The 57,671-nt window shown below is 66.3% G+C and carries 48 protein-coding genes (1 of these 48 running past the window's edge); 25 read left to right on the top strand and 23 right to left on the bottom strand.

Features of this window, described 5'->3' with window-relative positions; translation table 11 throughout:
• From VN634_18935 to VN634_18945, 3 genes are all read right to left on the bottom strand, one after another.
• On the bottom strand, nucleotides 1-238 hold a 238-nt coding region (locus VN634_18935; protein HXC52969.1), incomplete at its 3' end, for a hypothetical protein.
• 159 nt (nucleotides 239-397) lie between these two features.
• The gene (locus VN634_18940; protein ID HXC52970.1) at nucleotides 398-1,702 is read right to left on the bottom strand and encodes an aminoacetone oxidase family FAD-binding enzyme; all 1,305 of its coding nucleotides are present in this window, start codon (nucleotides 1,700-1,702) and stop codon (nucleotides 398-400) included.
• Between the two features lie 29 nt (nucleotides 1,703-1,731).
• Nucleotides 1,732-2,664 (bottom strand): ACP S-malonyltransferase, encoded by a 933-nt coding sequence (locus tag VN634_18945; protein HXC52971.1) that lies wholly within the window; start codon nucleotides 2,662-2,664, stop codon nucleotides 1,732-1,734.
• A 244-nt stretch (nucleotides 2,665-2,908) separates the two neighbouring features.
• On the opposite strand from VN634_18945, the gene VN634_18950 reads away from it, so the two are divergent.
• A complete protein-coding gene (locus tag VN634_18950) occupies nucleotides 2,909-4,075 on the top strand; it encodes a serine hydrolase domain-containing protein (GenBank protein ID HXC52972.1) in 1,167 nt (388 codons plus the stop codon).
• 353 nt (nucleotides 4,076-4,428) lie between these two features.
• Here the strand turns inward: VN634_18950 and VN634_18955 are convergent, their stop codons facing one another.
• The 8 genes from VN634_18955 to VN634_18990 all read right to left on the bottom strand — a co-directional run bounded on the left by VN634_18955 (nucleotide 4,429) and on the right by VN634_18990 (nucleotide 13,986).
• Nucleotides 4,429-5,736, bottom strand: coding sequence for a hypothetical protein (locus VN634_18955; GenBank protein ID HXC52973.1), 1,308 nt, complete (start codon nucleotides 5,734-5,736; stop codon nucleotides 4,429-4,431).
• A 412-nt stretch (nucleotides 5,737-6,148) separates the two neighbouring features.
• Nucleotides 6,149-6,580 (bottom strand): hypothetical protein, encoded by a 432-nt coding sequence (locus VN634_18960; GenBank protein HXC52974.1) that lies wholly within the window; start codon nucleotides 6,578-6,580, stop codon nucleotides 6,149-6,151.
• The gene (gene argH, locus VN634_18965) at nucleotides 6,577-8,124 is read right to left on the bottom strand and encodes an argininosuccinate lyase (GenBank protein HXC52975.1); all 1,548 of its coding nucleotides are present in this window, start codon (nucleotides 8,122-8,124) and stop codon (nucleotides 6,577-6,579) included. Before argH ends, VN634_18960 begins: the two co-directional genes overlap by 4 nt.
• Before the next feature lie 104 nt (nucleotides 8,125-8,228).
• Nucleotides 8,229-9,446: an argininosuccinate synthase gene (locus VN634_18970; protein ID HXC52976.1), complete on the bottom strand. Its 1,218-nt coding sequence runs from the start codon at nucleotides 9,444-9,446 to the stop codon at nucleotides 8,229-8,231.
• 117 nt (nucleotides 9,447-9,563) lie between these two features.
• Nucleotides 9,564-10,490, bottom strand: a complete 927-nt coding sequence (gene argF / locus VN634_18975; protein ID HXC52977.1) for an ornithine carbamoyltransferase — start codon at nucleotides 10,488-10,490, stop codon at nucleotides 9,564-9,566.
• The gene (locus tag VN634_18980; protein HXC52978.1) at nucleotides 10,487-11,710 is read right to left on the bottom strand and encodes an acetylornithine transaminase; all 1,224 of its coding nucleotides are present in this window, start codon (nucleotides 11,708-11,710) and stop codon (nucleotides 10,487-10,489) included. Before VN634_18980 ends, argF begins: the two co-directional genes overlap by 4 nt.
• Entirely contained in the window at nucleotides 11,707-12,687 is a 981-nt protein-coding gene (gene argB, locus VN634_18985) for an acetylglutamate kinase (GenBank protein ID HXC52979.1), read from the bottom strand. The genes VN634_18980 and argB overlap by 4 nt, the downstream gene beginning before the upstream one ends.
• A gap of 288 nt (nucleotides 12,688-12,975) precedes the next feature.
• Nucleotides 12,976-13,986, bottom strand: a complete 1,011-nt coding sequence (locus VN634_18990) for a tyrosine recombinase XerC (GenBank protein ID HXC52980.1) — start codon at nucleotides 13,984-13,986, stop codon at nucleotides 12,976-12,978.
• Here VN634_18990 and VN634_18995 point away from each other — a divergent pair.
• Together VN634_18995 and VN634_19000 are read left to right on the top strand one after the other, a co-directional pair.
• Nucleotides 13,985-14,779, top strand: coding sequence for an alpha/beta hydrolase (locus VN634_18995; GenBank protein HXC52981.1), 795 nt, complete (start codon nucleotides 13,985-13,987; stop codon nucleotides 14,777-14,779). The genes VN634_18990 and VN634_18995 overlap by 2 nt on opposite strands.
• Before the next feature lie 3 nt (nucleotides 14,780-14,782).
• On the top strand, nucleotides 14,783-15,082 hold the full coding sequence (locus tag VN634_19000) for a hypothetical protein (protein HXC52982.1): 300 nt from the start codon (nucleotides 14,783-14,785) through the stop codon (nucleotides 15,080-15,082).
• Nucleotides 15,083-15,184: 102 nt separating this feature from the next.
• Here the strand turns inward: VN634_19000 and VN634_19005 are convergent, their stop codons facing one another.
• Nucleotides 15,185-15,973 carry an enoyl-CoA hydratase/isomerase family protein gene (locus VN634_19005; GenBank protein ID HXC52983.1) on the bottom strand — a complete coding sequence of 263 codons (789 nt, stop codon included), beginning with the start codon at nucleotides 15,971-15,973 and terminating at the stop codon, nucleotides 15,185-15,187.
• A 134-nt stretch (nucleotides 15,974-16,107) separates the two neighbouring features.
• Between VN634_19005 and VN634_19010 the strand changes: the two genes are divergently transcribed.
• The 3 genes from VN634_19010 to VN634_19020 are packed head-to-tail and all read left to right on the top strand — an operon-like array spanning nucleotide 16,108 to nucleotide 18,754.
• Nucleotides 16,108-18,015: a hypothetical protein gene (locus VN634_19010; GenBank protein ID HXC52984.1), complete on the top strand. Its 1,908-nt coding sequence runs from the start codon at nucleotides 16,108-16,110 to the stop codon at nucleotides 18,013-18,015.
• 21 nt (nucleotides 18,016-18,036) lie between these two features.
• On the top strand, nucleotides 18,037-18,357 hold the full coding sequence (locus VN634_19015; GenBank protein ID HXC52985.1) for a hypothetical protein: 321 nt from the start codon (nucleotides 18,037-18,039) through the stop codon (nucleotides 18,355-18,357).
• Nucleotides 18,358-18,409: 52 nt separating this feature from the next.
• Complete coding sequence (locus tag VN634_19020; GenBank protein HXC52986.1) at nucleotides 18,410-18,754, top strand: hypothetical protein; 345 nt, start codon at nucleotides 18,410-18,412, stop codon at nucleotides 18,752-18,754.
• Between the two features lie 28 nt (nucleotides 18,755-18,782).
• Here the strand turns inward: VN634_19020 and tatC are convergent, their stop codons facing one another.
• On the bottom strand, nucleotides 18,783-19,568 hold the full coding sequence (tatC, locus tag VN634_19025; protein ID HXC52987.1) for a twin-arginine translocase subunit TatC: 786 nt from the start codon (nucleotides 19,566-19,568) through the stop codon (nucleotides 18,783-18,785).
• Nucleotides 19,569-19,581: 13 nt separating this feature from the next.
• Nucleotides 19,582-19,980, bottom strand: coding sequence for a twin-arginine translocase TatA/TatE family subunit (locus tag VN634_19030; GenBank protein HXC52988.1), 399 nt, complete (start codon nucleotides 19,978-19,980; stop codon nucleotides 19,582-19,584).
• A 463-nt stretch (nucleotides 19,981-20,443) separates the two neighbouring features.
• Between VN634_19030 and VN634_19035 the strand changes: the two genes are divergently transcribed.
• On the top strand, nucleotides 20,444-21,466 hold the full coding sequence (locus VN634_19035) for a histone deacetylase (protein HXC52989.1): 1,023 nt from the start codon (nucleotides 20,444-20,446) through the stop codon (nucleotides 21,464-21,466).
• Here the strand turns inward: VN634_19035 and VN634_19040 are convergent.
• Entirely contained in the window at nucleotides 21,426-24,602 is a 3,177-nt protein-coding gene (locus VN634_19040) for a PBP1A family penicillin-binding protein (GenBank protein ID HXC52990.1), read from the bottom strand. The genes VN634_19035 and VN634_19040 overlap by 41 nt on opposite strands.
• Before the next feature lie 126 nt (nucleotides 24,603-24,728).
• Here VN634_19040 and VN634_19045 point away from each other — a divergent pair, with 126 nt between their 5' ends.
• The 7 genes from VN634_19045 to VN634_19075 all read left to right on the top strand — a co-directional run bounded on the left by VN634_19045 (nucleotide 24,729) and on the right by VN634_19075 (nucleotide 33,486).
• Nucleotides 24,729-25,577 carry a Sir2 family NAD-dependent protein deacetylase gene (locus tag VN634_19045; GenBank protein ID HXC52991.1) on the top strand — a complete coding sequence of 283 codons (849 nt, stop codon included), beginning with the start codon at nucleotides 24,729-24,731 and terminating at the stop codon, nucleotides 25,575-25,577.
• Nucleotides 25,574-26,770, top strand: a complete 1,197-nt coding sequence (locus tag VN634_19050) for a DegT/DnrJ/EryC1/StrS family aminotransferase (GenBank protein HXC52992.1) — start codon at nucleotides 25,574-25,576, stop codon at nucleotides 26,768-26,770. The genes VN634_19045 and VN634_19050 overlap by 4 nt, the downstream gene beginning before the upstream one ends.
• Before the next feature lie 44 nt (nucleotides 26,771-26,814).
• Nucleotides 26,815-27,573: a hydroxymethylpyrimidine/phosphomethylpyrimidine kinase gene (locus VN634_19055; GenBank protein ID HXC52993.1), complete on the top strand. Its 759-nt coding sequence runs from the start codon at nucleotides 26,815-26,817 to the stop codon at nucleotides 27,571-27,573.
• Between the two features lie 115 nt (nucleotides 27,574-27,688).
• Nucleotides 27,689-30,034, top strand: a complete 2,346-nt coding sequence (ptsP, locus tag VN634_19060) for a phosphoenolpyruvate--protein phosphotransferase (protein HXC52994.1) — start codon at nucleotides 27,689-27,691, stop codon at nucleotides 30,032-30,034.
• A gap of 4 nt (nucleotides 30,035-30,038) precedes the next feature.
• A complete protein-coding gene (locus VN634_19065; GenBank protein HXC52995.1) occupies nucleotides 30,039-31,178 on the top strand; it encodes a hypothetical protein in 1,140 nt (379 codons plus the stop codon).
• Between the two features lie 100 nt (nucleotides 31,179-31,278).
• The gene (locus VN634_19070; protein ID HXC52996.1) at nucleotides 31,279-32,532 is read left to right on the top strand and encodes a hypothetical protein; all 1,254 of its coding nucleotides are present in this window, start codon (nucleotides 31,279-31,281) and stop codon (nucleotides 32,530-32,532) included.
• A 69-nt stretch (nucleotides 32,533-32,601) separates the two neighbouring features.
• A complete protein-coding gene (locus tag VN634_19075; GenBank protein ID HXC52997.1) occupies nucleotides 32,602-33,486 on the top strand; it encodes an ion channel in 885 nt (294 codons plus the stop codon).
• A 77-nt stretch (nucleotides 33,487-33,563) separates the two neighbouring features.
• Here the strand turns inward: VN634_19075 and VN634_19080 are convergent, their stop codons facing one another.
• Both VN634_19080 and VN634_19085 read right to left on the bottom strand, forming a co-directional pair.
• Nucleotides 33,564-34,418: an alpha/beta hydrolase gene (locus tag VN634_19080; GenBank protein HXC52998.1), complete on the bottom strand. Its 855-nt coding sequence runs from the start codon at nucleotides 34,416-34,418 to the stop codon at nucleotides 33,564-33,566.
• 116 nt (nucleotides 34,419-34,534) lie between these two features.
• Nucleotides 34,535-37,510 (bottom strand): AAA family ATPase, encoded by a 2,976-nt coding sequence (locus VN634_19085; GenBank protein ID HXC52999.1) that lies wholly within the window; start codon nucleotides 37,508-37,510, stop codon nucleotides 34,535-34,537.
• A 112-nt stretch (nucleotides 37,511-37,622) separates the two neighbouring features.
• On the opposite strand from VN634_19085, the gene VN634_19090 reads away from it, so the two are divergent.
• From VN634_19090 to VN634_19105, 4 genes are all read left to right on the top strand, one after another.
• A complete protein-coding gene (locus tag VN634_19090; GenBank protein HXC53000.1) occupies nucleotides 37,623-38,852 on the top strand; it encodes a DUF6596 domain-containing protein in 1,230 nt (409 codons plus the stop codon).
• Between the two features lie 99 nt (nucleotides 38,853-38,951).
• Nucleotides 38,952-39,344, top strand: coding sequence for a YciI family protein (locus VN634_19095; GenBank protein ID HXC53001.1), 393 nt, complete (start codon nucleotides 38,952-38,954; stop codon nucleotides 39,342-39,344).
• Nucleotides 39,341-39,985: a glutathione S-transferase family protein gene (locus VN634_19100; GenBank protein HXC53002.1), complete on the top strand. Its 645-nt coding sequence runs from the start codon at nucleotides 39,341-39,343 to the stop codon at nucleotides 39,983-39,985. The genes VN634_19095 and VN634_19100 overlap by 4 nt, the downstream gene beginning before the upstream one ends.
• Before the next feature lie 209 nt (nucleotides 39,986-40,194).
• Nucleotides 40,195-40,701, top strand: a complete 507-nt coding sequence (locus VN634_19105; protein ID HXC53003.1) for a DUF2231 domain-containing protein — start codon at nucleotides 40,195-40,197, stop codon at nucleotides 40,699-40,701.
• 76 nt (nucleotides 40,702-40,777) lie between these two features.
• On the opposite strand, the gene VN634_19110 is transcribed toward VN634_19105, so the two are convergent.
• On the bottom strand, nucleotides 40,778-44,032 hold the full coding sequence (locus VN634_19110) for a hypothetical protein (GenBank protein HXC53004.1): 3,255 nt from the start codon (nucleotides 44,030-44,032) through the stop codon (nucleotides 40,778-40,780).
• Between the two features lie 160 nt (nucleotides 44,033-44,192).
• Here VN634_19110 and VN634_19115 point away from each other — a divergent pair, with 160 nt between their 5' ends.
• Nucleotides 44,193-44,816 (top strand): hypothetical protein, encoded by a 624-nt coding sequence (locus VN634_19115; protein ID HXC53005.1) that lies wholly within the window; start codon nucleotides 44,193-44,195, stop codon nucleotides 44,814-44,816.
• A 314-nt stretch (nucleotides 44,817-45,130) separates the two neighbouring features.
• Nucleotides 45,131-45,625, top strand: coding sequence for a hypothetical protein (locus VN634_19120; protein ID HXC53006.1), 495 nt, complete (start codon nucleotides 45,131-45,133; stop codon nucleotides 45,623-45,625).
• Between the two features lie 72 nt (nucleotides 45,626-45,697).
• Here the strand turns inward: VN634_19120 and VN634_19125 are convergent, their stop codons facing one another.
• The 4 genes from VN634_19125 to VN634_19140 are packed head-to-tail and all read right to left on the bottom strand — an operon-like array spanning nucleotide 45,698 to nucleotide 48,613.
• Nucleotides 45,698-46,168: a hypothetical protein gene (locus tag VN634_19125; GenBank protein HXC53007.1), complete on the bottom strand. Its 471-nt coding sequence runs from the start codon at nucleotides 46,166-46,168 to the stop codon at nucleotides 45,698-45,700.
• A 60-nt stretch (nucleotides 46,169-46,228) separates the two neighbouring features.
• Complete coding sequence (locus VN634_19130; GenBank protein HXC53008.1) at nucleotides 46,229-47,119, bottom strand: sterol desaturase family protein; 891 nt, start codon at nucleotides 47,117-47,119, stop codon at nucleotides 46,229-46,231.
• A gap of 46 nt (nucleotides 47,120-47,165) precedes the next feature.
• On the bottom strand, nucleotides 47,166-47,789 hold the full coding sequence (locus VN634_19135) for a helix-turn-helix domain-containing protein (GenBank protein HXC53009.1): 624 nt from the start codon (nucleotides 47,787-47,789) through the stop codon (nucleotides 47,166-47,168).
• The gene (locus VN634_19140) at nucleotides 47,777-48,613 is read right to left on the bottom strand and encodes an SAM-dependent methyltransferase (GenBank protein ID HXC53010.1); all 837 of its coding nucleotides are present in this window, start codon (nucleotides 48,611-48,613) and stop codon (nucleotides 47,777-47,779) included. The genes VN634_19135 and VN634_19140 overlap by 13 nt, the downstream gene beginning before the upstream one ends.
• 162 nt (nucleotides 48,614-48,775) lie before the next feature.
• On the opposite strand from VN634_19140, the gene VN634_19145 reads away from it, so the two are divergent.
• The 3 genes from VN634_19145 (at nucleotide 48,776) to VN634_19155 (ending at nucleotide 52,507) form a co-directional block, all read left to right on the top strand.
• Nucleotides 48,776-50,149: an FAD-binding oxidoreductase gene (locus VN634_19145; protein ID HXC53011.1), complete on the top strand. Its 1,374-nt coding sequence runs from the start codon at nucleotides 48,776-48,778 to the stop codon at nucleotides 50,147-50,149.
• 37 nt (nucleotides 50,150-50,186) lie between these two features.
• Nucleotides 50,187-50,765 carry a DNA-3-methyladenine glycosylase gene (locus VN634_19150; GenBank protein ID HXC53012.1) on the top strand — a complete coding sequence of 193 codons (579 nt, stop codon included), beginning with the start codon at nucleotides 50,187-50,189 and terminating at the stop codon, nucleotides 50,763-50,765.
• Nucleotides 50,766-50,875: 110 nt separating this feature from the next.
• Nucleotides 50,876-52,507: a DUF3556 domain-containing protein gene (locus VN634_19155; protein HXC53013.1), complete on the top strand. Its 1,632-nt coding sequence runs from the start codon at nucleotides 50,876-50,878 to the stop codon at nucleotides 52,505-52,507.
• A 22-nt stretch (nucleotides 52,508-52,529) separates the two neighbouring features.
• Here VN634_19155 and VN634_19160 read toward each other — a convergent pair whose 3' ends face one another.
• Nucleotides 52,530-53,174, bottom strand: coding sequence for a hypothetical protein (locus VN634_19160; GenBank protein ID HXC53014.1), 645 nt, complete (start codon nucleotides 53,172-53,174; stop codon nucleotides 52,530-52,532).
• A 233-nt stretch (nucleotides 53,175-53,407) separates the two neighbouring features.
• Here VN634_19160 and VN634_19165 point away from each other — a divergent pair, with 233 nt between their 5' ends.
• Both VN634_19165 and VN634_19170 read left to right on the top strand, forming a co-directional pair.
• Entirely contained in the window at nucleotides 53,408-55,570 is a 2,163-nt protein-coding gene (locus VN634_19165) for a sulfatase-like hydrolase/transferase (GenBank protein HXC53015.1), read from the top strand.
• Nucleotides 55,571-55,663: 93 nt separating this feature from the next.
• Nucleotides 55,664-57,671, top strand: partial view of an AAA family ATPase gene (locus VN634_19170; GenBank protein HXC53016.1) — the 5' portion only. It continues 1,064 nt past the right edge of the window; only the first 2,008 of its 3,072 coding nucleotides appear in the window; the start codon lies at nucleotides 55,664-55,666; the stop codon falls past the right edge of the window.

The following is a 57,671-nucleotide window of genomic DNA, read 5'->3' on the forward strand; positions in this document are numbered from 1 at the left end:
CGTCGCGGTAGAGAAACTGGACGGCGCGGAACTCGAGGTCGGGCTGCTCGAGCCGCTCATTGCCGCGAAAGCTTCGCTCGAAAACCTGCGCGGTCCTGAGGTTACGGACTTTCAGCTTGGTGATCGTGGCCGCGCCGCGAGCCGATGGCGACTGCGCGTGCACATCCAAAATCACGTACGGATCACTGTCGAGAAGGATGCGTAACCCTCGTTTGAAGTCGGCGGTAGTAATGACCATCCGCGCTTACTAGCCGGAACGGGGCCGGACGTCGATAAGGGCCCATCTGCCGCGTTGGATTCCGGCTTCGTTCGGTCGACGTACGGGAAGTACGACTCCCTCTCTACGCCGGAATCCGCCTTGCATCTGGACCCTTCTCGACGCCCGGCTCGTGTCCCGTCAGCTCCCGTTTCCGCTATCGACTGAGATTGCGGCTCCTGCGCCTGCTGCCCGCCCGGTCGCCCACGCCCATAAAAAGTTGTACCCGCCGATCGGGCCGAACGCGTCGAGCATTTCGCCGCATAGGAAGAGGCCGGGGCAGCGGCGGCTTTCCATCGTGCGCGGGTCGATTTCGGCGAGCGCGACGCCTCCGCCGGTGACTTCGGCGGTGCGGTATCCTTCGTGTCCGGTCCACGGCAGCTCGAAGTGCGTGAGCGCATCGATGAGGCGCAGCCGTTCGTCGCGGCGGAGCTCGGCCAGGCTGCGATCGATCGGAACTTCGGCAAGCTCGAGAAGCCGGTCGGCAAGGCGCGCCGGAAGATATGCGCGCATCACGCCCGCTACGCTCGCACGCCGCGGCGCGAGCTCGCGCTCCCACGCGTCGCCGTCGAGCGGCGTCCATTGGGCAAAGATAGGTTGCGGCTTTCTTGCGGACTCGGTGCTCGCCGACGATTCGGCCGGAACAGCGGAGGGCGCAGAGATGCTGCGCACGGCGAGATGCGAGACGTCGAGCACGGCCGGCCCGCTGAACCCGCGATGCGTGAAGAGAAACCCGCCGACCACGCGCAGCTTCTGGCGCCGCGCCGGTGCTTCGAGCGCGACGTCGAGCGATACGCCCGCGAGCGACGCAAATCGCCCGCGGCTGTCGGTCAGCGGAGTCAGCGCGGCGTAGGTCGGCTGGATCCTGTGTCCGAGGCTTCGCGCAATGCCGAGGCCGGCTCCGTCGCTGCCGGTGTTCGGAACCGAAAGGCCGCCGGTCGCGAGGACCACTGCAGAGGCATCGATCGAGTCTCCGCCGGCGATCACGACCCGCCAGCGCGCGCCGGTGGCGGAAGCAGTATCGATCGGCTCGACCGCGACCACCGCCGACTCGAATCGGAACGCAACGCCGAGCCGGCGCGCTTCGCCGACGAGTGCATCGCGCACGTCGCGCGCACGGTTGCTCGCCGGGAAAAGCTTTCCGGAGTCCGCTTCGAGCCGAAGCGGAATGCCGAGCTCCTCTTCGAAGAACCGTCGCTGCTCGTGGAGCGGCCACGAGCGTACGATCTTGTTCATCGTGTTGACCGACGACTCGGTCACGAACCGCGTCTCGTCGAGCTCGCCCGGCAGGATATTGCAGCGGCCGCCGCCGCTGATCAGGATCTTCTTTCCGCCGTCGCGCGTGCTCTCGACGACGACAACGTCTTTTCGATCGCCGCGCGAAGCGAGCGTCTTCGCGCAGTGGATCGCGGCCATCAGGCCGGCTGCGCCGGCTCCGACGATCACGATCGGCGCAGAATCGGCGGGCGAGGTGCTCAGAGGTTGAGTTCCGTCGTCGTGGCGACGCTCGTCACCGATTCGATTTCGACGCCGAGCGACGAGAAGAAACCGCGCAGCGGCCGTCCCGGTCCGACCTCGAGAATCCGGCAGTTGCGATCGACGAGCTCGCGCATGCACGAGACCCATTCGACCGTCGACGTCGCCTGTTCGACGAGGCAGCGCTCGAGGTCGGCGCGCGAGCCGGTATGAAACGCGCCGGTGCGGTTCGACAGCACGTGGACCGCCTTTGCTGCGCCGACGTGCTCGATGGCGCGCAGCGCTTCGGCCAGCGGGGCCTCGACGCTCTTCATGTGACGCGAGTGAAATGGCGCCGACACGCGCAGCGTGATCGATCGCGCGCGTTTGCCCGGCGCGGCCTTGACCGCCGCCACCGCCGCGGCAACGTCTTCGGCAAGGCCGCTCAGCGAAGCCTGGTCGAGCGCGTTGTAGTTGCCGACGTCCACTGCGAATTCCGCAGCGATCTCGCGCAGCCAGTCGACGTCGAGATCGGCATGGATGATCGCCGTCATCGCGCCGTTTCCGGCCGGCACCGCTTCCTGCATGAGCCTTCCGCGAAGCGCGACGATACGCACTGCATCGGCAAGCGTGAATACGCCCGCCGCAACCAGCGCGGTGTATTCTCCGAGGCTGTGTCCGCCGAAGTATTCCGCGACCAGTCCGCGATGAGCCCGCAGTGCGGTGAGCATTGCGATCTCTGCCGTCAGGATTGCCGGCTGCTGGAATTCGGTGAGCGCGAGGCGGGCACCGTCCTCGAAGCAGACTTCGGTCAGGTCGTAGCCCGCAGCCTGCGACGCTTCGTCGAAGACCGCGCGGCATTCGAGAAAGTGCTCCCAGAAGTCGCGCGCCATGCCGAGCTTCTGGGCTCCCTGGCCGGGAAACACGATTGCCAGTGGCTGGTGCGAATCCATTGCTTGCTCGTCTGTGTCGCATCGAGCGACAAGGTGCAAGGTGCGGCTAGTGGAGGTTCGGTCTCGCGGCGCCAAACGATGTTCGGCCTCGCGGCCTCGCTCGATGCTCGGCCTCGCGGCCTCGCTTTGCCCCGGTCGCGCTGTCCTGACAGATAGCGCGACATCGCGAGCGAGGGCGCGAGCCCGAGCATCCGACGGAACCGAGGGCGCGAGCCCCAGCAATTCGATCGACGAGGTATCCGCAATGACCACCAGCACCGCGACTGATCTCGGCTTCGATTCCGAGCGTGTCGAGCGCATCCGCACCGCCATCCGCGCCGATATCGATGCAATGCACTACGACGGCTGCGTGCTGCTCGTGGCGCGTCGCGGCCGCATCGCGTTTCACGAAGCGTTCGGATTCGCCGAGCGCGCGACGGCACGCCAGGCGTCGCTCGACGACGTGTTCTTCTCGATGTCGATCGCCAAGCAGCTCACCAACACGATGGTGATGATGCGCGTCGAGCGCGGCGAGATCAGCCTTCACACCCCGGTTCGCGAGATCATTCCGGCGTTCGGGCAGAAGGGTAAGCAGCACGTCACGGTCGGCGACCTCATGGTGCACAAGGCGGCGCTTCCGCTCGGCGTGCCGCCGATGCCGCCCGAGCTGATCGGCAACATCGACGCGACCACGGAGGCCGCCTGCGCCGTCATTCCGGAGAGTATGCCGGGCACGCGCGTCAGCTATTCGGCGATCATCGCGCATTCGGTGCTCGCGGCCATCGTGCGCCGCCTCGACGGCGAGCGCCGGCACTACCGGCAGATGCTCGCCGACGATCTGTTCGCGCCGCTCAGGATGACGAACACATCGCTCGGGCTTCGTCCCGATCTTGCGGCCCGCAAGGTTCCCGTGGTCGTGCGCGACCGCACGCCGGATCTGTTCGAGCCCGACCTGCTCGAAGCGTCGGCCATGCTGCTCGCCGAAGACTTCGAAATGCCTGCCGGCGCGTGCATGACGACCGCGCACGACTTCTTCCGCTTTGCCGAATGCTTCCGGCGCGGCGGCGAGCTCGACGGCGTGCGCATCCTGTCACCGTCGACGATCAGCCTGATGACGACCAACCAGACCGGCGAGCTGCCGAACGGGCTGTGGGACTACGCGCGCGCGGCCAGCGGATGGCCGGTATTCCCGGCGTATCTCGGCTACGGATTCTTCGTGCGCGGCGAAGGCTCGTATTTTCCGACGCCGTTCGGGCTTTCGACGACGCCGTCGGCGTACGGCGGCTTCGGCGCCGGCTCGAACTGCTTCTGGGTCGATCCGGTGCGCGAGCTCGTTTACGTGTACCTTTCGGCGGGCCTGATGTGCGAGACGAACAGCGTGCTTCGGCACCAGAAGATCGGCGACCTGGTGCAGGCGGCGATCATCGACTGAGACGGCTACGCGAAAGAGCCCGCGCCGACCACAAGTACCAACGAGGGTCCTCCGTCAGCACGTCAAGAATGAACGTTGCTGTGCAGTACAGCGATCACTGAACGGCGCGCATCAGAGCCAGGATCTGCTCGGTCGTCCTGCCACTGGTCGCCTTGCCTCTCAGGTGTCCTACGATGCTGCGGCCGCGTCGGCTTGCGCTGCCTCGAGCTTTTCGAATCCTCACGGCTGTCCCCTCCACTTCGAACTCCACTTCGCTGTCAGGCAGTAACCCAAGCCGCTCCCGAATCTCCACGGGGATTGTGACCTGTCCATCGCCCGACATTCCGCGGGGAATGTTCGCGTCGGCGGATTGCTCACGGAGCGGCCGCCATCCCCCGACATTCCCCGGGGAATGTTCGCGGATCGGCGAGATTGCCGCGCCGTGCGTCCATGAAGGCGCGGCCGAAGTCGAGGTCGGCCTGATACTGGTTGTGTGCCGCGCAGCGTAGCTCGATGTTCTCGGAGGTAGGAAGTCCGCCCATCGCGAACGGAGCTCTGTGGTGGAACTCGATGTTGCTCGTCTCGCGGCAGCGACGTCCTCGGCCGTCCAGGTAGCAGCAGCGCCCCGAGTCGCGTCGCCATACCTCGCGCCGCACGGCTGCCGGGATGGTTCGGGATCTCTGTCCTCGCTGCGAAGCGGCTGTATCGGCCGCGGGCGCCATTGAATCCGGCCGACCGGTGCATTCCGCGTTCGTCGGCGTCGTCGACCTCGGTCGATCGGTGCATTTCTCTTTCGTCGGCATCGCCGACTTCGGTCGATCGGTCGAGCCTGCCTTGCGCGCGAGTGTGCGGATGAGCAGCACGTCGATGGCACGACTGATGATCGCGGCCGGGTCGCGACCGGTCGCCGAGCGGCCGAGCAGATCCTGTAGCGATCGCAGCTTGTCGTGCGTTGCTTCGTCTACGGTGATCGCGATTTTGTAGCGACGCGGGCTGAGCGGAACGATCGGCTTCGTCGCGCTCGCCGGCTGCGCTGACGGTGGAGCGATCGCGACGCCGGCGACCTCGGAATCCGGGGAGGCCGGCCGATTACTCGAGCAGCCGGCGGACTCGCGGTCTGCCCAGGTGCGCGGATCGCTCGCACCGCCAGCCTGATGGCGAACCGGCGAACACCCATCGGCCAACGTTGGCGCTGCCACTATCGGCCCGTTGCTCGCCGCGTTCGCACCGCGACGCCCGGGCATCGCACGAACACGCGACGCCACATCCGCTCGCGGCGCCAGTTCCGCAACCAGCCGCTCGACCTCGCGCGAGCTCTTGTGCCTGGCGCGCTCGAGCACTCGCAGGTGGTTCTCGGTGGTCAGATGCCTGGCCAGCAGATGGATCGCGCTGAGATGGATCTCGCCGCGTGCGACCAGATCCAGCACGACCGGAAAGCGGCGCGCCGTGCGCGCAGCCCAAAGTCGCTTGGCAGTAACCTGTTCCGACATGTGGAAGCGCTCCATGCAGAAAATGAACATGGAGGAGCAGGCATGTCTGGCCCAGAGCTTGCGCTCATCGATTTCGGCGATCGCGACGAGAAGCGCCGCAGTCGTACGACGATCGCGGGCGACGAGACACTCGAAGTGATCGAGCAGTTCCTTTTCGGAGAGATTTGCAACACTGTCGAAGGATGTCGTCATGACGACCCTTGTAACACGGGTTTTTCAGGCGTCGTTTTCCGTAAGGATGCGACCACTCGCAGGCATGCGCGTTTCACGACAAAGCGCGAGATCTGAGCGGCGCAACGCGCGAAGTGGGCGAAAAAAGCCGTGCGCTCTGTTTCGCTTCGCTACAGGCGACGTGAAGCGGCGAAAAACCGCGTCAAACGAAATCGACATCGCGACGATGCTTCAATAACAAAAGTTTCATAGCTGCCGTGATCGGCCGCGAACGCCGCGCGCGTATTCTGCGACGAAAACGTTCGGACCCGTCGCCGTCGCCCAACATTCCCCGGGGAATGCTGTGTAGCAGCGACATAGCGCGCTGGTCGCAACATTCCCCGCGGAATGTTCGTGCAGCACGGACAGAGCGCGTTGGCCGCGCTCAAAATACTTATGGAGCAGCCGCGGGTGGCGTCGGCGGACCTTCCTCTCCGTCCTCACCCACTGCAATCACGCGATAGCGGACGACACCGCTGCCTGCCGACGTATCGCGCCACGAGAAGTCGTGGCGGCGGCGGATCTTGTCCTGATCGGCGACGTCGACCGTCGCGATGCGTTCCCACGACTCGTCTCCGTCGCGCTGGCGCTCGACGATGAACGACGCAAGATCGTAGAGCTTCTTTCCGTCGGCGCTCTTCTCCGCTCGCTTCCAGTGCACGACCGCGACATCGCCGTCGCGCTCGACGGTTGCCGTGCCGGGGATGACGGGCGCCGTGTCTTCGGGAGGCCGCACCGCAGTGCGATAGCCGCAGGCGCTGCCGCCCATGCCGAGGATTGCAGCGAGCGCGAGCGCAATCGCCAGCGGCCGTCGGCGGGTCCTCAAGCTTTCGGGCTCCGGGCGGAGCCGACTCCGTGTTTCTTTGCGAGCGTCTTCACGCGCCGCGATACGAGGCTCGTCGCGGTTCCGCCGTACGACGTGCGGCGCGCGATGGCTTCGTCGAGCGTCAGCAAGGAGGCGACGGTGCGTCCGGCCTTGCGGTCGGCGGCTTCGCCGAGGGCAGGAGAGAACTCTTCCAACTCGCGGCTGCTGAGCGCCGTGAGCTCGAGCTTCACCGCGAGGCAATGCCGCACGATGCGGCCGACGACTTCGTGCGCGTCGCGGAACGGGACGCCGCGCGCAACGAGGATCTCCGCGAGATCGGTGGCGAGCAGGAACGAATCGGACGCGGCGCGCCGCATGGCCGCCTCGTCGAACGTCAGCGAGCGCAGCATCGCGGCGAGCGTGGCGAGACTCGATGTTGCCGTGTCGAGGCTGTCGAACAGCGGCTCCTTGTCCTCCTGCAGGTCGCTGTTGTACGCGAGCGGAAGCCCTTTGACGGTCGTCAGCAGCGAGACGAGGTTTCCGGTCACGCGGCCGCTCTTGCCGCGCACGAGCTCGGCGATGTCGGGGTTCTTCTTCTGCGGCATCATCGAGCTGCCCGTCGAATACGCATCGTGAAGCTTGACGAAGCCGAACTCGCTCGTCGCCCACAGCACGATCTCTCCGGCAAGGCGCGACAGATGCGAGAACAGGATCGCGATGCCGGAGAGCGGCTCGAGCACGAAGTCGCGTGCGGCGACCGCGTCGATGCTGTTTTCGGCGACGCGCGCGAAGCCGAGCTCTTTGGCCGTGCGAGCGCGGTCGATCGGCAGCGTGGTGCCGGCGATTGCGCCGGCGCCGAGCGGCAGCTCGTTGACGCGCGCGTGCGCGTCGCAGAGGCGACTGCGGTCGCGGGCGAGCATCTCGTAGTACGCAAGCAGGTGGTGCGCGAGCAGGATCGGCTGCGCGCGCTGCATGTGCGTGTAGCCGGGCATCACGGCTTTCGGATGTGCGAGGCAGACTTCGATGAGCGCGCGCTGGAGGTCATCGATGCCGGCATCGACGCTTTTGAGCGCGTCCTTTACGTACAGGCGCACGTCGGTCGCGACCTGGTCGTTGCGCGACCGGGCGGTGTGCAGCTTGGCGCCGGTGGCGCCGGTTTTCTCGATTAGCCGGCGCTCGATCGCCATGTGCACGTCTTCGTCGGCGACGTCGAAGCGGAAGCGTCCCTCGCGGATCTCGCTTTCGATCTCGCGCAGGCCGCGCGTGATGGTCTCGCGCTCGGCGGCGGTCAGGATGCCGACCGACGCGAGCATCGTCGCGTGCGCGATGCTGCCGCGGATGTCGTACGCGTACAGCCGCTGGTCGAACGTGATCGATGCGGTGAACGCCTGCGTTGCGGCGTCGGGCTTTGCGTCGAAGCGGCCGCCCCAGCTCCGGTTCGATGCGGCCGCGGCTTTTTTGCCTGCGCCGGCAGCGGGTTTTGCGCCGGCGGCGGATTTCGCGCGCACCGGGGCCGCGGCGCGTGCCGGTGCGGCTTTCGGTTTTCTGCGCTTGTCCGCGGCCATGGGTTATCCTCCGTGTTCGTGGCGCCGTCCCGTGTCGTGCGCCGTGGTCGACAGGTAGTGATTTCGCGGGTTTGCGAAATTGTACCTGTCCCTCTTTTTTTTCGTCAGACTTTTCTGGTGCGGACCATGTTGCGGACTTTCAGGCGAAGGCCCGACAGCCGGATGAAGCCGGTGGCATCGGCCTGGGTGTAGACCTCGTCTTCCTCGAACGTCGCGAGCGCGGGCACGTACAGCGAATCGTCCGACTTGCGGCCGGCCACGGTCGCCGAGCCCTTGTACAGCTTCATGCGCACGGTGCCGTTGACGCAGCGCTGCGACTCGTCGACCGCGGCCTGCAGCATCTCGCGCTCGGGCGCGAACCAGTAGCCGTAGTAGACCATCTCGGCGTAGCGCGGAATCAGCGTATCGCGAAGGTGCATCACCTCGCGGTCGAGTGTCAGTGATTCGAGCGCGCGGTGCGCGATCGTGAGCACCGTTCCGCCGGGCGTCTCGTAGACGCCCCGCGATTTCATGCCGACGTAGCGGTTCTCGACGATGTCGGCGCGGCCGACGCCGTTGCGTCCGGCGATCTTGTTGAGCTTCGCCAGCAGGTCGAACGGGGCGAGCTTTTCGCCGTCGAGCGCGACCGGATCGCCCGAGATGTACTCGATCTCGACGTATTCGGCCTTGTCGGGAGCCTGCTCGGGCGAGACCGACAGCACGAACATGTCTTCGCGCGGCATCTGCCAAGGGTCTTCGAGCTCGATGCCCTCGAAGCTGATGTGCAGCACGTTGCGGTCCATGCTGTAGCCCTTGTCGCGCGTGACCGGCAGCGGGATGTCGTGCTTCTCGGCGAAATCGAACAGCTTGGCGCGCGAGTTGAGATCCCAGAAACGCCACGGCGCGATGACCTTGAGGTCGGGCGCGAGCGCAGCGTACGTGAGCTCGAATCGCACCTGGTCGTTGCCCTTGCCGGTCGCGCCGTGCGAGACGGAGTCGCTTCCGGTGCGCCGCGCGACTTCGATGTGGCGCTTGGCGATGACCGGCCGCGCGATCGACGTGCCGAGCAGATACGTGCCCTCGTAGACGGCTCCGGCGCGCAGCATCGGAAACACGAAGTCGCGCACGAACTCTTCGCGCAGGTCTTCGACGTACGCCTCGACGGCGCCGGTGCGAAATGCTTTCTGCCGCGCAGCCTCGAGGTCCTCGTCCTGGCCGACGTCGGCGATGTAGGCGACGACCTCGCAGCCGTACTGCTCGATCAGCCATTTGAGGATGACCGACGTGTCGAGCCCGCCGCTGTAGGCCAGCGCAATCTTCTTTGGCGTATCTTTTAAGCTCACGTTCTCTTCCTAAGAAAAAGGGGACAGGTACATTAAAATTTCGCCTGCAAAATCACGACGGGCGAAAGTGGCTCGCCCGATTTTCCACACGTTTTTTAAATGTACCTGTCCCTGTTTTCATGCTGCCTCGGGGGCTCCGGCGAGCCATGCGAGGATTGCTTTCTGGATATGAAGGCGGTTCTCGGCCTGCTCGAGCACGACGGCGCGCGGGCCTTCGAGCACTTCGGCCGTGATCTCTTCTCCGCGATGCGCCGGAAGGCAGTGCATCACGAGCGCACCGTCCGCGGCCGTCTCGAGAAGCTTCGCGTTCACCTGGAACTTCGCGAACACCTTGCGGCGCCTTTCGGCCTCGGCTTCCTGTCCCATGCTCGTCCACACGTCGGTGTACAGCACGTCGGCGCCGCGCGCGGCGTCTTCGACGTCGTGCGTGACGCGGATCCGGCCGGGCGCGGCGGCCTGGGTCTCGGCCAGGATGTCTGCGTCCGGCTCGTAGCCCTTCGGGCACGCGAGCACGAAATCAAAGCCGATCTTGGCGGCCGCCAGGATCCACGAGTGCACCATGTTGTTGCCGTCGCCGATGAACGCGAGGCGCATGCCTTCGAGCGACCCGCGCAGCTCGGACAGCGTCATCAGGTCGGCGAGGATCTGGCACGGATGGTACAGGTCGGAAAGGCCGTTGATCACCGGCACGGTGGCGCCGCGCGCCAGCTCGACGACCGAATCGTGCGAGAACGTGCGCGCGACGATCAGGTCGACCCATCGCGACAGGTTGGCCGCGACGTCGCCGCTGGTCTCGCGCATGCCGAGCTGGATGTCGCCCGGCGCGAGATAGATCGCGCCGCCGCCGAGCTGGTACATGCCGGTTTCGAACGTCACGCGCGTCCTCAGGCTCGGCTTCTCGAAGATCATCGCGAGCGTGCGGCCCGACAGCCACGGATGCGGCCGTTTCGCGCGCACGTCGGCTTTCAGCCTGCGCGCGAGCGCGATCAGGTCCTTGATCTCCTGCTTGGACACGTCGCGCAGGGTGACGAGGTCGCGTTTCATCCGAGCACCTCCACGAGCGCGGCGATGCCTTCGTCCACTTCGTCCCTGGTCAGGATGAGCGGCGGGATGATTCGCAGCACCGTGCCGGCCGTCGCGTTGGCGATCACGCCGCGGGCGAGAAGATCGCGCACGATCGGCTTGGTCTCGCGCCGGAACTCGACGCCGATCATCAGGCCTTTTCCGCGGATGTCGGCGACGTCGTCGCGCCCGCCGATCGCGTCTTTGAGCCGCGCGAGGAAATACGCTCCGACCTCCGCGGCGTTGTCGATCACGCCGCCGGCGGTCAGCTCGCCGAGAACTGCGAGCGCAGCCGCGCAGCACACCGGGTTCGCGCCGAACGTCGTGCCGTGCGAGCCCGGCACGAATGCCGATGCGACGTCTTCGCGCGCGAGCACCGCGCCGATCGGAAGACCGGCACCGAGGCCTTTCGCCGTCGTGACGATGTCGGGCACGATGCCTTCGTGCTCGTACGCGAACAGCGTGCCGGTGCGGCCGTTGCCGGTCTGCACTTCGTCGAGGATCAGGCGCGCACCCGACCGGTCGCAGATGTCGCGCAGCTCCTGGAGGTATCCGGCCGGCGGAATCACGATGCCGCCTTCGCCGATGATCGGCTCGACCAGCACCGCGGCGGTGTCGCTGCCGACCACGGCTGCGACGGCTTCGCTGCTGCCGGGCTCGACGTGCACGAAGCCTTCGAGCATCGGACCGAAGCCTTCCTGCAGACTCGGCTGGCCGGTTGCGGCCAGCGCACCGTACGTACGGCCGTGGAACGAGCCGTGCGCGGCGACGATCTTGTAGCGTCCGCCGGCAGCGCGCCGCGCCATCTTGATCGCAGCTTCGTTGGCCTCGGCGCCGCTGTTGCAGAAGAACACGCGGTCGGCGAAGGTCGCTTCGACGAGCCGCTGCGCAAGCCGTGCGCCCGGCTCGTGGTAATAGAGGTTCGACGCGTGGATGAGCTTGCCGGCCTGCTCGCGGATTGCCGCGACCACAGCCGGATGCGCGTGCCCGAGCGACGAGACGGCAAGCCCCGCGAACAGATCGAGATACTCGCGTCCGGACTCGTCCCACAGCCGGCAGCCTTTGCCGTGCGTGAACGCGACCGGATAGCGGGCGTAGTTCTGCGTCGTGAAGCGGTCGGTCGCTTCCACGATCGGCAGATTGCCTTCGGCTACGCTCATTTTGCCTTCGGCTACGCTCATCTTGCCTTCGGCTGCGCTCATTTCGCTTTTGCCTTCCTGCCGCTGGCAGCGCGCGTCGGTTTTTTCACGGAGCCGGCGGATTTCCGCCGCGACGCCGGCTGGAGCAAGACTGGCTCCCCGTCGAGCACGATTTCGGTGCCGACGCCTGCGGCCGTGAAGATCTCGAGCAGCACCGCGTGTCGGACGCGCCCGTCGATGATGTGCACCTGTCCGACGCCGCCGCGCAGCGCATCGATTGCGCACTCGACCTTCGGCACCATGCCGGCCGCGATCGAGCCCGCGTGAATCTGCTTGCGCGCCTCCGGCTCGGAAAGCCGCGACTGCAGCTCGCCGCCGGCCTTCATGATGCCGGCGACGTCCGTCAGAAGGATCAGCTTCTCGGCCTTGAGGCCGCGTGCGATCTCGGCGGCTGCAACATCGGCGTTGACGTTGAACGTGCGGCCGTCGGCATCCGTCGCGATCGGCGCGATCACCGGGATGAAGTCGGTTCCGTCGATGTGCTCGAGGATCTCCGGGTTGATGTGCGTGATGCGGCCGACCATGCCGACGTCGACGAGCTCGGCCTTCTTGCCTTTTTCGGAAATGCGCACGGCAAGCTTCTCGGCAATCAGCAGGTTGCCGTCCTTGCCGGTCAGGCCGACGGCCTTTCCGCCGTGCTTGTGGATCATCCCGACGATCTCTTTGTTGATCTGCCCGCCGAGGACCATCTCGACGATCTCCATCGTGGCTTCGTCGGTGACCCGCATGCCGCGCACGAAGCGCGTGGCGATGCCGTGGCGCTTGAGTGCCTCCTCGATCTGCGGACCGCCTCCATGCACGATGACCGGCCGCAGCCCGAGCGACTTCAGCAGCACGACGTCTTCGGCGAAGCCGGCCTTGAGCTTGTCGTCGAGCATCGCATGGCCGCCGTACTTGATAACGACGACGCGCCCCGCAAAGCGCCGCAGGTACGGAAGCGCTTCGAGCAGGACGTCGGCCTTTGCGATGAGCTCTTTCACGGCATTGTTCCTCTCCGAAAACACAAATCGGGGACAGACACCGATTTCGGAAAATCGGGGACAGACACCGATTTCGGGAAATCAGTGTCTGTCCCGGATTTTCAGTCGTCGGATGGCTGGGCGCTCGACTGCCGCTTTCCGGAGTGACTTGCCTATATCGCGGCCACTGCCGGGCTTCCAACGATCCGCACGCAGAAATTCGAGCTTTGCAGGAGGTGGCAGCCCCGGAGATCGCAGAGCTCCGGCCGCCGCTGCGCTCGCCGAGACGCTGCGCTGCCGGGCCTGCCGTCAGGCTCGCGGGTGCGCCTTGTCGTAGACGGCGGTGAGCTTGCCGAGCTCGAGATGCGTGTAGCGCTGGGTCGTCGCGATCGATGCGTGCCCGAGCATCTCCTGGATCGCGCGCAGGTCGGCGCCGTTTTCGAGCAGGTGCGTCGCGAACGAGTGCCGCAGCGAATGGGGCGTGGCGTGGGCGGCGATCGCCGCCGCGGCAAGATGCCGCTCGACGATCCGCCCGATGCTGCGGGTCGACAGCCGGGTTCCGCGCGCGTTCAGGAAAACGGCCTTTGCATCGCCATGCGCGAGCTTCCAGCTGCGCCGGTATTCGCCGAGCGCGGCGAGCGCGTCGGCGCCGACCGGCACGATACGCTCCTTGCTTCCCTTGCCGAGCACCCGGACGACGCCGAGCCCCTCATGGATCGACGTCCAGTTCAGGCCGGCGCACTCGGCCGCGCGAAGCCCGCACGAGTACAGCATCTCGAGCAGCGCCCGGTCGCGCAGGCCGGTCGGCTTTTTGAGATCGGGCGCGGCAAGCAGGGCAGACATGTCGTCGATCGACAGGTGAACGGGCAGTCGCTTCGGGATCTTCGGTGCCGTGACCGCCGCGCACGGGTCAGTCGGTGACGCCGCTTCGCCGGTCGACTTCTCCGCGACCGCGGCGCGCTCGCGCGCCAGCCAGCGGAAGAATGCACGCAGGGCGGCGAGCTTGCGGGCCGTCGTCGAGCGCGCACTGTCGCGAAGTCGCGCGGCGAGGAAGGCCCGGACCGCCGCGACGCCGTTCCCCTCGGAGTCGTCGGGAGCGAGCCTGTTGCCCGACGGCGACGAGACGACTGATACACCGGGTGTCTCACCTCGCTCGACGAGGAAGTCGAGGAACTGGCGAAGGTCGGCCAGGTACGCGCGCCGCGTGTTCGGCGACAGGCCGGACTCGACGGCAAGCGCGCGCTCGAACAGGTCGAGCAGCTCCAGATGGGACGCGGAGGTTTCGGACACGGCTTCCAGCATGGTATCACGCCGGATCATGTCTGCTGCACGAAACGAGGCCGCGACGCTGCCGCCGATTCCGAGCGAACGCGTCGAGTTCCCGTCGCGTCGCGGCAACCTTCTGGTCGGCGACATCCATCGCGCTGCGGCCGGGAGCACCAGATGGCTGGTGCTCTGTCACGGAATGGAGTCGACGCGCGGAGGGACCAAGCAGACGGCCATCGCCGAGCGTTTCGTTCCCGCCGGCTACAACGTGCTGCGTTTCGACTTTTCGTTCGTCGGCGATTCGGAAGGCGAGTACGAGGACCTGACGGTCACCGCCGAGGTCGACGACGCGCTCGGCGCGCTCGACTTCATGCACCAGTTCGGCGGCAGCGAATCCACGCTCATCGGCTCGAGTCTTGGCGGGCTGGTTGCGCTGCTGGCCGCGGCCCAGGCTCCGCATCTCGTCAGCTCGCTCGCGCTGATCGCCGCGGTCGCCGATGCACGCATTTTCACCGACGGGCTCACCGACAAGGCGATCGCCGACTGGCGTACGCGCGGTCGCCGGCGCGTCGGTTCGGGATTTCTGCGGCCGGGCTTTTATGACGACGTGCTGCGCATCGATGCGCCCGCGACGATGCGCGCGCTTTCGATGCCGGTGCTCGTGATGCACGGCGAGGCCGACACCGTGGTGCCGCCGTCGCATGCCGAGATCATCCGTGCGAACGTGGCCGGGCCATGCACGGTCGAGTACTTCGCCGGCGTCGGTCATCGCTTCGAGGAACCCGGTGCGCTCGAGCGACTGCTCGACGTGCTCGGCAGCTGGCTCGCGCGCGTCCAGGGAACGTAAGCCGTGATGTGGCGGGTTCGTTGCCACGCCTGCTCGTCGGAATTCGACTCCGACGATCCGATCGGTCGCTCCGCGCGCTGCGAAAGGTGCGGGAGCGAGCTGCGCTGCTGCAGGAACTGCCGCTTCTACGACCTGTCGTCCTATAACGAGTGCGCCGAGCCGTCGGCCGAGCGCGTGCTCGAAAAAGATCGCGCGAACTTCTGCGACTATTTCTCGCCCGCGAGCGGCGAGCGCGGCGCTGGAATTCCCGCCGCGAAGCCCGACAGCCTGTCCGAGCTCGAAAAGCTCTTCCGCAAAAACTGACATCGGAAGCGGTCGCCGTTTCGCGATCCCACGAACTCGGAGTCTGCGCGAAATCGGTGTCTGTCCCCGATTTCGCGAAATCAGTGTCTGTCCCCGATTTTCTCAGCGACCGCGGAAGACCGGGGGGCGTTTCTCGCGCATTGCGCCGATGCCTTCGGCGGCGTCGGCTGTCGTGAACGTGATGGCCTGTTCGGAGGCTTCGCGGGCGATCGCTTCGTCGATCGTGTGCGAATCGCCGCAGCGCAGGGTCTGCTTGAGCGAACGCACGGCAAGCGGCGCCGCGCTCGCGATTGCCGAGGCGAGCTCGGCGACGACCGCATCGAAGTCGTCACCGGCGATGCGGTTGGCGATGCCGAGCGCGAGGGCTTCGTCGGCGCCGATCATGCGGCCCGTGTAAAGCAGGTCGGCGGCCGCCGACGGTCCGATGAGGCGCGGCAGGTTCCAGGTCGCGGCCATGCCCGGATGAATCCCGAGCCGCACGAACGTCATGCCGACGCGCGCATCCTTGTGCATCACACGCAGGTCGGCCCCGAGCGCGAAGCAGAATCCTGCACCGACGGCATGCCCGTTGATCGCCGCGATCGAAGGCACACGCAGGTCGCGGATCGAAAGGAACGCGCGATAGAAGCTCTCTCCTCCGCCAAGACCTTCCTCGGCGTCACCCGAGCCAGCCTCCGCGCCGAGAGTCCTTAAGTCCGCGCCCGAGCAGAACCCCTTTCCGGCGCCGGTGATCATGACCACTCTGACGTCGTCGTCGCCGTTGAGCGTCTCGACCGCGCGAACCATCTCTCGACCCATCTGCGGCGTCATCGCATTGCGCTCGGCCGGCCGGTTGAGCGTAATGCGGCCGATCGGACCGTCTCTCGTCACGTCGATCTGTTCGAAAGACATCGTTGCTCCCTCATGCTCGCGTCAGTAGAATCCGCGTCCACTAACCCGCCACGAGCATGCAGTCAAAACAGCTTTCCGATCCCGGTTTGAAACATGCCCAGCCTGAAGAGGTTCCTGTGAACGATATCCGGACCATGCTGCCTCGCGTCGCTCTCGTACTCCTTGCTCTGTCGCTGCCCGTGATGGCGACGGCCCAGCGCGCGCAAAAGCTGGACGAGAAGCAGGAAAAACAGGCGGAGGCGCAGCAGGCCGAGGCCGCTGCAATCGCTGCGCTCGGCAGCCAGGTGCCGCCGGCCAACGCCATCGGGCTTGCGACGATCCTGCGCTCCGGCGACCGGTCTGTCTTTGCCGCGCTCTCCAAGTCGAGCGGCGACGCGTTCGAGGCGTCCGGCATCGATGTCGATTTCGTCACGGTCAAGTTCGGTCCTCTCAAGATTCAGAACGCGCACGTTTCGCTGACGCCTTCGGCCGACGGCCGTTCGTGCCGCTTCGCGATTACCGGAACGCCGTTCGGAGAAGGCTCGACGCTGGAGGCGTCCGGAACCGCCGAATGGGGCGTCGGTCCGCTCGGCGGCGACAAGCTCGATCTCGTCTATGCGGTCGGCAACGCTCCGGTCGAAGCCGTGCGCACGTTTCTTCCCGGCCGCATCGATCCGAGCTTCCGGGGCATGGTCGGCTTCCATGGAAAAGCGAGCGGCATCATCAACGAAACGACGACCGAAGATGCGCCGGCGACGCCGCTGCGCGGCGATTTCGAGGCGATGCTCGACTGGCAGATCCTCGGTCGCACGGCTCCGGCGACGATCAACGGCAATTTTTCTCTCGACGACAAGATGGTCAGGATCTCGGGCGGCCACATCAAATGGCAGGATTTCGACCTCGCGCTGCGCGGATGGTTCGAGCCGTTTCCGACCGGAAAAATCGAGCTGACTGCGCTCTTCAACGACATCGACGCCCACAAGGTCGCCGTCGACTGGAACGTTCCGCCGCCGTGGCAGCCGACCGCCACGCTGACCGGGCAGTTCAATCTCACCGGCAAGCAGGGCCAGTCGATGCTCAAGTACGAAGCCAGGGCACCGAGCGCCGACGTGCCCGGGCTCGGCGGCTATAACGTCCACATGGTCAAACCGAAGTTCACCGGCAGCATCCTCGTAATCAATGCGGATGCCTCGGTGACGTTCCTGCCGGAGCAGTGGAGCGTCGGCGGAATCGATCTCGGATCGCTGCCGTCGGGAATCCTGTGGTTCCGCGACAAGGTCATGTACAACGCGTCGAACTCGCCGCTGTGGGGCGGTGAAAACGACGCGACGATCTCGTACAAACCGGCCGAGCATCCGGCGTTCACGATGTCGGGACGGATCAAGGGCGCAGACGGGCGCATCATGGCGCAACGCCTCTTGCCGCAGCTCGGACTCGACGCCGAGGGATACGGATCGGTCTCGTACATCTTCGGGCAGGATGTCGAGCGCAAGCCCCAGTGGTCCGTGCACGGCTCGCTGCTGACCGGCCGCATCGGCAACGTCGATCTGTTCGCGCGCACGCTCGATGCGCTCGGGGCGGCCGATCCTTCGATCAAGGTTGCCGATGCAGCCGCCGATATGCCGAAGCCGCGCCATGGAACCGGCACCCGCATCGACAAGTTCTTCTTCGAAGCCGAGAAAAACGCCGACGCATATTCGCTCGGCGGAATGTTCCTTCGCGCCGAGGAATTCCAGCTCGATGCGGATGGCGAATATTCCGAGGCGTCCGGCCTCAATCTCGACGGTACCGTGATGTTCCCGCCCGCCGCGGTCGACAAGCTCGCCGCGTCGGCGCCGTGGATCAAGGCCCTGCGGGTCGAAGGCGGGCCGATGTACGTTCCGGTCGCCATTACCGGCAAGACGCAGAGCCCGGCGGTCGCGCTCGCGCCCGGTTACGCAGAGCTGCTCGCCAGTACCAAGCGCGGCGAGCCGGTGACTGCGCCGGGCATCAAGCATGCGCGCAAAGTCGGAGCGGAAAACGTTGCGAGCATTCCCGGCGATCCGAACGCGATCAACGAGTAAGAGGCCGGGCGCGGCCTCGCCATGCTCTGGCTCGCGCTGACGACTGCGCTGCTGCTTGCCCTGGCCTTCACCGGTTATCGGAAGGTCAGGCGGCTTCGCTTCCGGCGTGCTCTCGCAGCGCTCGAGGGCGGCTCGCGCGCGACCGCGCTCGAGATCGATGCGTTCTCCGAGATCGAAGATCATCTCGCGATACGCGAGTGCCCGTGCGGCGGGCTGCTCGCGAGTCTTGGCGAACGCAGCGAGCCCGACGGCAAGCGCATCTTTCGAGTAGTGCGCGTCGAGTGCCGCCGCTGCGAGGAGCTCGCCGAGATCTGGTTCGACGCAACCCGTGCGTATCATTGAGCCCGGGGGCGTGCCGGTGCATCGTACCCATCACCTGCCTGCGAAGATGAACATGGAAATCCGCCCCATCGATACCGCAGAGAACGAGTACGACAGCGTGCTCGGAGTCTACACGCTTTTCGTCTCGCTGCCGCGCGCCGAGACGGTGTACTTCCGGCTCGTTGCCGAAGCGTGGGAAGACTATGCGGTAGTGCGTACGATGGAGCGCTTCCATGGTCCGCAGCGCACCGAGACGCTGGTCGTCGCAATGGCCGTTCCGGACTATCTCGAGCCTTGCTCGCGCAGCCTCGCGCGTCTGGTCGCCGAAGTCGACGGCCGCCAGGTGCCGACGACTCCTGCGCTTCGCGCGGCGCTGCGCCGCGATCTGCTTGGACCGGATGCCGACCGTCCGGACTAATCTTCGCAGGATGACGCCGGCGGAATGATCACGCAGGCTCGATATCGGTGCCTGTCTCTTCCTCCGCCTGCTCGCGCCTGTCCTTGCCGAACACGTACGCCACGCCGATCGAGATGGCGTAGAGGAACATCAGCGGCACGGCCATCATCAGCTGATTCGCCGCATCGGGCGTCGGTGTCAGCACGGCCGCCACGATGAAGATGACGACCACTGCGTAGCGCGAGAACGACAGAAGCTGGCGCCACGTGACGAAGCCGATGCGCGCAAGGAAGAAGATGATGACCGGCAGCTCGAACGTCACCCCGAACGCCAGCATCATGTGCGACGTGAACGAGCGGTATTCGCTCATGCTGAGCATCGCGTCGATACCGATGTCGGCGTACTCCGAGAGAAAGAACGGAATGCCCATCGGAAATACGAAGAAGTAACAGAAGCTCGCGCCGCCAAGGAAGAACAACGTTCCGAACAGCACGAACCATTTCGCGTAGCGGGCTTCGCGATCCTCGAGCCCCGGCACGATGAAGCGCCACAGCTGATAAAGGATCACCGGCAGCGCAAGAAAAACGGCGCCGATCAGCGATACGCTGAACTTCGTGAAGAATGCCTCGGCAAGCCCGGTGCCGATGATCTGGTACTTGAGCCCGTTGGCTTCCGCCGAGCTGCGCAGCGGATGGATGAGGATGTCGAAAAGGTAGTGGACGTTCGGGTACGTGACGACGAAGGCGACGGCGACTGCGCCGATGGCGCGGGCGAGCCGGCGGCGCAGCTCGGCCAGGTGGCCGGTCAGAGGCAGCTCGACGTCCGGCACGGTCACGCCGATCGATCGTTCAGGCCGAAGCCTTCGGATCCGGATCGGTCTTTTCCTTGGCCGTGTCTTTTGCCAGCTCCTCTTCGGATTCCAGCTCGGCTTCGTCGGCGACGTCGCTCGCTTTGACAGTCGGGATTGCGCCTCGCGGCGTCGTTCGCTGCGTGCGCGAGACCTTGCCCGCCTGGCGCGACGCTTCGCGCGACTGCTCCTCGAGCGAACGGCGCGCTTCGTCGAGCTCGGCGTTGATGTCGGAGGTTGCGCGGCGGAATTCGGCGAGGCCTTTGCCGAGGCCGGCCGCCAGCTCGGGCAGGCGCTTCGGGCCGAGTACGAGCAGCGCGATCACGAGAATGAAGATGAGCTCGCTTGGGCCGATGCCGAACATGCGTGGGAGGCTAGGAGTCGGGTTGTTCTCAGTCAAGTTCGCTCTGCCGGACGGCGATAAGGGCCCATCTGCTTCGTTGTCGCCGCGCGCCTCCGCTCGTAGTGGGGCCGGACGTCGATACGGGCCCATCTGCCGCGTTGGATTCCGCTTCGTTCGCTACGACGTACGGGAAGTACGCCTCCGCTCACTACGCGGAATCCGCCTTGCATCTGGACCCGTCTCGCCGCCCGGCGCGTGAAACGGCACTCCCAACACGGAGTTTGACGGCGGCGGCGTTCCGGCTTGGAGGTTTTGGCGCTTCGTCTCGTTGCGCGGGTGCTCCCATCCCGGGATTCAAGGGTGGAGATCTCGTCTCGGAGTGCGGTCGTCTTTGGTTGTGGCCGCTTCGCTTCGCGCGAAAGGCTTTGACGGCCTCGGCTTGGGCTGGTGTCGGGGCTTATCCTCGCTTCGCTCGGCTTTATTCTTGTCGGTCTTTGGTTGTCTGGGTTAAACACGAGGGATGCGACGGACTGGGCTGCTTTATGATCGGCGGTTTCTCGAGCATCGGACCGGGGTGCGGCATCCGGAGGCGCCGGAGAGGATGGCGGTGCTTTGCGAGTTGTTCGAGGGGGGTGGGTACTCGGGGTTTGAGCGGGTCGCGGCGCGGCTTGCGACGGAGGAGGAGCTGCGGCGGGTGCACGAGCACGGGCATGTGGCGGCGGTCGCCCACAGCGCAGGGCGGGCGCATACGCAGTTCGATGCGGATACTCCGGCATCGGCAGGGTCGTTCGAGGCTGCGCGTCTGGCGGCGGGCGGGGCGATCGACATGGCGGACGCGATTGCGCGTGGAGATCTCGACAATGGTTTTGCGGCGCTGCGGCCGCCCGGGCATCACGCGGAAGCGGATCGGCCGATGGGGTTCTGCCTGTTCAACAACGTCGCGGTGGTGGCGCGGCATCTGCTCGACGTGCGCGGGATCGAGCGCGTGCTGATCGTCGACTGGGACGTGCACCACGGCAACGGCACCCAGCACTCGTTCTACGATTCATCACGCGTGCTCTACGCGTCGACTCATCAGTATCCGTTCTATCCTGGAACCGGCGCGCCGGACGAGATCGGTCGCGGAGAAGGGGCGGGCTACACGCTCAACGTTCCGATGCCGGCAGGCGCGGGCAACAGCGAGTTCGGTGCGGCGTTTCGCGATCTGCTGCTGCCGGTGGCGCGCGAATTTGCACCGCAGTTCGTGCTGGTCTCGGCGGGATTCGATGCGCATCGCGACGATCCGCTCGCGTCGCTTTCCCTGACGACGAACGCGTTCGCCGAGATGACCGACGCGCTCGTCTCGGTCGCCGATGCGAGCGCGGGAGGAAAGATCCTGCTGCTGCTCGAAGGCGGTTACGACCTCGACGCGCTCAGCGGCTCGGTGGCGACGAGCGTCGCGCACCTTCGAGATCCGCAACCGCTCGCGGAAAGCGCGGGCGAAGCGACGGCATGGACGCGCCTCAGTCGCGACGCGCTTGGCCCGTATTGGGAAACAATCTGATTCCGTTGTCCTCGCGCGCAGCGGGCGGAGGTTCGATCGGCGCGGTTCCCCAAAGACGACCGGACGGTCGCGCGCTCTCTTCGGATGGCGGCGGTGGCGGTGGCGCTTCGTCGGTCGCCGGGTCGCGACCTTCCGAATCGCGATAGAGCCGCACTTCGGTCCCGGATCGGGTCTCGACGGGCCGCGCACTCAGATGTTCGGGCATCGGGCGGCCGTACGGATCGGTCCGTACGCGCGGAAGCGGACGGCCATCCGCATCGGTCGGAACGCCGGCTCCGCGCAGCGGGCGGCCGTCGGCATCTCTGGGCAATGCCCGGCCGTACGGCTCCGTCGCAGCGCCATCACCGGGGAGCGCGCGGCCATACGGATCAGTCGCGGCACCCGGCAGCGGGCGGCCATACGGATCGGTCGCCGGTTCAGGCAGCGGGCGGCCATACGGATCGGTCGCCGGTTCCGGCGGCAGCGGACGGCCATACGGATCCGTCGCGACGCCGCCGGGCAGGGGTCGGCCGTACGGATCGGTCGGAACGGGAGCTGGTGATGACGCCCATCGATCGCGTGTGGGCGTTTCCGGGTTGCGCTCGGACGGCCAACGCGGATCGCCCGCGTTCGGCGGCGTTCTTTCGATCGGAAAACCATCTTCGTCGAGCGGCACGGCGCCGAGCGGATCGCCGGCGCCGGTGGCCGGCGGGGAGCCAGCGTCGCCAGGCGGGCGATACACGCGCACTTCCGACGGTGACGCTGGCGGCGTCGAGTCTTCCTCGCCCGGACTGCCGGGCTCGGTGCCTTCCTTGAAGCATTCGAGGAACGGAGCGGCGGTCCACTCGGCGGCGCGCTTGCCCGAATCCGGATCGATGTTCACGCAATTGATGTCTTCGGGCATCTCGAAGTCGCGCACCGGTGTGCCGGCCAGCGCGGGCTTCATGAAGTCGAGCCAGATCGGCGCAGCGACGCGTCCGCCGGTTCCCATCTTGCCCATCGTCTGGTTGGGATCGTCGAAACCGACCCACACGCCGACCGCGAGATTCGGCGTGTAACCGATGAACCATGCATCGCGCTGCTCGTTGGTCGTACCGGTCTTTCCCGCGACCGGGCGCTCGAGGGCCTTGATGCTCGTCGCAGTGCCGCGTTCGACGACGCCGCGCAGGATGTACGTCATCAGTGAGGCGGTTTCCGGCGAGAGCGCTTCACGCCGGCGCGGCTCGTCGGTGAAGAACGACTTTCCGTCCTTGTCCTCGATGCTGCGGATCAGCACCGGCTCGACCTTGACGCCGCCGTTGGCGAACGCGGTGTAGCCTTCGGTCAGATCCCGCAGCGTCATCTCGGTGGTTCCGAGCCCGAGAGAGAGGTTCGCGCCGAAGTGTCCGGACAGATGAAAGCGTGACAGGTAGTCGACGACGGTCTTGGGCCCCATGGCGTCGACGAGCTTGACGGAAACGACGTTGCGCGACTGTTCGAGCGCGGTGCGCAGCCGGATCGGGCCCTTGTAGTCGCGCGTGTAGTTGCGCGGCTGCCAGAGCTTGTCGTTGTCCATGAACTCGACCGGCGTGTCCTGGAGAATGCTTGCGGCCGTGAATCCGTGATCGAGCGCCGCGGCATAGACGAACGGCTTGAATGCCGAGCCCGGCTGGCGCTCGGCCTGCAGCGCGCGGTTGAACTGGCTCGCGAGGAAATCGTATCCGCCGACCAGTGCGGCGATGCCGCCGTCCTGCATGTCGATCACGATCAGCGCCGCTTCGATCTCCGGCGTCTGGGCGAGGTAGAAATGCGGAGGCTCGACGGTTTTCTCCGCAACCGGCAGCGTGGCGCCGCCGGCCTGCGCTGCGGCAGGCGTTGCCGCCGCGTCCGGCTTTTTTGCGGCCTCCGCGCTCGCGGTTTTGGCCAGCGCAGCCTTCGCTGTCTTCGCCGACACGACGTGAGCAGGCTCGCGCGTGCGGACCTCGATGACGTCGCCGGCGCGGAACGTCCGGCTCTTCGCCCGGCCGCTCCAGTGTACGGCGGACACATCGACGGTGGAGCTGAACGGGCCCACCGTTACGTCGAGCTTTCCGGGCGCGACGCGCGTGACGACGGCCTCGTAGATCCGCTCGGGATCGAGCGGGTCGTCGCCGATGTCGCCCTTCGTGCGCGCGACCGTGTCACGGGCTTCCTGGTCGCTCGGGTGCGACTTCGGTCCGCGATAGCCGAGCGCGCCGTCGATGCGCTCGATGCCGTTGCGCACGGCCAGCTCGGCCAGCGACTGCAGGCGCGGCTGCATCGACGTGTGCACGGTGTATCCCTGGTTGTACGGAGCTTCGGCGCCGAACATCGTCTCGAGCTGCAGGCGCACCGTCTCGGTGTAGTAGTTGCGCACCGAGCTCACTTTCTGGTGCCGCGCCAGCACCTGCACGGTCTCGCGCATCGCGGCCTGGTATTCGCCGGCGCTCAGGAAATGCTCTTCGAGCATGCGGCGCAGCACGTAATGCTGGCGCGTGGTCGCCGCTTCCGGATCGCGGTTGGGCGAATAGCGGCTCGGCGCGGCGGGAAGCCCGGCCAGCAGCGCTGCTTCGGCGGCGGTCAGCTCCTGCACGGATTTTCCGAAGTAGTTGCGCGCGGCGGCGCCGACTCCGTGGTTGCCGTCGCCGAAGTAGATCTGGTTCAGGTAGAGCTCGAGGATCTGCTCCTTGGTCAGGTGCTGCTCGAGACGCAGCGACAGCAGGATTTCCTTCGCCTTGCGCTCGTAGCTGCGCTCGGGCGTCAGCAGCAGCGCCTTGACGACCTGCTGCGTGATGGTGCTCGCGCCCTGGACGACGTCGCCGGCGCGCAGGTTGGCGACCATCGCGCGAAGAATCCCGATGAAATCGACTCCGCGATGCGCGAAGAAGTCGGAATCCTCGGCGGCCAGGAACGCATTGCGCACGAGCGGCGGGATCTCGGCGATCGGAACCCGGTAGCGTCGCTCGCGGTAGAATTCCTCGATCAGCGAGCCGTCGGCGGCGTAGACTCGTGTGGCGACCGGGGGGTCGTATTCGAGAAGGCGATCGATCGTGGGCAGCGTTTTGGTGAGCTCGTCGTACATCGTCAGCAGGACGACGGCGCCGAACCCCACGGTGACCGTAAGGATCAGCGCGACCAGCCACTTGAGAACACGCAACACCCGCAATCACCGTCGCCGCAGTGCGGTGACGAACAAGATCTACAGAAGGATTGCGAAGTTTGCACGCGAGCGTGCGCACGCGTGCATGTTTGAGGCCAGTCCGGGAGACCGTTATAGCGACGTCACGTGGGTTCGAGCGACCGAACGAGCATCGATGCAGAACGAGAAGGCGCATCCGCCGATTCGCCGGTGCGCGAAGCGGCTCGCCTGCTCGCGCGTGCGCAGTCGGTCGTTTTCCTTACCGGCGCAGGCATCTCGACCGAATCGGGGATTCCGGATTTCCGCTCTCCCGGCGGTCTCTGGACCAGGTACGACCCGAGAAAGCTGACCTTCGATCTTTTCTGCGCGCACGAGAGCACCCGGCGCGACTACTGGAAGCTCGCGACCGAGTCGTATCCGGTGCTCAGGCGTGCCGAGCCGAACGCGGCGCATCGCGCGATCGTTGCCGTGGAGCGTGCCGGCAAGCTTTCCTGCCTCGTCACGCAGAACATCGACGGGCTGCACTGCAGGGCGGGGAGCTCGCGGGAACGCGTCATCGAGATCCATGGCTCTTCGCTTGCGGCCTCCTGCATTGAATGCGGCGCCGCCCACGACCGCGAGCAGATCCACGAGGACCTCGTCCGCCAGCTCGCGGAAGCCGGTGAGGACGGCGAGATCGCCGTGCCGTACTGCGACCGCTGCGGCGGGCCGGTCAAGCCGGCGACGGTCTCGTTCGGACAGGCGATGCCGGTGGCCGAGACCGAACGCGCATTCGCCGCGGCGTCGGCGTGCGATCTGTTCATCGTCGTCGGCTCGTCGCTGGTCGTCTATCCGGCCGCCGGCCTTCCCGAGGTTGCCGTGCGCGCCGGCGCGCCTCTGGTGATCGTGAACAACGAGGAGACGCCACTCGACCGCCTGGCCGACGTCGTCCTTCGCGGCTCAGCGGGCGAGTCGATGTCGCTTCTCGTGCGCGCGGCCGGTATTCGTTTTCCTTGATCCCGTTTCTCGACCTCGTCCGCGATTTTCAAGAAGTCGAAGCCGATGCCCGCCGCCGCATCGACTCGGTGCTGGCGAGCGCACACTACGTTCTCGGGGCGCAGACCGAATGGCTCGAGAACCAAGTGCGCGTGCGGCTCGGAGCGGCGGCGGCGGTCGCCGTCAGCTCGGGCAGCGACGCGCTTTCGCTTGCGCTGCTCGCGCTCGGCATCGGTGCGGGCGACGCGGTCGTGGTGCCGTCGTTCACGTTCTTCGCCACCGCCGGCGCCGTGCTCCACGCCGGAGCGACGCCGGTGTTCTGCGACATCGATCCGGCAACGTTCCTGGCCGGTGAGCGCGAGATGCGCGCCGCGATCGAACGCGACTTCCAGAACGGGCAGGGAACGCTGCGCCATCGCCGCACGGGCGCACGCCTTGCGGCGCTGCTCCCGGTGCATCTTTACGGGCAGGCCTCGGCGATGGACGCGATCATGCGGCTGGCGCGCGAAACCGGTGCACGCGTCGTCGAGGACGCTGCGCAGGCGTTCGATTGCCGCTTGCACGGCACGCCCGTCGGACGTTTCGGCGACGTCGGGTGCTTTTCGTTCTATCCGACCAAGAACCTGGGCGGCGCCGGCGACGGCGGGCTCGTGGTCTCGGACGATCGCGCGCTCGGCGCGCGCATTGCTCGCCTTCGCAGTCACGGAGGAGACGAGGGCAGCTACCTGCACACCGAAGCCGGGATCAATGCGCGCATGTCCGAGCTGGTCGCGGCGGTGATCAATGCGAAGCTCGCGCGCCTCGATGCGTGGACCGCAAGAAGGCGAGAGATCGCCGCGCTCTATTCGTCGAGTCTCGGCGTCGCGGCAGCGGACGGCATCGGGATCCCGCAGCCGTGCGCGCCCGAGTCGCATGTCTGGCACCAATATACGGTGAGAATCGACGGCCGCTCTTCCACGGCATCGAGCGGCGCATCGCGCCGCGACCGGATCCGCGCGCGCCTCGAAGACGCCGGCGTCGCGACACGCGTGTTCTATCCGCTGCCGCTTCACCGCCAGCCGTGCTTTGCCGCGGGCGGCGACGGCGCGCCGGAGCTGCCGCACGCCGATGCGGCGTCGGCCGAAGTGCTGTGCCTGCCGGTCTATCCGTCGCTCGGCGACGATGCGGTGCTTCGCGTCGCCGATGCGCTTTGCACGGCCGCCCGCCTCGAATGATCAGATCCTCGCGCGCAGGGTCCGGCTCACGGCGACTGCCGTGTGTGGTCGCGATCGGAGGGTTCGATCCGTCGTGCGGCGCCGGCGTGGTCGCCGATGCGCGCTCGATCGAAGCGATGGGAGCAGTACCGCTCGCCGTCGCGACCGCGCTCACCGTGCAATCGGGCAGCGGCGTGCGTTCCTCCTCGGCCGTGCGGCCGGCGCTCGTCGTCGCGCAGCTCGAAGAGCTCCTCCGGCATCTTCCGGTTCGTGCGATCAAGATCGGACAGGTTCCGAGCGGCGGCGTCGCACGCGCGCTTGCCCGCAGCCTTTCGGGATCCGCGTTGCCGCTGGTTCTCGATCCGGTTCTGCGCGCGACCGGCGGCGGCGAGCTCGCGAGCGCATCGGCTGTGTCTGCAATCGCCAGGCATCTCGTCCCGCTTTCGACGCTGCTGACGGTCAATCTGCGTGAAGCATCGGTGCTGACCGGGCGGCGTGTGACCAGTATCGCATCGATGGAACGTGCAGCAGTCGATCTTGCGGAGCTCGGCGCCCGGGCAGTGCTCGTCAAGGGCGGTCATCTGAGCGGAGATCCGCTCGACGTGCTGCTGGCGGGCGGCGACCACATCGTGCTTCGCAGCCGGCGAATCGCCGCATCCATGCACGGAACGGGCTGCGCGCTGGCCTCTGCGGTGGCAGCGAGACTTGCCTGCGGTGATGAGCTCGAAATCGCAGTGCGTCGTGGGCGTGAGCACGTGCGCCGGCTGCTCACGGCATCGCAAAAGACCGGAAGAAGCCGCCTTCGCGCTCCCGAACCATATTGAGCGCCCCGATTTCGCTGATATAAGCTCCCGCATCATCGACGAGACTCCACCATCCGAAGCGCCGGTCCGGGCTTCGACTACGGCCGGCCCTCGCGGGGCGAGCCGCCATCTGCGTTTGCTCGAGGACCTGACGGTTCTGCTCGGCCGCAGCATCGATGCCGGCGACGCGCTCGAGGGGCTCGTGCGCATGGTCGCGTCGGCTTTCGATTGCGAGGTGTGCTCGCTCTACAGCTTCGATCCCGACACCGGTCTTCTCAGCCTGGCGGCAACGCACGGCCTTCCTGCACGCAGTATCGGCCGCGTCACGATGAGCAAGAGCGAAGGTCTCGTCGGACTCGTCGTCGAGCAGCAGGAGCCCGTCATCGTCGACGACGCGCTCGCGCATCCGCGTTTCAAATTCTTTCCGGAGACGGGTGAGGAAAAATACCATTCGTTTCTCGGTGTGCCGGTCGGCGAGGGCGGCGGCACGCGCGGCGTGCTCGTCGTGCAGAGCCGGCGCCGCCGCCGCTTCGTGCCCGAAGACATCAGCCTCGCGCGTTCGGTCGCCGGCCAGATCCGCGCATTCATGGTCAACGCGCATCTGTCCGAACGACTCCAGCGCCAGGAAGAAGAACGCGAGCGCTACCGGCGCGAGATGCAGAAGGCCGTCCAGCGCCTGGAGACGCTCGAGACCGCAAGGTCGAGAAGCGAGCGCAAGGTCGACGACACCGACACCGTCATGCGCTCGGGCCTCGGCGCATCGCCGGGCATCGGCATCGGCCGCGCGCACAAGCTCGAACCTCCTGCGGATCTTGCCGACGTCGAGATCACCCCCGGCATCGGCATCCTCGAGGAGCGCGCGCGTTTCGAGTCGGCGCTCGCCGACGCGGTCCGCGAAGTCGAAGAGGCGCGCGTTCGCATGCGCGAGCTCGTGCCCGAAGTCGGCGGAGCGATCTTCGAAGCGCTGCGCATGATGATCGAGGACAGCTCGTTCTCGTCGCGCGTCGGCGAAGAGATCGACAAGGGCATCTCGGCCGAAGGCGCGCTCAAGACGGTCGTACACGACTACGTCCAGCGCTTCGAGGCGATGACCGACGACTACCTTCGCGAGCGTGCGGCCGACGTGCGCGAGGCCGGCCAGAGAATCCTGTGGTTCCTGCTCGGCATCGAAGCCAAGGTGCCGCAGGTTCGTGACAATGCGGTGCTGATTGCGAACGAGCTTTCGGTGACCGACCTGGCCAGCGTCGACCACGACAAGCTGTGCGGCATCGTCTCGTCGACGGGCGGTGTGACGTCGCACGCGGTGATCCTGGCAAAGTCGCTCGGGATCCCGACCGTCGTCGGAGTCGACGGCATTCTGGACGCGGTTCGCGAAGGCGCCGACATCGTCGTCGACGGCAACTCGGGTACCGTCTACCTGCGTCCGGGAGCGGACGTGCTGGCCGAATACCGCAGGCTCGACGTCGAATACCGCGAGTTCCAGCGCGGCCTCGAGCACCTGCGCGAGCTTCCCGCCGAAACCCTCGACGGCCATCGCGTGAGCCTGCTGACCAACGTCGGGCTGATCGGCGAGATCGACCTGATCGACAAGTACGGCGCCGAAGGCGTGGGCCTCTACCGCACCGAGTTCCCGTTTCTTTCGTGGCGCGATTTTCCGAACGAGGACGAGCAGAGGAATCTCTACCGCCGCGTGTTCAAGCGCATGGAAGGGCGGCCGCTGACGATCCGCACGCTCGATCTCGGTGCCGACAAGCATCCGCTGTTCGGCCCGCAGTTCCGCGAGCGCAATCCGTTTCTCGGCCTGCGCTCGATCCGCCTGTCGCTCGAGTCGCCGGACTTTTTCTGCGAGCAGATCCGCGCCGTGCTGCGCGCCGCCGACGGTGCGCCGGTTCGGATCCTGTTCCCGATGATCACCAACGTCGAAGAGATGCGGCGCGTGCGCGAGATCTATTCGGAGTGCCTGCTCGACCTCGAAAGCGAAGGCATGGAGACCGCGCCGTGCGTCGAGCTCGGCGCCATGATCGAAGTGCCGTCGGCGGTGCTGCAGGCGCGCCAGCTCATGCGCGAGGTCGACTTCGTCTCGATCGGCACCAACGACCTCATCCAGTACACGCTCGCCGTCGACCGCGACAACCTGCGCGTGGCCTCGCTGTACGAGCCGCTGCATCCGGCCGTGCTGCAGTCGATCAAGATGACGGTCGACGCTGCGCACGACGCCGGCCGCCGCGTCGGCATGTGCGGCGAGATGGCCGGCAACCCGCTGTGCACCCTTGTCCTGATCGGCATGGGGCTCGACGAGCTCAGCATGGGCGCGCGGTCGGTCCCGGTGATCAAGCAGATCGTACGCAAGGCGAACTACGACGATGCCGTGCGGGTGGCGGCCGACGTGCTTCGCTGCGACACGATCGAAGAGGTCAAGGGAACGGTCTTTGCCGCGCTTCGCGAGCGCGACCTGATCGAGCTCGTGGATTCGGTGAGCTGATTCCGTGGCAACCGCATCAATGAACGGAAGCACGCTGCTGCCGACGGCGATCGTCCCTAGCGTCGAGCCGTCTGCGCTTTCCGCAGCCGAAGTGCGCGCCGAGCTCGCGCGAATTCTGGCGGCCGGTGCAGTCCTGCGGCCCGCCGGGCTTGCCCGCGAGAACCCGGCACCGCTCGCCAGGGGTCGCTACGCGCCGACCACGCTCATCGAGCTGTTCAACACGCGGTTTTTTCTTTCCGATTATTTCCAGACGCCGCAGCTGCGCTTCTTCGTCGCGTTCCTCGTGCAGCCGGAGCCGGACGGGCGCGTGCGTTCGGTGTGGCCGCGCATCATCTACAAGGATGGATCGCTGGTCTGGCGCACCGCTTCGCACATGGTCTCGAGCGACGACGATTTCTGGATCGGCAAAGGCGACATCCGCAGCGAGATCATCGGCGACGAAGAGCACTACGAATCGGTCGAATCGACGACGGACCTTCCGTTCGAGATGCAGACGGCGCTCGAGATCGCAGCCCGGCGCACGATCAAGGTTCGCAACGAGCGGCGAGCGCTCGACCTGGTGCTGCGCAACGCGCCGCCGTCGCGCGTTCGCGCGTACAGCGATTTTATCGGCCCGCGCGAGCGCGCCGCCGCCGATCCGCGCAACCTGATCAACGGCGGGCGGCCGATTGCGAAATTTCGCACGCACCGCGGCCGCAAGGACCCGGCGAGCCTGACGTTCGTCAAGGGATTCGAGCCGGATTTCAGGAAGGGCGTGCTCGAGACCGCAGCGTCGTCGAGCGTGCTGTACGGCGGCAAGCTCATGCGCTACCGCGTGCTGTCGGTGAACCGCAAGGTCCAATACCTGTTCTTCTCGGGGCCGAAACAGGTCTGGATCATTCCGCCGCAGGCAACGACGTCGGTGCTGTCGACGTTCGGCGTGCGCACCGTCGACGTGGTCGTCGACGACGATCTGTGCTGCCCCGGCTACGAGTACCATTTCCTCGACGACACCGTCGATCCGCCCGAGTTCTACAGCCAGATTCCCGAAGGCTATGCCGGCGAAGTCGGCCCCCACGATCCGTCGCGAGCCGACGCGTCGCCATGGCTCGACAAGCTCTCGGTCATTCAGCAGTTTCGCAGACAGGTTCTCGGCCCGGCATGACAGAAATCGGGGACAGACACTGATTTCGCGAAATCGGTGTCTGTCCCCGATTTTCGCATCGGGTTGACAGCGGTGGCCATTGACGCGCACGGTTGCGGTCATGAAATCTTCCAGCAGCCGTCTGCGAACCGTCGTCTTCCTGTCCGCGTCAGCCTGTATCGTCGTTCCGGCCGGGCCTGCGGCAGCAATCACGCACTGCAAAGCCAAGGTTCTCTCCGACGGCACCATCGCAATCAGCGGCCGCGACATCGTCGGCGTGCCGGTCTGGGGAGTCCGCTACGGCCAGGAAACGACCGGATTCGACAACGAGGGCACCTGTGTCGCCGACGGCAGGGCGAAGAACTGCGCGCTGGCCGCGGTCGGAATGCCCGAGCGCACCGAGGCCCCGCCAAGCTGCACGATTTTCGTCGCCGACGGTGGCAGCGAGAGTTGCAGCGCATGGGTCAAGCACTGCTACGCGTCCTCGGAGCCGCTTCCGTGCAATGTGCTGCCGGCAGACAACATCTGGAATCGCGACATCTCCGCGCTGCCCGTCCATTCGATGTCGGCCGCGTGGATCGCGAGCATGGGAGCGACGACGGCGGTGCATCCCGATTTCGGCGCGGGACCATATCTGAACCGCATCATCGGCATCCCGTACATGGTCGTATCGTCGGCCCAGCCCGACGTCGCGACGTCGTTTCTCTACTCGGACGAAAGCGACCCGGGACCGTATCCGGTCCCGTTCAACGTTCCGGTCGAAGGCGGCGGCAGCAAGGCGAGCAAAGGGCGCGGCGACGCGCACGTGCTGCTCGTCCAGGAAGACACGTGCCGGCTCTACGAAGTCTACGCGTCGAAACGTGCGAGCGACGGATCGTGGAGCGGCGGCAGCGGCGCAGTCTTCGACCTCAACTCGAATGCGCTCCGCGATGACACATGGACGTCGGCCGACGCCGCGGGCCTGCCGATCCTTCCGGGTCTTGCCCGCTACGACGAAGTGGCCGGCGGCGTTATCACGCATGCGCTGCGGTTTACCGCGAGCATCACGCAGAAAGCGTACGTCTGGCCGGCAAGGCACTACGCGAGCAGCAACACCGATCCGAACGTTCCGCCGTTGGGCATCCGCGTGCGGCTCAAGGCTTCGGTCGACATCTCCGGGTTCTCGACTGCGAACCAGGTGATCCTCACGGCGCTCAAGACGTATGGGATGATGCTCGCCGACAACGGCTCGTCGTGGTTCGTCTCCGGCGCGCCCGACCGGCGCTGGGACGACGACGACCTTCACGCGCTGCAGACGCTTCACGGCAGCGACTTCGAAGTGGTCGATGTCTCATCGCTGCAGATCAGCGCCGACTCCGGCCAGGCCGCGCCTTGACGGCGTGACGGTGCGCGACCAGCCGGCATCGGAGGTTGTCGGTCGCTGTCGCGTGCGATAGACGCGCGCATGCCGGACTCGCGCAGGAGCTGGAGCCCTCGTCAGGAGATCGACGTCGTCGGCAGCCGCACGTCGGCCGCGAGCGATCTGTACAATCTCTTCCTGCGCCTTCCGTGGTGGATCGACCTGCTGGTGCTGTCGGTCATCTTCCTCGTCATTAATCTTCTCTTCGCGATTGCGTATGACTTCGCCGGCGGTGTCGTCGGAGCCCACCACGGCTCGCTGCTCGATCATTTCTTCTTCAGCGTGCAGACGATGGCCACGATCGGCTACGGTGAGATGCATCCGGTCAGCGTGCTCGCCGAGGCGCTGGTCACGATCGAGGTCATCGTCGGGGTTTCGCTGATCGCGATCGCGACCGGAATCATGTTCGCGAAATTCAGCGTGCCGCGGGCACGCATGCAGTTTGCGACGCGCGCGACGATCTCTCCGTTCAACGGCGCGCCGATGCTGATGTTCCGCCTCGGCAACGAGCGAGCCTCGCAGATCCTCGAAGCCACGGTGCGCGTCGTGATGCTGCGCACCGAGCGGACAGCCGAGGGCGTCACGTACTATCGCATGCGCGATCTCGTGCTCGAGCGCGACCGTTCGCCTGCACTGTCGAGATCATGGACGGTGATGCATCCCATCGACCAGTCGAGCCCGCTCTACGGTGCGACGCCGGAGACGCTCGTGCGCGACGAGGTCGAGCTCATGCTGACGGTCGTCGGCATCGACGAGACCTCGCTGCAGAACCTGCATGCGCGCTACACGTACCAGGCCGACGAAGTGACGTGGGGCGCGCGCCATGCCGACATGCTTTCCGAGAAGGCCGACGGCAGTCTGCAGCTCGACATGGGCGAGTTCGACCGCCTCGTCGCAACGGTGCCGACGCCGGAATTTCCGTATCCTTAAAGACCGAGGGCAGAAAAGACTCAGGGCAGAAGACCGGGCAGCGCGGTCCCTGAAAAGGCGGAATGGGTTCCCGGCTCCTAGCTCTTGATGGGCAGGCCGACCTTGCCTTTCAGCCATTCGAGCACGGCATCGACCGCGCGCGGCTCGATCGAATAGATCTTGCCGCCACCGCTCTTGTCGATGGGGCTCAGCATCGTCTCCTCGGCGCCGGGCAGCACGACGAGCGACGTTTCCAGCTTCTTCGTGACGCGCGCATCCCTTGGGAACTGGCCGTGCTGGTAGATCTCGTCCGGTGTCTTGTCGCTTACGATGATGAGCGTCGGCGCAGCGACGCCGACGATCTCGGTCTCGCCGACGATGTTCGCGAGCAGCACGACGCCGGCGAGCGGCCGCACCGCGGCATAGCGCGGATAGATTCCGACGACGGTGTCGGTGCTCGCGCTGTGGCCGATCAGGAAGACGTGCTCGCCGTCCACCTTCGGATGGTCGACGGCGCGCGTGTAGGCCTCGAGCGCGGTCGATCGCACGGTGCAGAACTGTCCGGGACCGCTGCGCCCCGTTCCGGGCGAGTCGTAGCGAAACACCGCGAACCCGGCGGCGAGGAGCTTGCGTGCGAACTGCGCGTAGATCCCGGTTGCGGGATCTTCGCCGTAGCCGGGCGGCAGGCCGTCGCGGTCGACTGCCTCGGATGCCGGAATCAGCACGACGAGCGGGGCAGGCGTGTGCGCGGGGAACTCCCACTGCGCGGAAACCGTCGCGTCGACGCTCTCGAACGTGGTCTCGACTTTTTCGATTCCCTGCGGTGCGGCCGCAGGCGCGTCAGCCAGTGCATGGGCGGTTGCCGGCGCGAGCAGGACTGCGGTCAGCGCGCACGCGGCGGAAGCGATCGCAGAGAGATGGCCAAGCGGGCTCCGGGCGGTTCGTTGCGTCATCTCGTCCGTTGCGGCGACGGAAGCTCCGCGCGCTCCGCGGAAGTCTCCCCGGTGACCGGGCGATGTCAAGCCAGGGGCCGGACACCGCGGAGGCGGCAGGCGGGTCGCGAACGGGATCAGCGAAGCGGCGGCGATCGACGTTCAGCCTTCGAGCTGACGCTCCCCGAAGGGGCGTTCGCGCTGCAGCGTGCCAGGACTTCGCGCGCCCGAACGATGGCGGCCAGCTGCGACTGACCTGCAACTGCCGCGAGCGCAGGCTCCAGCAGCGCGCGCGCTTCGGCTGTGCGACCGTCCTCGGCAAGGATCCCGGCAAGATCGGCGGCTGCCAGCATCGCGTGCCAGCGGATGCCGCGAAGCTGCGCAAGATCGAGCGCGCGGCGAAGCAGCGGCTCGCGATCTGCCGCGGATGCACCATCGAGCCCGACCAGTCTCGCACGCAGGCGATACACCTCGCTCTCGGAATAAAGCTCGCCGGTCTGCGCGCAGAAGTCGGCCGCTTCGTCGAGGAACGTTTCCGCGCCGCCGAGACCGGCGTTCATCAATGATTCGGCAACCAGACAGCACATTGCGCTGTGGTCGCAGAGCTGGCCTTCGTGCTTGCGACCGTCCATGCCGGTACGGATCTCCTGCATTCCTTCGTCGATCCTGCCGTCGGCCATCGCCAGCAGGCCGACGACGACCTGCTGCCTCGTGGTCCAGGTCGGGAAATTGTCGGCGTTCGCGATTTCCATCGCGCGCAGCGCGATCGGCGTGGCGGCCTCGTGGTCGCCCAGCAGCACCAGCGCCCACGACACCATCGCTGCGGTCGTGCATTCGCTGTAGTGGCTGTGTACGCGCGCGCGTGCCAGTGAGACCTCCGCCATGTGCCGAACTTCGTCCGGCTTTCCGGCCAGGGCCACCGCCGGTGCATATTGCGAGATCAGCAACGCATCGAGGTCTGCGCCGGGAAGCGCGTCGCCTTCGTGCGTCATCGCGAGAGCGCGCTCGAAGATCGCGCACGAGTCGGCCATCATCGCCATGCGATAGAGCAGTGTGCCGGCGGCGAAGAAAAAGGTCTTGAGCGCGCCGGCATCCGCCACGCGCTCCACCATCGGCAGGGCTGCGCGCACGATTGCTTCCGCCTCGGCGTAGCGCCCCGACACGCAACCCGAAACGATGCTGCCGGCATCGGCAACCAGGCGCTCCTGAAAGTTCTCGCTCGACGCGGCAAGCTCACTGGTGCGCGACCAGAGCTCGCGCACTTTCGGATCGGCAAATCCGAAAGCGAGCTGGCGCGCATGCGTGAGATACTTGAGCACCAGCACGCGCTCATCCTCGAGAGTCGCGCCGTGGCTCGCGTCCATCAGAACGAGCGCGCCTTCGAGCATCGCGATGCCGTCGCGCGGCGCGTCGCGGTGCATGGCGAGCTTTGCGGCCGCGAGATGGCTTTCGACGGCTTTCCTGACGTCGCCGGCAGCTTCGTAGTGCACCGCGAGCAGAGCCGCCACCGATGCGGTGCCTCCGGCATGTTCGCGCTCGATCTGCTCGGCCGCAGCGAGATGGAGTCGCCGCCTGCGAGACGCCGGAAGACCGGCGACGACCACGTTCTGCACGGTCGCGTGAAGAAACGCGTACTGTCCGGCCAGGCGACCGTCTGCGGCCGCGGCCTCGCCGGCGTCGCGCAGAAGGCCTCCGCGGCGGGCGATGCTTTCGCAGAGCTCTTCGGCGTCGTCGGTATCGACTCCAGCGGCTGCGGCGACCGATGCGGGGGCAAACGCGCCGACGCGCACGCTTGCCGCCTCGAGCACTGCGCGCTCGGCGGTGCCGAGGCGCGCGACCTGCCGGTCGAGCAGCGCGCGCAGGCTGTCGGGTACGGTCCTGCGCATCTCGTCCGCGTCGCCCTGCGGAGACCATGCCCCATTGCTGCCTTCGGCAATGAGACGCCGCGCGATCCATTCGTCGAGAACGAGACGAACGAACAGCGGGTTGCCGGCGGTCTGCGACAACAGCCAGTCCACGGTTTCGCCGCGCTGCTCGAGACCGCGGCAGCGCGATTCGAGGTAATCGCGCAGATCGCCGGCGGCAAACGGGACAAGATCGATGACCTCACCGGCAGTGCGCGCAACGAGATCCTGCCGCAGCGCCACGATCGGATGCTCGGACAGCATCGCTTCGGCGGTGCGCATGGTGACGATCACGACGAGCTGCGCGGGATCGCGTCTTCTTGCCATCGCCGCGCACGCATCGGTGGTCGCGAGGTCGGCCCAGTGCGCGTCTTCGAGCGCAAGGACGACCGGGCGCGTGCGCGCGATCTCGTCGAACACGGCAATGAGCTCGCGCAGCATGCTGCCCGGCATCGGCGCTGCGCCGGACGCGTCGCCGCGCACGAGTGTCGGCATCTGCGCGACCCAGGTCGGCGCGCAGCGGCGAAGCACGCCGGTCACCGTGTCGCCGACGTGCACGTCACGCGTAAGCCGCTCGAGCGCATCCAGCAGAGGAAGGTATGGTTCGTGGAGGCCCGAGGTTTCGAGGCACTGCGCATGCGCTACGATCGGGGCGGCACCCGAGCCGCTCGCCGCCGCACCGTCGAGGAAATGGTCGACCAGCGTGGTTTTTCCTGCGCCGGCTTCACCGGCGATGAAGACGACCTGGCGCTTGCCGGTGCGCGCACGGGCGAGCGCGGCATCCAGCCGCGCAACTTCGGCGCTTCGTGCGACGAGGCGGCCCGGAGAGCCCGCAACGATCGGCGCCTCGGCCGGCAACTCGGCGAACGGCGCTGAGATTCCTGCCGCTGCGAGGATGCGCGCCTCACCGATCCATCGAAATCCGCGACGGGAGACGGTCTCGATGCATCGCGGGGACTCGCGGCTGTCGTCGAACGCCGCCCGCAGCTCGCCGATCGACTTGTTGAGCGTTCCCTCGCTGACGGCGGTGTCCGCCCACACACGATCGAGCAGCTCGGTCTTGGTGATGAGCTGGCCCGGCCGCTCGACGAGCGCGCGCAGCACTTCCCATGTCTTCGGTCGCAGGCCGACCGCGCGGTCGTCGATTTTCAGCCGTCCCGCGGCGAGATCGACGAGGATCGCCGGAGAGACTGTCGAAGGAGCGGACACGGGAGCCGCATTTGCCGCGCAAGGGTGGGGCAGTCAAGGGCCGCCGGGTTCCGCGCAGGCACGAGCCGCAGACAACGTCGACATCGTTGTCCATTCCGGGAATGTTCGGCCGATCGAGGAAGCGCATGAAAAGGACGCGCGCCGCGCCGTCGAAAGGGTCGCGCGCGAATCGTACGGACGGCTCGTGGCGTACCTGTCCGCGCGCACGCGCGACGTGGCGGCTGCCGAAGATGCAATGGCCGACGCGCTGGTGGCTGCGCTGGCGACGTGGCCTCGCGACGGCGTACCTCGTGAGCCGCGCGCGTGGCTGCTTACGGCCGCACGCCGGCTGCTGATCGATCGTGCACGTCACGAACAGGTGCGAAAGTCGGTCGCGGCGACGATCGAGCTCGTCGCCGAAGCGGCCCGCGAGGCCGCGGAGTCGGCCGACCCCGACGAACGGCTGAAGCTCTTGTTCGTGTGCGCTCATCCGGCCATCGATCCCGATGTCCACACGCCGCTCATGCTGCAGGCCGTGCTCGGCATGGACGCCGCGAAGATCGCGCGCGCGTTTCTGGTCTCGCCGTCGGCGATGTCACAGCGGCTTGTGCGTGCAAAGGCAAAGATCCGTGACGCCGGCATCGCGTTCGAAGTACCCGAGGCACGCGAGCTTGCCGCGCGGCTCGACGCCGTGCTGTCGGCGATTTACGCCGCGTACGGGAGCGGCTGGGAAGACGCGACCGGCGTTGACGCGAAGACCCGAGGACTTGCGGACGAAGCCATCTGGCTCGCACGCCTTCTGGTCCTGCGCATGCCGGAAGAAGCCGAAGCACACGGGCTTCTCGCGCTGATGCTCTACTGCGAAGCGCGGCGAAACGCGCGGCGCGCAGGCGACGGCCGCTTCGTACCGTTGTCCGAGCAGGATCCGGACAGCTGGGACGCTGCGATGATCGACGATGCGGAGAAGCATCTTGCGATCGCTGCCGGCATCGGCCGCTCGGCGCGCTTCCAGCTCGAGGCGGCGATCCAGTCCGCGCACGTCGAGCGCGCCAGGTCGGGCCGCGCGGACTGGGAAGCGATCCTGTGGTTTCACGATCGGCTCGTGGAGATTTCGCCGGCCATCGGAGCGCGCGTGGCGCGTGCGGCAGCGAGCGGCGAAGCCCGCGGTGCCGCGGCCGGCCTTCGGCTGCTCGACGAAATCGATGCGGAGGCGGCGTCGGGCTACCAGCCCTACTGGGCATTGCGGGCGCACCTGTCGAGGCAGGCGGGCCGTGCCGACGATGCCCGGCGCGCGCTGGACCGCGCGATCGATCTCGCCGATGACGAGGCCGTGCGCCGTTTCCTTGCCGACCAGCGCACGTGATTTTTTTTCGTTCCGGGCCCGGGCGATGTCGATCGGCCCTCTGCTCGATCGTCTTCAGCTCGAGAACACCGGCGCCGCCAGGCGCGACAAGGAGAAACCATGCAGTATTCACTTCTGATCTATGAAACACCGAAGACTTTTGCCGAGCGCAACGACGAGACCGAAGAGCGGCGCGCGTACGTCGGAGCGTGGCGCTCGTTCTACAATTCGATGGTCGAGGCCGGCATCTATCTGGGAGGAAATCCGCTGCAGGGCCCCGAAACCGGAACCACCGTGCGGGTAAACGGCCGCGGGCGCGAGATCCAGGACGGACCGTACGCCGACACCAAGGAACAGCTCGGAGGCTTCGTGCTGCTCGAGCTGCCGTCGCTCGATGCCGCACTCGACTGGGCCGCGCGCTGTCCGGCCGCGGCGGTCGGGGCCGTCGAAGTGCGTCCGGTCGCAACCATCATGCACGACACCATCGTCAGCGAGGAGAGGGCAGCGTCATGATCAACGTATACGCCTTTGCATCCGTGCCTCCATTTGCCGAAGGCCTCGTACGCGATCTTCGCGTACGCTGGGCGCTCGAAGAAGCCGGCATTCCATACCGTGCAACGCTCGTCGGCGACGGCGGCAGCATCTCGCGCGAGGACTACTCGAAGATCCAGCCGTTCGGCCAGATTCCGGCGATCGAAGACGGTCAGCTCAAGCTCTTCGAATCGGGCGCGATCGTCCAGTACATCGCCGAACGGTCGACGAAGCTGCTGCCGTCGGATCCCGCTCGGCGCGCCGAGGTCGTGCAGTGGATGTTCACTGCGCTCAATACGATCGAGATGCCGGTGCAGAACCTCGCTTCGATCGATCTGTTCTATGCGAATGAAGACTGGGCGAAGCAGCGCCGGCCGGGAGCAGAGGAGATGGTTCGCAAGCGGCTCGGCGAGCTCGCGGGCTGTCTCGGCGAGCGTCCGTATCTTGCCGGCGAATTCTCTGCGGCGGACGTCCTCATGGCGTCGGTGCTGCGAATCCTCCGGCATACCGATCTCGTCGGCGAGCAGCCGAAGCTCGCAGCGTATCTGAAGCGCTGCGAAGCGCGGCCGGCATTCGCGAGGGCGCTCGCCGGACAGATGGAGGCGTTCCAGAAAGCTGCATAGTGGCCGCGACGCGTGCGCGCCATGGCGTGTCTGCCCGTCAGCAGTTGCGCTGCTGACGGGTGGGCAGCCGGTGCGCACGTGCCACGATCGGGTCCTCCGCCGGTGCACGGTGCTCGAATAATGCGCAATTCGACCCGTCGCACGGGAAAAAGATGTGACCCGGCGACGCAGCCGCATTCGAGGGAGGGTCACGTCGAGGAGCAAATCAAATGGAAAGCCGGGCAAAGCTACTCGGACATCCGATTCATCCGATGCTCATTCCGTTTCCCCTCGGATTGCTCGCGACAGCAGTGATCTTCGACATCGTCTATCTGGTGATGCACGCGCCGGCGATTGCGACGTCTGCGTACTACATCATTGCGGCGGGCATCATCGGCGGGCTGCTCGCTGCGCCCTTCGGCCTGATGGACTGGCTGGCGATTCCAGCGAAGACGCGAGCCAAATCGATTGGTCTCGCTCACGGTCTCGGAAACGTCGTCGTGCTGGCGGCGTTTGCCGCGAGCTGGTGGCTCAGGCGCAAGGCGGCGACTGCCGCTGTTCCTTTCGATCCGAGCTCGCTTGCGCTGGTCTTCTCGTTTGCCGGTTTTGCGCTCGCGGGAGTGACCGGCTGGCTCGGCGGCGAGCTCGTCGACCGGCTTGGCGTCGGAGTCGACGACGGCGCGCACCTGGACGCACCGAACTCTCTGACACGGCGTCCCGCCGGCGGCCGTTCGTAGCCGGAACGTCAACGCGCGGCAGCGGCGGCAAGCCCGCCGCGGCCGCGCGGCCACGGCGGCGCGCACCGTTACTCCGCTATTCGCACGGCAGGCACGGCGGGGCACCGGTCTGCCCGACCGCGTAACGCAGAATCGCGAGCGCATCGGTTACATTGATCGTGTCGTTGCCGTTGGCGTCGCACGCGCACGGCACACACACCACCGAGCCGACACTGGCTCGAAGCGTGAACAGCGCATCGCCGGCCGTCGTCGCGCCGTCCGCGTTGGGATCGGCGCAGCTCGGATCGATGGCGGCGACTTCGGACGCGACGACGAACGTGTCGAAGTAACCGTCGTACGGAGCAGTGAGCGTGTGCTGGACCTTGTCGAGCTGGGAGTCGAGAACTTCGAGCTCGTGGCTCTTCGGGTTCACGCCCGCCAGCACCAGCGTGTCCTCGTCGAATCGCGGGTTGGCCGGGAAATCCGAAGCCGGTTTGTAGGTGACCGTGATCGACGCGCTGAACGAGTTGTCGGCGAGATCATCGTACACCGACCAGTAGCGCTTGATCGGAATCAGCGCCTGCCGGGTGTCGGCCGCGCGAAGCTCTGCGCGCCCGCTCGTTGCCACCGCTGCCGCAGCTGCGAACGTGGAACCGTACTCTTCCGCGTACGCAGGAGCTTCGCCGGCATTCGACGTGAACGCGAGCTTCACCGGAATGCCGGCGAACGCGACCACCGACGGCCCGGCGGCGACGTCGAGCTGGGCGGTCTTCGTCGGAGCGGGGCGTACCGGAATGTCGCCGAAAGTTTTCGCGACGGTCACGTTGTCGCTGGGCGCGAAAAGACTCGCATACAGGCGCAGCGATCGTGCTTCGGCCGGAAGGTTCGTGTCGATCTGAAGGAACTTCTGTCTCTCGTCCAATGCGGTCGTGGTCGTGAGCCCCTGGAAGCGCGGGCCGGCGCTCGAGTTGTATTTCTTGATGACCTTGCCGGAAGCGTCGCGCGTTTCGGCAGGGCTCATGAAGAGCTGCCAGTTGGTGACGTCCGGAGTTTCGATGCGGTGCTTCGTGCTCATCGAGAACAGCGGAGTCTCGCCGGTCAGGAACCACCCCGGCACCGTGCCGCGCAGGCTGAATTCATTGCCGTTCTCGCGCAGGATCGCGAACAGCAGGCTGATCGAGATCGAGTTCGCGCTGTCGCGTACGGCGAGGTGCGCCGAATCCTTCGTGATCAGCTGGCTCGAATCGTCGGTGGCCTCATACGTGACATACAGCTCGCTGGCCTTGATCGTCTCGATGTCGCGCAGCGGGAACCGGATCGTGACGGGTTCCTCGTACAGCTGCTGGAATCCGGCCGGCGCCGTAAACGTGCGATCGGCAATCGATGCGAGGACGGTTCCAGTGCCGGTTTCGCGCTCGACGACTGTGACATGCGCATGCACCGAAGAGTTCGGCGACGTGTAGACGAAACGCAGCTTCGCGTTGATGTCGGTGCCGCGAATCAGAGCTGCAGGAGTGCAGCCGGAAACGTCTCCCTTGCCGATGCATTCGAGCTGGAACTTGCCGCGCGCGGGGTTCACCGCGAACGCGACGGTGTTGGAGGTCGCAGGCAGGATGTCGCCCGGCGGGACGATGCGCGCCTCGACGGTGATCGCGTCCGTGTACTCCGGCACCACGACCTGGATCGGCGGAATGTTGACATCGTGTGACGCCGCACCGATCGCAACGTTCGTACCCGGTGGATTGAGGATCTGCCCGTCCTGGTCGCGCACGAGCACTTGAAGGGTTCCCGTCGGCGTCGAAAGCAGGTCGTAACGGACGATGTCGACCGTGATCGTCACATTGCTCTTCGCCGCAAGCGGCGGAGGGACGTCCGTCGTGGCGCTGATCTCGAGCGAGTCGATCACCTTGACCGACGCTCCGACAAACGGCTCGTAGTCGATGCCGTTGCCGACGTTGAGGCCCTGGCCGCGCGCATTCGTGAACCCGTCGGCGTTCGTGGACGTGTCGTGCGGTCCGCTCTCGTGGCCCCAGTAGTTGCCCTCCGCGTTGACGCGGATTCCGGCCGTGTTCCACAGAGGGTCGCTCAGCTCCGGGCCGGAACCGAGGCCGACGCCCTCCAGCGAAAAGCGGTTGTTGTTGATCCGCAGCTTCGCCAGCGCAGCAACGGACGGCTCCGGCAGGCTGAACGGCGCGGAGACGATGATCGGATGGGCAAAGTTGCCGACGACGTTGTCCTGGAACGCCACGTCGGCAAGCAGCGGAAGCACGACGCCGACGCCCTCGGCGTGCCCGGTGCCGTGCATGCGGTTGCGGACGATCTGCACTTTGTACGGAACCCTCTCGAGCAGCCGCGCACCGAAGAACGTGTCCTGGTACAGAAACCCCTTGCGCGACATCACGTTGTTGTCCGCAATCACCGTGACGCCGCCGGCCGGTGCAGGAACCTCCTTGTGATCTGCAGTGTAGGGGATCTGTCCCCAGTCCGGCCCGAACACGACGGCCGTTCCGTCGCCGGTGAACGTGTTGCGCACGACGGTCGGCGACGTGCCGCGCAGGTCGAGGGCACCGGGGCCGCCGGTGACGATCTCGAACCGATTGTCTGCAATCTCGGTCGTGGCGCCGGCCACCAGCGGCGTCGTGTTGTACGTGAACGGTCCGGTCTGGTTGCTGCTGATGCCGCCGAACTGGACGAAGTCGTTGCCGGTGATTTTGATCGAGCCGACGTGCCCGATCATCGCGATGTAGCGCAGCGTGCTGTTGCTCAGCACGTCGCGGTTCGACCCGGAAAGGCGCAGCCAGATTCCGGGTTTCGGCGTGGCCGCCACACCATCGGTATCGTCGCCGACATCGTCGCGGACGTCGGTGATGAGCGCCCCGTCCACGAGCAGCGTCGCGTTATCGGCCACCTGGATCGCAGTTCCGCCGAAGGCCGGTGGCACGCAGGCGGTCGGAGGCTCGCTGCCGTTGTCCGTGCAGGACTGGGCAATCTTGACGATCGCTCCCGGATCGATCCGCAGCGTGATTGGTTCGTACTTGTTGGTCGTGAAGTTGAACGGCCCGGCGACGGTGTAGTTCCCGTCAGTCACGTGGACGTCGCTGCCGCTCCAGACCACGACGCCGTTCTTCACCCCGTCGCTGTCTTTCCCCTGCACGCCGTCTTCGTCGCCGGCGGAAATCCGATGCAGGATCCGCGCCGCGCGTACGGTGACCGGCGACGCGGCCACAAGTGCCAGCGAAGTGAGAAGATGCGCCAGCGCCGTGAGAAGGCACGCACGCGCAGCGAGAGGGCAGGCCAGCACGGCGACAGGCCGCGCGCATGTCGAGAAAAGGTACCGGATCCGGCGGAGCATCGGCGTTTTCTAGCCAGCCGCACGGCGCCAAACCAGAGGGAATCGCAAGTTTCTGTCGCGGGGGGCAAGCGGTTCGGGCGATCTCGACACATCCCGGGATTGCTGGCAGGAGTCGCACGCTCAGTGTGGTGCCCTGGGATTCCGCTGCAGCCGCCGCAATATGTCGCGTAAAGCAATCGGCATTGTTCTGCTGATGATCGTTGCCTTCACCGGCTGCGCAGATACCGGCGGACGCTATCGCCTGCGCGTCGATCCCGCGTCACGCTATAACTTCCGGTACGTGCAGGACCCGGGCAGCGGCCTGTGGGTGCATCGCGAGTGCGAAGTCCGCGTCAGCGTGAAGCGGCGACTGCCCGATCCGATCAGCAGCCCCGAACATGGGGATCTGCTCCACAGCTCCCGGTTCGAACCTGGATCGGTCGGCACCGGGAACCTGAGCCCCACGAAATTCGTGATCGAGAACGGCTATCGCGTGTGGCGATTCCAGGAGCTGCTTGGCGAACACGACTTCACCGGCAAAGCCGCCTTCGGGATCCAGGTGGAGTGGCCGGTCAAGGACGGTCCGTCGCGCGAGGAACCGCTGGAGCTGTTCGCGCTGCCGCCGCCCGACAGCATCCCTCCCGATCAGTGGTCAACGTGGCGGACAGCGGACCACAGCCGGCTCGACGCATTCGGCTGGTGGAACGAGGTGAGCGGCGCGCCGCCGGAAGCGATGCCCGAGATCCCGTTTCCGTTCGAGCTGCGCTTCCGGCTGCTGCTGAAGGATCATCTCTACGTCGACTGACCGACCTGGCCTGTCTGGCTCAATGCAGCTCGCAATCCTTCGTCGGGCGCGAGCGGCTCGCGTGCATCTCGTCTGACGTCCAGCGGTTGCCGTGCGCGGTCACGGCACGATCCGGTACGTCGTCATCATTCCTGCTTTGATGTGATCCGAGACGTGGCAGTGCAGCATCCGCAACTGAGGGCACCAGATTTCCCCCGCCGGAGCGAGTACGGAACATCGAGTCCCGCACCCGCTCAAAGTTCGCCGTTCGTGTTGACCCCGCTTGAACTTGGGCGCTACGCCGGAGTCGAACCTACGAGCGACAGGAGGTCACAATGAAATTCCTCATGACCGGAGCTTTCACACTGTTGGGCGTTCTCTTCTCCGCGCAGATCGCGTTCGCCGGATGCACAGCCGATGACCCGGACGGAACCAAGCTCGCCGCTGCCCGCGCGCAGGTCGCGGCGGACTGCGTGTGCGATCAGTCCGATCCTCCCGCGGTCAACCACGGCGACTACGTCAGTTGTGCGGCCGGCATTGCCAATGATCGCTCTTCGCTGGATCGGGCGGATCCGAATTACCTGCCGCCGACCTGCAAGGGTCCGGTCAAGAAATGCGCGGCGAAATCGGCGTGCGGCAAGCCGGGATTCGTGAGCTGCTGCAGAAGCGACGGCAGCAGCGGCTTCAAGTGCAGCGCGAAGAGCAGCGCAGCGGCGTGCACCGACAAGGGCGGCGTCGCGGACGCATGTTCGAGCTGCTGCGACGCGTGCGGCGCGAATCGGACCGGCCCGTCATGTCCGGTGCCGACGACGACCACGACGGTACCGTAAGGTCGACAGCGCTTTTGCATCAGCCCTTCGCGCGCAATGCGAGGAGGGCTGATGGCCAGGACCAGGGCGATACTACGGGCAGGCCGCGACGGCCGGATTCGCCACGTTCGTCCGCTTGACGGAAAACTTGCAGACCGTCACGCCTTCTTCGATGCTGTGCGAGATGTACGTGATCCGGCCCTTGAGCTTGCCCGAGCCATCGGTCGGGTCGGTCTTGACGACGAACGCGCCGGCTTCTCCGAAGTTCAAGCTCGAGCTGCACGGATGCAGTCCGACCTGTCCGGCAATGGGATCGTCGATGTCGGCAACCGCCACGCCGTTCCAGTTACCGGCGAGAAATCCGCCGGCGAGATTAAAATTCAGATCGGTTCCTGTCTGCGTGATGCTGATCGTCACGTCATACTTGTCCGAGAATGCCGTGCCGGTAAAGAATGCGCACTTCTCCTTTCCGGCCCACGTGCCAGTCACATCGAGCGCGTAGGACGTACTGGCTGCAAGCGTCGACGCAACAACGGCGAGAGCAAATAAAGACCTCAGTTTCATTTCGGAACCTCTCCTCGGGCCTGTCCGGCTGACGACTGATCACCTCCCGTCCGGGATGTGTCAAGGCAAGTGCCGAAGCTCGTGGTGCCGGGGCTGTGCAGGCACCGTGCGGCCGTGAGTGATCTGCGCTCGGGCCCGATATCCCTCCGATGCCGGCAGCAGTGCGAGTCGCATCAGCCGCACGGCGCTCTGCTCGCGATCGGCGGATTCGGGAATGGAGTCGATGCCGAAGACTACTTCATCCGTGTCGAGCGTGCGGAAGGTTCCGAACAACCGGTCCCACACCGAGAAAATGGTGCCGTAATTCGTGTCGGTATACGGCAGCGCCTTGTGATGATGGACGCGATGCATGCCCGGAGAGACCCAGACCCGCGAAAGCAGGCTGTCCACGGCGCGCGGCAGATGAATGTCCGAGTGAATCCACTGCGCACTCCACAGGGCAACGGCCTGGTACGCGACGAGCACGCCCGGCGATACTCCGAGCACAATGACTCCGCCGAGCGTGAAGCCGGAGCGGATCACGGCTTCGACCGGGCTGTGACGCAGCGCCGTCGTCGAATCCACGTGCGGATCGGAGTGGTGAACGAGGTGGAACTTCCACAGCACCGGCACCGCGTGAACCATGCGGTGGTGGACGTAAGCCGCGACAAAATCCAGGAGCGCGATCGACAGCACGACATTCAGCCAGAGCGGCAGCTCGACCAGATTCAGGATTCCAAACTTCTCCCTGGTCACGGTGAAGCTGGCCCCGAGCGTAAGACCCGACACGCAAAGATTGATCACCAGGCTGCTGATCCAGAAGACCAGGTTGGTGCGGGCGTGAAGCACCCTTGCGTATCGCGACGCGCCGAATGCCGACTCGAGCATCCACAGCAAAGCGAAGCCGCCGACGATGAGGATCGCCCGATCCATCGTCGAAATGTGAGTGAAGTATTCGATCACGGCGCTCACGACAGAATCTCCATTGCCGGCGGTCCGGACTGCATGGTGGAAAGCATCACGATGCGGACTGGCGCCGGCGCGCAGGCCGGCTCTTCGGTGCGGCGCCAGTCATCGTGTCGATGAGCGTCTCGACGGCCCGCGCATAAGCGTGGACGTCGAGCGCAGGGTCCCAGACCTGCTGCAGGATCAGACCCTGGAACAGCGACACGACCAGGCGTGCGGTCGCGGCCCCGTCGATGCCGGGAATGCGGCCGAGCAGGGCGGAGAGCGCAGCAAGAGGCTCATCGAGCCCTTCGTGAACCACACGCATGACGCGCGGGCTGCGAAGGGCCTCGCTCCATAACTGAACCGTTACGCGCCGCCACGCCTGTTCTGCCGGATCCGTCAGTCGCTGCAGGAATGCATGCACGAGATCGTGCAGCGCGTCGCCGACGTCTTCGCGGGCGGCTGCGTCGCGCAGCGCCGCCAGCTCCGCGGCGTGATGGCGCGTCGCAATGGCTGCGATCAGGTCTTCCTTGGTGGCGAAATAGCGATAGAGCGCGCCCGGCGACATCTCCGATTCGGCGACGATGTCCTGCATCGTCGTTCGGTGGAATCCCTCGCGCGCGAAGCAGCGCATCGACGCGGCCAGGATCTGCTCGCGCCTGCGGTCGAGATATTCGCGGCTTACGCGCGGCATGCGGCCGAGACCACGTGGTAGTAGGCGGACACTGGCGGGCATCCTTGCGGGTAGTATTGCCGAGCCGCTTGCGACAGCGGCAGATCCTGCTCGAGCTCGAGCCCGCGCGCGTCGAGGTACTCGCGGAGTGCGGCCGGGTCGAGACCGAACGTGAACGGCTCGCTGAGCCGCGCCACGTGCGCAACCGACTCGCGCCCGCCCTGGAACGCGGCCGGGTTGTCCAGCACGGCGCGGTCCACATACGTGAACAGAAGACGCTGACCTGCGCTGGCGACGAAACGCAGCGTGGCGTCGACCGAGGTTTCATCGAGGTAGTTGGTCACGCCTTCCCAGATCCACAGCGTGCGCGCATCCCTGCGCAGCTTCGCCCGCCCGAGCGCATCGGCGAGCGAGTCGCTTCTGAAATCCAGCGGTACGTAGTGAACGTGCGGAGGAGCTTCGCCGACCATCCGCCGTTTCATCGCCTGGGTTGCAGGATGATCGACTTCGAAGACCTGCACGCGGTCGATCCCGGCAAGACGATACGCCCGCGTATCGAATCCCGCGCCGAGCAGCACGATCTGGTCGAGTCCGCTCGCCAGCGACGCCGTAACGGCATCGTCGATCCAGCGCGTGCGCACGCTGACGGCCGCTCGCGGCCCCGGCCAGCGCGCATCGATCGCGCGCGCCACGAGCGCGGCCGGGAGAAGCGAGGCCAGGCGATAGCGGCCGCTCAGGAACCGGCGGGCCAGCGGGTCTGTGAACAGCGGGTTTTTCAGGCGCTGCTCGAGCGCGCGGAAGAGCGCGTTGTGCTGGGCGGTCTGGCTGGGGCGATCGGCGTGCATCGGTTCCTAAAAAGAACGGACGTTCGCTTTATATAGATCGGGAGGCCGGCTGTCCAGAACGAATCCCGATTTTTTTCGGCCCCTCGCGGATCGTGGAGGCGGCCTGCTGGCCGGGCGCGACCTTCGATCCCGCTCCGATCCCTATTAAGGTACGACGCTCTCATGACGACACACCTCTCCGCCCTCGCGGAGCTGATCGGCGCGCCCAACGTCCTTACCGGCGATGCCATCAGCGACGATTACAGCCACGACGAAGCGCTCGCACCGCCTCACCAGATGCCGCTTGCGGTCGCGCGTCCGGCAAACACCGACGACGTCGTCAAGATCGTCCACTGGGCGAGTGAGCACCGGGTTCCGCTGACACCGCGTGGTGCCGGGACCGGCCTGTCCGGCGCATGCATTCCGCGCGCGAACGGAGTGGTCGTCAGCTTCGAACGCATGAAGCGCATCGTCGAGATCGATACGCAGAATCACATGGCGGTCGTCGAGCCGGGCGTGACGCTGGAAGAGATCAACGCGGCGGCCGCGGAGCACAGTCTCGTCTACCCGGTTTTTCCCGGTGAGCTCAGCGCCAGCCTCGGCGGCAACGTGGCGACCAACGCCGGCGGCATGCGCGCAGTGAAATACGGCGTGACCCGTCATCACGTCGTCGGGCTGGAGGCAGTGCTCGCGACGGGCGAAGTGATCCGCAGCGGCGGCAAGCTCGTCAAGACTGCGACCGGGTACGACCTGACGCAGCTGATCATCGGCTCGGAAGGGACGCTCGCGGTGATCACCGAGGTCACGCTCAAGCTCGTCCCGCTGCTGAAGCACAGCGCGACGCTGCTGGCTCCGTTCGAGACGCTGAGCGACGCCGTCGGATCGATTCCGTCGCTGCTGGAGAGCGGCGCCGCGCCGTTGCTGGTCGAATATCTCGACCAGATGACGATGATGGCCATCACGATGCAGAGCGGTGTCTCGCTCGGGATCCGGGAGGACATGCAGCAGAAGACCCAGGCCTATCTGCTCGTCGTGATCGAGGGCCGCACGCAGCAGCGCGTGGACGAAGACGTCGAGCTTGCCGGCGGCGTGCTTGCCGAGCGCGGCGCGATGGACGTTTTCGTGCTGCCGGGAAGCTCCGGGTCACAACTGGTGGAAGCGCGCGAGCAGAGCTTCTGGGCTGCCAAGCGCGCCGGCGCAAGCGACGTGATCGACATCGTCGTGCCGCGCGCGTCGCTGCCCGAATACATGCAGAGCGTACGCGAGATTGCGATGAGCCACGGCACGATGATTCCCGGCTGCGGCCACGCCGGCGACGGCAACGTGCACCTGGCGGTGTTCGAGCAGGACCACGACAAGCGTCACGCGCTGATGCACGAGCTCTTCGATGCGGGCCGCAAGGTCGGCGGCGTGATCAGCGGCGAGCACGGCATCGGGATCGAGAAGAAACAGCACTTCATGGAGCTCGAGGATCCGGTCAAGCTCGAGCTCCTGCGCCGCATCAAGCAGGCATTCGACCCGGCGAACATCCTCAACCCGGGCGCGATCTTCGACTGATTGAGCTTAACGTCCCCGCCCGGTCGGATGGACATCGATGCCCCGAATTGCCCGCCGCTCGCTTCCCATCAACACGGTCGACCTCGCGCGCTACCTCATCGGCAAGCAGCTCGTCCACGCAATCGCGGCCGGACGGATCGCAGGCCGAATCGTCGAAACCGAAGCGTATCCACCGGGAGACCCTACCGGTTACGCACGCCCCGGACTGACGGCCAATAACGCGCCGTTGTTCGCTGTGCGCGGGACGGCCTACGTGCGCATGGTCTACGGCGCATGCCTCACGCTGAACATTGCCGCGGAAACGACCGGTGTCGGCGCGGCGGTACTCATTCGCGCGCTCGAGCCGTGCGAAGGCGTCGAGCTCATGCAGCGCAATCGCCCGGCGTCACGGCTGCGCGACCTGGCGCGCGGTCCCGGCCGCGTATGCGCGGCGCTCGGAATCGAACGCGTGCTGTCGGGCGTCGATCTGTGCGGCAATGGCGCGCTGTGGCTCGAGCGCAGCCGCGGCCCGGAGCCGGTCATCCAGGTCGCCACGCGCATCGGACTGTCGCGCGACCAGCATCGCCGGCTGCGCTTTGTCGAACGCGGCAGCTCGTTCGTCAGCGTTGCTCCATAGGCACTCGCCCGGCGAGATTGTGACTCGCCATCGGGCGAGCGTGCATTGGCCGGTTGTTGACGCGGCGGCGATATTCGTGGCAGTTCCGGCGTCGAGCAAGCCGTCCGTCGATGGAAATCCAGGCAGCATCGCCGCCTCGGCCGAACTTTTCCGAGCTCGTCCGTTCCGGTTGCGAGGACTACGTCCTCAAAGGCATCGGGCTGCCGGCTGCGGCCTACATCTTTCACGCCGTCAAGCTCGTGCTCTACGTCGCCGCGTGGATGTATTTCTGCAGCTTCACGCCGGGCCTCGGCTCGCCGTCGAAGATCGGCTCGTGGTGGACCGAGGGCATCGCGTTCCAGAAAGCATTTCTCTGGGCATGCCTGGTCGAGGTGCTCGGGTTCGGCTGCATGAGCGGGCCGCTCGGCTTCCGCGTAATGCCGCCGTTTACGGCGTTCCTTCATTTCCTCAGGCCGGGAACGATCAAGCTGGCGCCGTTTCCGAATCTTCCCGTCTTCGGTGGGCTGACTCGCACATGGCTCGACGTGGCGCTGTATGCCGCCTTCGTGCTGTCGCTGCTGCGTGCGCTCGTCGCACCGGCGATCGATGCGTCCGTCCTCGTGCCGATCGTCGTGCTGCTGCCGCTCTGCGGGCTCGGCGACAAGACCGTGCTGCTCGCGGCGCGCTTCGAGCACCACTTCGCGATGATCGTCTGCTTTACGTTCGCCGGTAACTGGATCGCCGCCTGCAAGGCGGTGCAGCTCGCGGTCTGGTTCTGGGCCGGCGTGTCGAAGCTGACGGTCGCGTTCGGCTACGTGGTGCCGATCATGACGGTCAACAATCCGCTGCTGCGAAGCCCTGCGCTTCGCCGCCGCATGTTCGTGTCGTATCCGGACGACCTTACGCCGTCGCTGCTCGGCAAGGCGATGGCCCACATGGGCACGTTCCTCGAGTTCGGCGCGCCGCTCACGCTTCTGTTCGTGACCGGACCGGGGCCGCTCCAGGTCGTCGGCATCTGCCTCGCCGTGATGCTGCACGGATTCATCCTGAGCAACGTGCCGGCGGGAGCCGTGTTCGAATGGAACCTGGTGAGCCTGTTCGCCGCGTTCTTCCTGTTCGTCGGGCATCCGACGGTTTCGATCCTCGACATCGGCTCTGCGCCGCTTGCGCTCTATCTGTTCGTGATGCTCGTCGTGGTGCCGCTGGTCGGCAATTTCTTCCCGGCGAAGGTCTCGTTCCTGCTGGCGATGCGCTACTACGCCGGCAACTGGGCCTGGAGCGCGTGGATGTTTCGCGGCGAGAGCCACCGCAAGCTCGACCGCATCCGGCGCGTCGCACCGCTGCTGCGCGAGCAGCTCGAGCGCTACTCGCCGGCCGACGTCGACGGAATGGATTCCAGAGGCACCGCGTTCCGGTCGCTGCACCTGCAGGGCAGGGCGCTCGGCCTGCTGCTGCCGCGCACCATCGACGGAAAGCCGTTCCGCGACTACCACTACTACGACGGCGAGATCATCGCGGCGTCAGTGCTCGGCTGGAACTTCGGCGAAGGCCACCTTTGCGACGAGCAGCTTCTGGCCGGCGTGCAGGCGCAGTGCGACTACGAAGAGGGCGAGCTGCGCGCGCTGATGGTCGAGTCGCAGCCGCTGTTCGGCTCGACGCTGCACTGGCGGATCTTCGACGCGAAGCGAGGCCTGCTCGACCAGGGATACGTCGAGCTGGCGGAGCTCAAGCGGCGCGCGCCGTGGGATTACGGTTCGGTGTGAGCAAACCGCCAGTCGGATCCCGCTACTGTCCCGGCAGAAGTCCCATGATCGCGAGCGGCAATCCGTTGGCACAATCCGCGTCGTTCAGCCGGGCACTGAGATCTTCAGGCGAGTTGGTGCCGGGACAGTCGGCCGGGACGTCGGGTGGCGTGAACAGGATGACGCTCATGACGTTGATCGGCGAGTCGCCCGTGATGACATTGCCAAGGTCCACGTCCACCTTGCCCTTGCCGCCCTTGAAATCGATCTTCATGACCGGAACGGCGTAGACGTCGTAGCCGACGAAGATGGCGACGACGAGATAGTCGTCTGCCGAACCGAGGACGCCGTCGGTCGTCAGCAACTGCCCGTCGGCGCCGGTGACACCCGTAAGCGAGGCCTTGAAGCGGCCATTGCCGGAGATCTGGACTTTGGATTTCGGAGAGACCGTGCCGCGGATGCAGTCGGCATTGGTGTCGCAATGCTCGAGTGATCCGGCGCCGCAGATGTTGCAGTCGGAGTTCGTCGAGCAGGAGGCGCCTCCCTCCAGGCAGTTCCCCGACTGACACGGATTGGCAGTGTCGCAACTGAACGCTGCCGAGACGAGCGAGCCCTTGATGCTGGTCCCACCGGCCCAGGCCGGAGATGCGAACAGTGCTGCAAGCGCAGCGGCGAGGATGATCTTCATGGCTTGTATTCCCTCCGTGGATTCCGGGACCGTAGAAGCGGCCCGGATCGTGGGGTGAACGTAGCCGGGAAGTGCCGTCCGAATCTCCCAACACTTTCCCAATTCGCCGCGCGTTCTCCGGAAACCGGCGCCAATATCGCCGGCGCTGCGGCGAGGCAGGAATTGGGAAAGTTCTGGGATACCCGGAAGGCCTCGTCGGTCTAGCCTCTGTCCAGTTCGAGGAGGAGGCACCCATGAAACTCTGGCATCCGTCCGCATCTGTCGGTCTTGCGCTCGCGATGGCGATCACGCCGGCCCACGCGGAAAAGAAGGCGCCGGCAACGCCGCACACGCCGAACATCCTGCTCATCGTCATGGACGACGTCGGGATCGACCAGATGAAGACCTTCGGTTACGGCGGCGATTCGCCTCCGGCCACGCCGAACATCGAGAACATCGCCGATGCCGGCATTCGCTTCCGCAATGCGTGGGCGATGCCGGCCTGCACGACGAGCCGCGCCGTCATGTACGACGCCCGCTTTCCGTTCCGCACCAACGTGCTCGGCGCGCTCGGACCGGACGACCTCGCGAACTCGATGGTCTCTCCGTACGAGGTCACGACACCGAAGCTGCTCGCGACGCGCGGCTATGACAGCGCACTGTTCGGCAAGAGCCACACGACACTTCAAGGCCACGATCCCGCCGGCCTTGCCGGTCCGCACGTGCTCGGCTGGAACTACTTCGCCGGCTGGCTCGATGAGACCGGCGACCCGGCTTCGATCGACGTCACGGCCGGCGGCGTCGCTTCACCCGGCAAGATTTATCCGTGCGGCTACGTGCCGAGCTCGAAAGTCGGCGGCGCCGACAGCGGCGCATGCTACATGGCCGACGGCTCGTGCAGCGAGCTCACGACCGAGGGCGGCGTGCCTCCCGGAAGGATCTGCCGCGACCGCGGCGGCATCCTCGATCCGGACAAGAGCTGCGCAGTGCCCATGCCGGCCTACGTCGACTTCAGCCTGCTGAGCGGGCACTACGTTTCGCCAGTCACGTACAACCAGCCCGATGGTCGAGTCGACGACATCCCGTCGACCGATCCGCGCGCGCGCCAGTTCCGAGCCGACTTCGTCGTCGACGAGGCGGTGCGGTGGATCAACTCGCGACCGAAGAACAAGCCGTGGATTGCGTCGGTCAACTTTGCGTCCGATCACACGCCGCTGATGCAGCCGCCTTACGATGCACCGGTGGAAGGAAACGCCGCGAGCAGCGACATGAACTGCCTCGCGCCGCAGGCGCAGCAGCCACTGTCGGACATGCTGATCGAATCGATGGACGGCGAGATCGGACGCCTGCTTGTCGACACCGGCCTCGCGCGTCGCGACAAGAACGGCGGGCTCGTCTACCAGCCGCACGCAACCGACACGATGGTGATCATTCTCGGCGACAACGGAAGCCTTGGCGCAACCGTCAAGACTCCGTTCAACGTCGTGCGGTCGAAGGGCACCGCGTACCAGACCGGCGTCTGGGTTCCACTGATCGTCTCCGGCCCGCTGATGCGAGGGCCGGCGCGCAGCAACTCGCACATGATCAACGTGGCCGATCTCTATTCCCTGTTCGGCGAGATCGCCGGAATCGACGACGTGCAGGCGGAAGTGCCCCGGCCGCTCGATTCGGAGCGGATGCTTCCTTACATCATCAACCCGAAGCAGAAGGCGATCCGCAAGTTCAACTTCACGCAGGTCGGCGTGAATCTTCAGGCCAACGGCTCGATCAACGGCCCGTGCACGATTTCCGGCACATGCACGCAGATTCCCGTCACCAAAGGCGTGTGCGAAGACAACGGCGGCATCTGGTGGGGCAAGGGGCACGATCCGTCGATCACGCACAATCCGGATCCGGACGGGTTCAAGCTGTGCTGCGAGGTCAACAAGTTCGTAATCGACCAGGGCTGCGATCCGCAGGCGCCCGGCTGTCCGTACGGAATCACGCCGCTGGTCTCGATCGGAATCCGCGACAAGCATTTCAAGATCGTCAAGAATTCCGTGACGAGCTACGTCTCGCAGGAAGAACCGTGCCGCGACGACACCCAGACCGAGTTCTACACGATCGATGAAGCCGCACCGGCGCCCGATCTCGACGATCCTGGCGACGATCTTCTGACCGGCGTTCTGACGCCGCGCCAGCAGGCGAGCTACGATGCGCTCTCCGCGAAGCTGACCGAGCTGCTGGCGTCCGAGCCGGCCTGTCCGGGCGACGGCAACATCGATTACGTCGTCGACCAGGACGATCTCGACGGCTGGAGCCAGTACAGCCAGGCAGGTCAGTCGAGCGTCTTCGATTTCACGCTCGACGGGCTGACGGACGGTGACGACCAGGCCGTCATCCAGGCAAATCTCGGAACCGATTGCCGGTTGCCGTAGCGATGTTCGCGCCGAAGCGGTCGCGGCGGAGCCGGGGCAGCAACGCCCGCACGTTGCCTGGCCTTGTGGCGGGTGCGATACGCTACGGCTCGCATGCCGCCGCAGCCTGGTCAGAGCGTCGTTCGCTTCGGTTCGTTTCGCGTCGACATGGCGAACGAGCGGCTCTGGAACGGCTCCGACCCCGTCACGCTTCGGCCGAAAACCTGGCAGGTTCTGCGACATCTCGTCGAACATGCCGACCGGCTCGTCAGCAAGCATGAGCTTCTCGACGCGGTGTGGACCGACGTGGCCGTCGAAGAGAAAGCCGTCAATACCTGCATCGGCGAGATTCGTACGGCGCTAGGCGACAGCTCGCGCCGCCCGCGGTTCATCGAGACGGTGCAGCGGCGCGGCTTTCGTTTCCTTGCGTCGCCGAGCGTGGATGCGGCCGACGGAACGGGGACGGGGCAACACGTGCGGCCGGCGTTCATCGGGCGCTCGCACGAGCTCGGATCACTGCTGGCGCGACTTCGCGGCGGCGCGGGAAATGCGACGGTCACCGTGGTTCGCGGAGCAGCGGGCATCGGCAAGAGCCGCCTCGTCCGCGAGGCGACGGAGCGCGCCGGCGTGCGCACCCTGGTCGGGCAATGCATCGAAGGCGGCGGCATTCCGTATCTGCCGTGGGTCGAGATGATCCATCAGCATCTGCGCACGCGTTCGTCGACGGAGACGGCAGTAACCCCGGCGGCTGCCGAGCTCCAGCGCCTGATCCCGGGACTGCAGCCGGATTCGGGCGATCCGCTGCCGGCGACGACGGATCCGGAGCTCGCGCGGCTGCGATTGTTCGAAGCGCTCGCGGCATTCTTCGAGTCTGCTTCGCGCGACGGCCCCGTGGTGCTCGTGCTCGAAGACGTCCACTGGATCGACGCGTCTTCGCTGCATGCGCTGCAGGCGCTGGTGCCTCGGCTCGCCGCGAGCACCGTGCAACTGGTCGCAACGCTGCGTGACGAGGACGCCGAGCCCGGGTCCGCGGTGCGAAACGCCCTCGAAGCGTTGCGCCGGCGCGCCATCGTCGTCGAGGTGCCGCTGCGCGGGCTGGCCGCGAGCGAGACGCGTGAGCTGGTCGCCGATCTTGCCGGCCCACTGATTCCTCCTGCATTTGTCGCGCGGATTGCCGACAGCAGCGAAGGCAGTCCGTTCTTCGTCGAGGAGATCCTCCGTCACTATGGCCAGGACGCGACGCGCGAGGCCGGCGATGGTGATGCGGGCCCTGCCGACCTCCACCTTCCCGACAATGTCATCGAGATTTTCGAGCGCAGGATTCGCCACCTTTCGCCCGCGGCCCGGCGTCTCGTCGACGCAATCGCCGTCTGCGGTCGCGACTGCGAGGAGCCGCTGCTCGAGCTTGCCCTCGACATGCAGGACGCCCGGCTTGCCGCTGCGGCCAGCGAAGCCATCGATCTCAGGATCCTGCGTGAAAATCCCGGGAGCCCCGGCCGTTACGGATTCGTGCATGCGCTGATGTCGGTGGCGCTGCGCCAGCGTCTCGCACCGCCTCGTCTTCGCGAGCTTCACGCGAGCATCGCGGACGCCGTGATCGCGACCAGGGCCGACGCCGGCGAGCGTGCCGCCGAAGTCGCCCGTCATCTCGAGCGCGCCGTGCCGAAAGTGCCGGCCATGCGCGCGATCGGCGCACTCCTCGAGGCTTCCGAGCATGCGGCGCACGGGCTCGCTTACGAAGACGCCATCGAGCATTGCGAGCGGGCGCTGTCGCTCGCACGTGCGGCAGCAACCGGAACGAACGAGCATCGCTGTCTGCCCGAGCTCCTGGTGCGTTACGCTGAGGCACTTCAGAAAATTGGCCAGGCCGAAAACGTGGCGGCAGCGTTTCGTGATGCTGCCGCCGTCGCCCGTCAGGCCGCAGAGCCGCAGTGGCTCGCGCGTGCGGCGCTCGGCATGGCGACGATCTGGGACTTCGAGGCCCCGGACGTTCGCGGTTACCTCGAGGACGCACTCGAATGTCTCGGCAACGACGCCGCGCCGCTGCGCGCGCGTCTGCTCGCGCGGCTGTCCGTCGTGCTCTACCCGCACGCCGGCACGCGGCCGCGATGCGAATCGTTGA

The sequence above is a fragment of the Candidatus Limnocylindrales bacterium genome (genome assembly GCA_035571835.1).
GTDB lineage: Bacteria > Desulfobacterota > Binatia > UBA1149 > CAITLU01 > DATNBU01.

What these genes read in the sequence shown, in the direction of transcription:
- VN634_18945 (HXC52971.1), bottom strand. Translation starts at nt 2,664, where the DNA reads ATGGATTCGCACCAGCCACTGGCAATCGTGTTTCCCGGCCAGGGAGCC.
- VN634_18950 (HXC52972.1), top strand. Translation starts at nt 2,909, where the DNA reads ATGACCACCAGCACCGCGACTGATCTCGGCTTCGATTCCGAGCGTGTC.
- VN634_18955 (HXC52973.1), bottom strand. Translation starts at nt 5,736, where the DNA reads ATGACGACATCCTTCGACAGTGTTGCAAATCTCTCCGAAAAGGAACTG.
- argH (HXC52975.1), bottom strand. Translation starts at nt 8,124, where the DNA reads ATGGCCGCGGACAAGCGCAGAAAACCGAAAGCCGCACCGGCACGCGCC.
- argF (HXC52977.1), bottom strand. Translation starts at nt 10,490, where the DNA reads ATGAAACGCGACCTCGTCACCCTGCGCGACGTGTCCAAGCAGGAGATC.
- VN634_18980 (HXC52978.1), bottom strand. Translation starts at nt 11,710, where the DNA reads ATGAGCGCAGCCGAAGGCAAGATGAGCGTAGCCGAAGGCAAAATGAGC.
- VN634_18995 (HXC52981.1), top strand. Translation starts at nt 13,985, where the DNA reads ATGTCTGCTGCACGAAACGAGGCCGCGACGCTGCCGCCGATTCCGAGC.
- VN634_18990 (HXC52980.1), bottom strand. Translation starts at nt 13,986, where the DNA reads ATGATCCGGCGTGATACCATGCTGGAAGCCGTGTCCGAAACCTCCGCG.
- VN634_19005 (HXC52983.1), bottom strand. Translation starts at nt 15,973, where the DNA reads ATGTCTTTCGAACAGATCGACGTGACGAGAGACGGTCCGATCGGCCGC.
- VN634_19010 (HXC52984.1), top strand. Translation starts at nt 16,108, where the DNA reads ATGCTGCCTCGCGTCGCTCTCGTACTCCTTGCTCTGTCGCTGCCCGTG.
- VN634_19015 (HXC52985.1), top strand. Translation starts at nt 18,037, where the DNA reads ATGCTCTGGCTCGCGCTGACGACTGCGCTGCTGCTTGCCCTGGCCTTC.
- VN634_19020 (HXC52986.1), top strand. Translation starts at nt 18,410, where the DNA reads ATGGAAATCCGCCCCATCGATACCGCAGAGAACGAGTACGACAGCGTG.
- VN634_19035 (HXC52989.1), top strand. Translation starts at nt 20,444, where the DNA reads ATGCGACGGACTGGGCTGCTTTATGATCGGCGGTTTCTCGAGCATCGG.
- VN634_19070 (HXC52996.1), top strand. Translation starts at nt 31,279, where the DNA reads ATGAAATCTTCCAGCAGCCGTCTGCGAACCGTCGTCTTCCTGTCCGCG.
- VN634_19075 (HXC52997.1), top strand. Translation starts at nt 32,602, where the DNA reads ATGCCGGACTCGCGCAGGAGCTGGAGCCCTCGTCAGGAGATCGACGTC.
- VN634_19080 (HXC52998.1), bottom strand. Translation starts at nt 34,418, where the DNA reads ATGACGCAACGAACCGCCCGGAGCCCGCTTGGCCATCTCTCTGCGATC.
- VN634_19095 (HXC53001.1), top strand. Translation starts at nt 38,952, where the DNA reads ATGCAGTATTCACTTCTGATCTATGAAACACCGAAGACTTTTGCCGAG.
- VN634_19100 (HXC53002.1), top strand. Translation starts at nt 39,341, where the DNA reads ATGATCAACGTATACGCCTTTGCATCCGTGCCTCCATTTGCCGAAGGC.
- VN634_19105 (HXC53003.1), top strand. Translation starts at nt 40,195, where the DNA reads ATGGAAAGCCGGGCAAAGCTACTCGGACATCCGATTCATCCGATGCTC.
- VN634_19110 (HXC53004.1), bottom strand. Translation starts at nt 44,032, where the DNA reads ATGCTCCGCCGGATCCGGTACCTTTTCTCGACATGCGCGCGGCCTGTC.
- VN634_19115 (HXC53005.1), top strand. Translation starts at nt 44,193, where the DNA reads ATGTCGCGTAAAGCAATCGGCATTGTTCTGCTGATGATCGTTGCCTTC.
- VN634_19120 (HXC53006.1), top strand. Translation starts at nt 45,131, where the DNA reads ATGAAATTCCTCATGACCGGAGCTTTCACACTGTTGGGCGTTCTCTTC.
- VN634_19125 (HXC53007.1), bottom strand. Translation starts at nt 46,168, where the DNA reads ATGAAACTGAGGTCTTTATTTGCTCTCGCCGTTGTTGCGTCGACGCTT.
- VN634_19135 (HXC53009.1), bottom strand. Translation starts at nt 47,789, where the DNA reads ATGCCGCGCGTAAGCCGCGAATATCTCGACCGCAGGCGCGAGCAGATC.
- VN634_19140 (HXC53010.1), bottom strand. Translation starts at nt 48,613, where the DNA reads ATGCACGCCGATCGCCCCAGCCAGACCGCCCAGCACAACGCGCTCTTC.
- VN634_19145 (HXC53011.1), top strand. Translation starts at nt 48,776, where the DNA reads ATGACGACACACCTCTCCGCCCTCGCGGAGCTGATCGGCGCGCCCAAC.
- VN634_19150 (HXC53012.1), top strand. Translation starts at nt 50,187, where the DNA reads ATGCCCCGAATTGCCCGCCGCTCGCTTCCCATCAACACGGTCGACCTC.
- VN634_19155 (HXC53013.1), top strand. Translation starts at nt 50,876, where the DNA reads ATGGAAATCCAGGCAGCATCGCCGCCTCGGCCGAACTTTTCCGAGCTC.
- VN634_19160 (HXC53014.1), bottom strand. Translation starts at nt 53,174, where the DNA reads ATGAAGATCATCCTCGCCGCTGCGCTTGCAGCACTGTTCGCATCTCCG.
- VN634_19165 (HXC53015.1), top strand. Translation starts at nt 53,408, where the DNA reads ATGAAACTCTGGCATCCGTCCGCATCTGTCGGTCTTGCGCTCGCGATG.